This is a genomic window from Colwellia sp. BRX8-7 (assembly GCF_014077275.1).
Classification (GTDB): domain Bacteria; phylum Pseudomonadota; class Gammaproteobacteria; order Enterobacterales; family Alteromonadaceae; genus Colwellia_A.
The window spans coordinates 173015-219583 of record NZ_JACGVP010000007.1; the positions used below are offsets into that span (position 1 = coordinate 173015).

Annotated in this window: 36 protein-coding genes and 2 riboswitches (1 of these 38 running past the window's edge); of the genes, 14 read left to right on the forward strand and 22 right to left on the reverse strand. The window is 37.7% G+C overall.

Annotated elements, in window-relative coordinates; translation table 11 throughout:
• The 5 genes from H4J57_RS09055 to H4J57_RS09075 form a co-directional block, all read left to right on the forward strand.
• Positions 1 to 287, forward strand: the 3' portion of a protein-coding gene (locus tag H4J57_RS09055; protein ID WP_182242567.1) for a hypothetical protein. It extends 301 nt beyond the left edge of the window; 287 of the gene's 588 nt are visible here — the last part of the coding sequence; its start codon lies off the left edge, out of view; the stop codon is at positions 285 to 287.
• A 1-nt stretch (position 288) separates the two neighbouring features.
• Positions 289 to 1698: a sigma 54-interacting transcriptional regulator gene (locus H4J57_RS09060; RefSeq protein WP_310733712.1), complete on the forward strand. Its 1410-nt coding sequence runs from the start codon at positions 289 to 291 to the stop codon at positions 1696 to 1698.
• A 17-nt stretch (positions 1699 to 1715) separates the two neighbouring features.
• Positions 1716 to 2162 (forward strand): MarR family winged helix-turn-helix transcriptional regulator, encoded by a 447-nt coding sequence (locus H4J57_RS09065; protein WP_070375908.1) that lies wholly within the window; start codon positions 1716 to 1718, stop codon positions 2160 to 2162.
• A 394-nt stretch (positions 2163 to 2556) separates the two neighbouring features.
• Positions 2557 to 2728: riboswitch (cobalamin riboswitch) on the forward strand.
• A gap of 29 nt (positions 2729 to 2757) precedes the next feature.
• A complete protein-coding gene (locus tag H4J57_RS09070; RefSeq protein ID WP_259366828.1) occupies positions 2758 to 4821 on the forward strand; it encodes a TonB-dependent receptor in 2064 nt (687 codons plus the stop codon).
• Complete coding sequence (locus tag H4J57_RS09075; RefSeq protein ID WP_182242568.1) at positions 4822 to 6306, forward strand: cadherin repeat domain-containing protein; 1485 nt, start codon at positions 4822 to 4824, stop codon at positions 6304 to 6306.
• Positions 6307 to 6832: 526 nt separating this feature from the next.
• On the opposite strand, the gene H4J57_RS09080 is transcribed toward H4J57_RS09075, so the two are convergent.
• The 8 genes from H4J57_RS09080 to H4J57_RS09115 form a co-directional block, all read right to left on the reverse strand.
• A complete protein-coding gene (locus H4J57_RS09080) occupies positions 6833 to 7672 on the reverse strand; it encodes a cobalamin-binding protein (protein WP_070375906.1) in 840 nt (279 codons plus the stop codon).
• Between the two features lie 41 nt (positions 7673 to 7713).
• Positions 7714 to 9210 (reverse strand): cobyric acid synthase, encoded by a 1497-nt coding sequence (locus tag H4J57_RS09085; RefSeq protein ID WP_182242569.1) that lies wholly within the window; start codon positions 9208 to 9210, stop codon positions 7714 to 7716.
• A complete protein-coding gene (cobU, locus tag H4J57_RS09090; RefSeq protein ID WP_182230269.1) occupies positions 9210 to 9812 on the reverse strand; it encodes a bifunctional adenosylcobinamide kinase/adenosylcobinamide-phosphate guanylyltransferase in 603 nt (200 codons plus the stop codon). Before cobU ends, H4J57_RS09085 begins: the two co-directional genes overlap by 1 nt.
• The gene (locus H4J57_RS09095; protein ID WP_182242570.1) at positions 9809 to 10645 is read right to left on the reverse strand and encodes an adenosylcobinamide-GDP ribazoletransferase; all 837 of its coding nucleotides are present in this window, start codon (positions 10643 to 10645) and stop codon (positions 9809 to 9811) included. The genes cobU and H4J57_RS09095 overlap by 4 nt, the downstream gene beginning before the upstream one ends.
• On the reverse strand, positions 10646 to 11728 hold the full coding sequence (cobT, locus tag H4J57_RS09100) for a nicotinate-nucleotide--dimethylbenzimidazole phosphoribosyltransferase (protein WP_182242571.1): 1083 nt from the start codon (positions 11726 to 11728) through the stop codon (positions 10646 to 10648). It abuts the gene before it with no gap.
• Positions 11729 to 11739: 11 nt separating this feature from the next.
• Positions 11740 to 12759 (reverse strand): iron ABC transporter permease, encoded by a 1020-nt coding sequence (locus H4J57_RS09105; protein WP_182216649.1) that lies wholly within the window; start codon positions 12757 to 12759, stop codon positions 11740 to 11742.
• On the reverse strand, positions 12752 to 13615 hold the full coding sequence (locus tag H4J57_RS09110) for an ABC transporter ATP-binding protein (RefSeq protein ID WP_220470289.1): 864 nt from the start codon (positions 13613 to 13615) through the stop codon (positions 12752 to 12754). The genes H4J57_RS09105 and H4J57_RS09110 overlap by 8 nt, the downstream gene beginning before the upstream one ends.
• Before the next feature lie 144 nt (positions 13616 to 13759).
• A riboswitch (cobalamin riboswitch) is annotated at positions 13760 to 13909 on the reverse strand.
• Positions 13910 to 13981: 72 nt separating this feature from the next.
• The gene (locus tag H4J57_RS09115; protein ID WP_182242572.1) at positions 13982 to 14593 is read right to left on the reverse strand and encodes a histidine phosphatase family protein; all 612 of its coding nucleotides are present in this window, start codon (positions 14591 to 14593) and stop codon (positions 13982 to 13984) included.
• A 119-nt stretch (positions 14594 to 14712) separates the two neighbouring features.
• Here H4J57_RS09115 and H4J57_RS09120 point away from each other — a divergent pair, with 119 nt between their 5' ends.
• A complete protein-coding gene (locus H4J57_RS09120; protein WP_182242573.1) occupies positions 14713 to 14895 on the forward strand; it encodes a hypothetical protein in 183 nt (60 codons plus the stop codon).
• Between the two features lie 105 nt (positions 14896 to 15000).
• Here H4J57_RS09120 and H4J57_RS09125 read toward each other — a convergent pair whose 3' ends face one another.
• Entirely contained in the window at positions 15001 to 18006 is a 3006-nt protein-coding gene (locus H4J57_RS09125) for a TonB-dependent receptor (protein WP_182221875.1), read from the reverse strand.
• 768 nt (positions 18007 to 18774) lie between these two features.
• On the opposite strand from H4J57_RS09125, the gene H4J57_RS09130 reads away from it, so the two are divergent.
• The 3 genes from H4J57_RS09130 (at position 18775) to H4J57_RS09140 (ending at position 23513) form a co-directional block, all read left to right on the forward strand.
• A complete protein-coding gene (locus tag H4J57_RS09130; RefSeq protein WP_182216620.1) occupies positions 18775 to 19122 on the forward strand; it encodes a DUF2946 domain-containing protein in 348 nt (115 codons plus the stop codon).
• A 96-nt stretch (positions 19123 to 19218) separates the two neighbouring features.
• Positions 19219 to 20343, forward strand: coding sequence for an efflux RND transporter periplasmic adaptor subunit (locus H4J57_RS09135; protein WP_182242574.1), 1125 nt, complete (start codon positions 19219 to 19221; stop codon positions 20341 to 20343).
• Between the two features lie 14 nt (positions 20344 to 20357).
• Positions 20358 to 23513, forward strand: a complete 3156-nt coding sequence (locus tag H4J57_RS09140) for an efflux RND transporter permease subunit (protein WP_182242575.1) — start codon at positions 20358 to 20360, stop codon at positions 23511 to 23513.
• Between the two features lie 114 nt (positions 23514 to 23627).
• Here H4J57_RS09140 and H4J57_RS09145 read toward each other — a convergent pair whose 3' ends face one another.
• From H4J57_RS09145 to H4J57_RS09160, 4 genes are all read right to left on the reverse strand, one after another.
• Positions 23628 to 25172: an EAL domain-containing protein gene (locus tag H4J57_RS09145; protein WP_182242576.1), complete on the reverse strand. Its 1545-nt coding sequence runs from the start codon at positions 25170 to 25172 to the stop codon at positions 23628 to 23630.
• 340 nt (positions 25173 to 25512) lie between these two features.
• Positions 25513 to 27600: an EAL domain-containing protein gene (locus H4J57_RS09150; RefSeq protein ID WP_182242577.1), complete on the reverse strand. Its 2088-nt coding sequence runs from the start codon at positions 27598 to 27600 to the stop codon at positions 25513 to 25515.
• A gap of 266 nt (positions 27601 to 27866) precedes the next feature.
• Entirely contained in the window at positions 27867 to 28058 is a 192-nt protein-coding gene (locus tag H4J57_RS09155; RefSeq protein ID WP_182242578.1) for a carbohydrate porin, read from the reverse strand.
• Positions 28059 to 28079: 21 nt separating this feature from the next.
• On the reverse strand, positions 28080 to 28901 hold the full coding sequence (locus H4J57_RS09160) for a carbohydrate porin (RefSeq protein ID WP_182242579.1): 822 nt from the start codon (positions 28899 to 28901) through the stop codon (positions 28080 to 28082).
• Positions 28902 to 29422: 521 nt separating this feature from the next.
• Between H4J57_RS09160 and H4J57_RS09165 the strand changes: the two genes are divergently transcribed.
• Together H4J57_RS09165 and H4J57_RS09170 are read left to right on the forward strand one after the other, a co-directional pair.
• A complete protein-coding gene (locus H4J57_RS09165) occupies positions 29423 to 29770 on the forward strand; it encodes a two-component regulator propeller domain-containing protein (RefSeq protein WP_182242580.1) in 348 nt (115 codons plus the stop codon).
• Entirely contained in the window at positions 29754 to 32408 is a 2655-nt protein-coding gene (locus H4J57_RS09170) for a ligand-binding sensor domain-containing diguanylate cyclase (protein WP_182242581.1), read from the forward strand. Before H4J57_RS09165 ends, H4J57_RS09170 begins: the two co-directional genes overlap by 17 nt.
• Before the next feature lie 641 nt (positions 32409 to 33049).
• On the opposite strand, the gene glpD is transcribed toward H4J57_RS09170, so the two are convergent.
• From glpD to ffh, 8 genes are all read right to left on the reverse strand, one after another.
• Positions 33050 to 34570: a glycerol-3-phosphate dehydrogenase gene (gene glpD / locus H4J57_RS09180; protein WP_182242582.1), complete on the reverse strand. Its 1521-nt coding sequence runs from the start codon at positions 34568 to 34570 to the stop codon at positions 33050 to 33052.
• A gap of 275 nt (positions 34571 to 34845) precedes the next feature.
• The gene (locus H4J57_RS09185) at positions 34846 to 35604 is read right to left on the reverse strand and encodes a DeoR/GlpR family transcriptional regulator (RefSeq protein WP_182242583.1); all 759 of its coding nucleotides are present in this window, start codon (positions 35602 to 35604) and stop codon (positions 34846 to 34848) included.
• An 896-nt stretch (positions 35605 to 36500) separates the two neighbouring features.
• Positions 36501 to 37166, reverse strand: a complete 666-nt coding sequence (locus tag H4J57_RS09190) for a PEP-CTERM sorting domain-containing protein (RefSeq protein ID WP_182221882.1) — start codon at positions 37164 to 37166, stop codon at positions 36501 to 36503.
• A 578-nt stretch (positions 37167 to 37744) separates the two neighbouring features.
• The gene (rplS, locus tag H4J57_RS09195) at positions 37745 to 38098 is read right to left on the reverse strand and encodes a 50S ribosomal protein L19 (RefSeq protein ID WP_070375882.1); all 354 of its coding nucleotides are present in this window, start codon (positions 38096 to 38098) and stop codon (positions 37745 to 37747) included.
• A gap of 37 nt (positions 38099 to 38135) precedes the next feature.
• On the reverse strand, positions 38136 to 38957 hold the full coding sequence (gene trmD / locus H4J57_RS09200) for a tRNA (guanosine(37)-N1)-methyltransferase TrmD (RefSeq protein ID WP_259366829.1): 822 nt from the start codon (positions 38955 to 38957) through the stop codon (positions 38136 to 38138).
• A 1-nt stretch (position 38958) separates the two neighbouring features.
• On the reverse strand, positions 38959 to 39489 hold the full coding sequence (gene rimM, locus H4J57_RS09205) for a ribosome maturation factor RimM (protein ID WP_070375881.1): 531 nt from the start codon (positions 39487 to 39489) through the stop codon (positions 38959 to 38961).
• A 26-nt stretch (positions 39490 to 39515) separates the two neighbouring features.
• A complete protein-coding gene (gene rpsP, locus H4J57_RS09210) occupies positions 39516 to 39764 on the reverse strand; it encodes a 30S ribosomal protein S16 (protein WP_070375880.1) in 249 nt (82 codons plus the stop codon).
• Positions 39765 to 40195: 431 nt separating this feature from the next.
• On the reverse strand, positions 40196 to 41587 hold the full coding sequence (gene ffh, locus H4J57_RS09215) for a signal recognition particle protein (protein ID WP_070375879.1): 1392 nt from the start codon (positions 41585 to 41587) through the stop codon (positions 40196 to 40198).
• Between the two features lie 257 nt (positions 41588 to 41844).
• Between ffh and H4J57_RS09220 the strand changes: the two genes are divergently transcribed.
• From H4J57_RS09220 to H4J57_RS09230, 3 genes are all read left to right on the forward strand, one after another.
• Complete coding sequence (locus H4J57_RS09220) at positions 41845 to 42951, forward strand: SO_0444 family Cu/Zn efflux transporter (RefSeq protein ID WP_182242584.1); 1107 nt, start codon at positions 41845 to 41847, stop codon at positions 42949 to 42951.
• A gap of 89 nt (positions 42952 to 43040) precedes the next feature.
• The gene (locus tag H4J57_RS09225) at positions 43041 to 43841 is read left to right on the forward strand and encodes a cytochrome c biogenesis protein CcsA (protein ID WP_182230281.1); all 801 of its coding nucleotides are present in this window, start codon (positions 43041 to 43043) and stop codon (positions 43839 to 43841) included.
• Between the two features lie 77 nt (positions 43842 to 43918).
• Positions 43919 to 45202 (forward strand): HlyC/CorC family transporter, encoded by a 1284-nt coding sequence (locus H4J57_RS09230; RefSeq protein WP_182216728.1) that lies wholly within the window; start codon positions 43919 to 43921, stop codon positions 45200 to 45202.
• 497 nt (positions 45203 to 45699) lie between these two features.
• Here the strand turns inward: H4J57_RS09230 and H4J57_RS09235 are convergent, their stop codons facing one another.
• Positions 45700 to 46320, reverse strand: coding sequence for a hypothetical protein (locus H4J57_RS09235; protein ID WP_182173615.1), 621 nt, complete (start codon positions 46318 to 46320; stop codon positions 45700 to 45702).
• Positions 46321 to 46569 lie beyond the last annotated feature (249 nt).

The following is a 46569-nucleotide window of genomic DNA, read 5'->3' on the forward strand; positions in this document are numbered from 1 at the left end:
ATTCACCGGTTCACAATCCGTTCACCGCAAAAAGTAAATTAAATCAGCTGTCGCTTATTACCCTGAGTAAAAACAATCTAAGCCAAAGCGACTTTGCCTTTTTTAGTATGTTAAAAACACAACTCAATCAGCAGATATTACAACTGAATGAACTATCGCAAGAAAAAAAGGCGCGACAGCTCATTAAGCAAGCCTATCAATATCAACAACAACAATTAGAAGTGTTAAAGCAGCAAATAAATCAGCTGAGAAAAATAGAACATAATATTAATGAGCATGGGCAGTAAAATGATGGTTTCAACAAACAGCAAAAAATTCGATCAGCAAAAAAGTGAAAAAATACTACTTGTTGATGACGATCCCAGTTTATTAAGATTACTTGGTATCCGCTTATCTGCTGCGGGTTATCAAATAGAGTCAGCAAACAGTGCTAAAATGGCTTTAGGTATTTTAGAAACATTTCATCCGCAATTAGTGATCAGCGATTTACGTATGGAAGGTATGGACGGTATGGCATTATTTGAAAAAATCCGTCAGCAACAGCCTAATTTACCCGTCATAATTATGACCGCACACGGCACGATACCCGATGCTATTAGTGCGACTAAGCAAGGCGTATTTAGTTTTTTAACCAAACCTTTTGAAAGCCAAGAATTACTCTCTACTGTGCAAGAAGCCATTCGCTTACAACCACAAAGTAGCGCTCATAATACCGACAAAAAAGCCGATATTTGGCGCAAGAAAATAATTAGCCGAAGTGCCGTTATGTCTTCGTTGTTACAGCAAACTTATCAAGTTGCCCAAAGTGACTTTAGTTTATTGATCCATAGTCCCAGTGGTACAGGTAAAGAACTCCTGGCAAAAGCCGTGCATTTAGCAAGTAAGCGTCATGATAAAAAATTTACGGCAATTAATTGTGCGGCAATACCTGAACAATTACTCGAGTCAGAGTTATTTGGACACTGTAAAGGTGCTTTTACTGGCGCAGATAAAAATCATCAAGGGCTTTTCCAATCAACCCATGGTGGTACGTTATTTCTTGATGAAGTCGGCGACATGCCGATGAGCTTTCAAGTTAAATTATTACGCGCCTTACAAGAAAAAGAAGTGCGCCCAGTCGGCAGTGCCCAGTCAGTAAAAGTCGATGTCCGTATTATTGCCGCTACCCATAAAAATTTACAACAAGCGATCATAGATAAAAGCTTTCGTGAAGATCTTTACTACCGCTTAAATGTTGTGGAACTCACTTTACCAGCCCTGTCTGAACGACGTGAAGATATTCCTTTGCTTGCCCAGCACTTTTTAACAGTCGCGATTAAAAGTACCAGTCATAAAATAAACGGCTTTAGCCAAGCCGCGATGGAGATTTTAATTAGGGCTGAATGGCCCGGTAATATTAGACAATTACAAAATGTTGTTGAGCAATGCGTCGCTTTATCTACCGAGCCGTTAATTAGTGAGAGTTTAATTAATAATGCTTTACGTAATGAAAGTGCACAGCTGCCTTCTTTTCAAGAAGCGAGAGAGCAATTCGAGCGTGACTACTTAGCAAAATTACTAAAAACCACCGAAGGTAATGTTTCACAAGCCGCAAAAATAGCGCAGCGAAACCGAACAGAATTCTATAAATTATTGAAAAAACATCACTTAAATGCCGAATCATTTAGAGTAGATAACAACATTACTTCACAAGCATAGCCGAGCATAACTAAACGATGAAAAGCTTACACTTAACCAACTTTTTTCCTTATCAGCTGACGCAACTACAAGTAAAAGTGAGTGATAATATTGCTGACATTTACACAGGAAGATTTGAGCTTTCTCGTCAAGAATGGCGAGTGCTAGCCAGCTTAGGTAACGGAGAGTTATTATCCGCAAAGCAGATAGGTGAACAAACTAACTTAGAAAAAATGCCGGCGAGCCGGGCAATAACAAGGATGCAAGCTCAGGGATTATTGGTTAAAAACACAGATAAATCCGATAAACGCTCTTCGCTATTAAAACTAACCACGCAAGGTTTGGCGATATATCAACAGTTAATACCTATGGTGCTAGCTCGTGAGCAAGAACTATTATCGGTATTAAGTGCTGAAGAAAAAAATCAGCTAGCTAATATTATTGAAAAATTAACTTTAAAATCAGTGGATATAGCGAATCAATAACAATGACAATTGTCGCTGATAATGACTAGCCAAACTCACCATTAAACAGCCTAGGTGAAATTGGCAGACAATAAATACCTACCGTAGAGCTTAGGTTTTATCGGCTGTTATTGAACGACTCATTATTAATTAAAAAGAAGAAATTGCCGTCACTAAAGTGTCAGTAACGTCAAAAATGCCTCACCAGATCATCGTTAATACCATCAGATAAAATAGTCTGGCAACAAAATTTTTCTGATAATACGACATATTTTACCTCTGAACTCAAAGGGCTGGGTCAAAATATAGAGTAAATGACGTTGCGTTAAACCCGTCGAACGATTAAAGCTAACTAGCCATGAACTATAGATTTAATACTCTAACTGTTGACAAGCTATATTAATAGTCTCAAAATAACGACCATAATTGATTAGGTGCTCAATATTTATACTTTAACAAGGTATAAATTAGAGATAATCGGGAAGTTAGTACATGCTATGCATAATTCTAGCGCTGCCCCCGCAACGGTAATACTTTACGCTATGTAAAGTTAAGCCCGGAGACCGGCCTAAATGATATCGAATGACTTGCAGTGCGGTGGGCGCTACGGAATTTAATGACATTAGCAATAGCTAGTTGTCATGATCCTTCCGTACCTCCCTCAAAATTTTTTGAGGTTATTATTTTTTCTTATTTACGAAATATCTTTGTTCTTTTACTCATAGCGATGCCTGTATTTGCGCAAGTAGAAGACGTGTCAACTGACGATATAGAAGTCATTGAAGTTGTTAATGATCAGTCATTTAATACACCTAATTATCAAGTATTACATCGCGAAAGCTTTATATACTCATCGCAAACGCTTGCCGATATTTTACAGTCGATAAATGGCATTCAAATTCGCCAAATAAGTGGAATTGGTAATCCTGTCTCTGTTTCAATTAGAGGGTCGAGTAGTAAGCAGGTCCAACTTTATATTGATGGTCAACTGATTAACGATAGCCAATTTGGTGGTTTTGATTTAAACCAGATACCCACAGAACAAATTGAAAGTATTGAAATCAGTAAAAATCAAGCGATTGGTACCGGCGCTACCCCTATAGGTGGTGTTATTCGCATTAACACTTACAACCCCACTGAAGACTCCAGTAAATTAACCTTGGCCACCGGCTCATTTGGCTATCAAGAAGTTAATGCGCTTTATAATAAAGCATTTAAAACTCACAGTCTGTCTTTTGGTGGTCATTATATTAACAGTGACAACGATTACGATTTTATCGTTCCAGCGGGCTTTAGTAGTAGTGATACGTCTGACAGACAAGCATTAAGAAATAATGAATTTACAAAGAAGTCTTTTTTTATAAACGACATATTCCAATTTAATCAACATCAGATCAGGGTCAATGTACAATATAACGATCAAGAAAAAGCCCTGCCTAATTACCAAAACAACTCCCCTGAAAACAATTCGACGTTAAACTCTGACAACTTACGCTATAGCTATCAACATCAATGGTTAAGCAAATCCCCTTGGCTAAATTCAATTGAATTTGAAGCCTACGCTGAAAATAAAGATGAGCGTTATATTTCAAGTCCCGACTCGATAAAACTTGATATCAATGATTATGAAACAACAAAAAAACATATCGGCTTTAAACCTTACCTTACATGGAACGAGTTTAATCTAGTGCCATTTGTCAGTTTTAATAAACAAAATTTCAGCTCTGTTAGCGAACACAACGGAAAACCAACACAATGTAATGGTATAGCGTCATGTGATATTTCAGCAAAACAAGAACAACTCAACATAGGCTCTCGCATTGAGTGGCAACCCGAGTCACTCCCCATAGAAGTGTATGCATTGTTGAGTAACCTACAAGAGAAAAATTCAAACATAGCGATTAATCAATCCAGTGCAGCTAAGTTTGTAGCCAATGATAATTATCAAACAACTGAAGTCGGGTTAAGCTTTAAGCAAGGTAATTTAAAAGTTACCAGTAACTTAAGTAATGGTGTTAGAACACCGACATTATACGAATTATTTGGTGATAGAGGCTCCTTTAAGGGTAATGATAATTTATTGCCAGAAGAAGCAAAAACACTCTCAATGGGGGGGCAGTACCTTTACAAAAGTTTGTCTATATCTTCATCTATTTACCAACAAAAATTAGAAAATTCAATTGTCGCCATTTTTAACTCAAGTAATGTCGGTAGCTATAGAAATGTCAGTAATGCAGACTTGTTAGGCATTGAAATTCAAACAAATTATCAATTATTAACACAATTATCTTTCGCGCTACAAGCCAATATTATAGACAGTGAAACCACATCAAAATTTGTCGCATTTAATAAGAAGAAACTACCTGGTATATATCATCAACAGTACAGCGTAGCGTTGAAATACAAGGTGAATTCCGCATGGAACATGTCATTTAAAGTAAGTAAAGATAAAGACTTGTACTTCAATCTCATTAACAGAATTCAAAATAATAACGGTCATGTAGGTAATGGTAATCCAGCCAACCGCACCGTATCAGATTTTTCAGTCAACTGGAAAAAAGGCAAACATAGAATATCTTTTGCCGCCAATAATTTATTTAACGACAAATACCAAGATCTTGCGAATAGAACATCGCAGGGTCGTAGCTTAAAAATAAAATACACAATTAAGGGATTTTAAATGTTAACTAGCTTTAAAAAACACATATTACCATTAAGTTTAGTACTGAGCACTGTTGCTCTTGCAGGCTGTGGCGGAAGTTCAAAAAGTAATGTCGCACCAATAGTTACCGGCGCAAGTAGCCCAACGATAGAAGAAAACACAACATCAGTTGGCACCTATAATGCTACTGATGCCGATGGAGACGCTATCGTACTTTCACTTACGGGTAATTCAAGTGGTTTATTTAGCATCACACAAAGTGGTGAATTAAGCTTTATAGATGCTCCTGATTTTGACAGCGGTGAAGTCGGTCCTTTCGCTGTCACAATTGTTGCAACGGATGACAGTAAAAAGAACTTAACCGGTGAATTGGCTATTCAAGTGAGTGTCGGTGATGTGAAAGACACACCATCATTCGCGGTTGTTCAAACAGTTGCACCTGATTTTTCAGGCTCTGAAGTTGTGACCTTAGACCCAATTACAGAGCAAGTCACCAAAGGCTATTATATTAAAGATGCCTCTGACTATACTGTTCGTAGCTACAATAAAGACGTTTTTCATATTGGCCGTTATAACATTGATTCTATTTCAAAATATAATGCTGATGCCCTTGATACAGAAGTTTGGTCATATACAACCCAAGATACCGGCGATTCAAATACTCGTAATCCCTATGACTTAGTGTCGGTCAATGAAAGCAAAGCTTATCTTTTACGTTACGGTTCAGACAAAGTTTGGATTGTTAATCCTCAGGCAACACAATTTGAAGATTTCAAATTGGGTCAGTTAGATTTATCTAGCTACATCGCGGATAACAATAGTAATGGCACACCAAACCCTGCCTCAGCGACAATTGCTGACGGTAAACTGTTTATTGCTATGCAACGTTTATCAGACTATTTTTCACCAAACACAGCTTATGTAGCCGTTTTTGATACCGCGACAGACCAAGAGATTGAAACAAATGCTGATGAAAATGATAATCTTAAAGGTATTCCGCTTCAAGGCTTAAACCCACTAGGTCATAGTATAGTGAGTCAAGGCGATACGGTATATGTTACAACACGTAACTCATATAGCAGTGCTGACTTAACCTCTAGTCGCATCGAAGCGATAGCGACAAGTGATTATAACTTGAGCAGTGTTTTGTCTGCTGCAGATATTGAAAATAATACCGGTGCTTATATTGGTTCAAGCGTCGTTGTATCCGAAACAAAAGGCTATTTTGTTGCCAGTGAAACATTTTTTACGCCAAGTTATTATGAGCTTTCAACGGTATATACCTTTAACCCAACAACGGGTGTTATTGCTAATGAAAAGGTAGCGGCTACTGGCACCGAACAAATTAGCTATATTGCTTTAGATGCTGCCAACTTTCTTTGGCTTAGCGTAAGCAATCCAGAGAAGCCAGGCGTTGATGTTATAAATACTGAAACTAACCTTAAAGTATTTCCAAGACTTGCAACAGAATTAAACCCATCTGCAATTGCCTTTATTGAATAAGATTATCTTAAAGGTAAGACATTAAAAAATAATTTGATTTAGGGCACATATTTATGTGCCCTTTTTTATTTTTACTCAGTGCTATATTAAGTTTAGTTAACGCACAATATTAAAGGGTTTAATTGCATTCATCTGTCTGAGTTCGAGAACAACCTTATTGAACGTCATATCAAGTGTCACTTGCTGTTAGCCGGCCAATAACTTGTTGAATCTTATATCATAGCAATTACGTCTGCAGAACTAATGCAGTAGCTAAACTCAGTAGATGTTTTTTGTTGTATCACTTTGCTATTTAAGATGAATAACCTGCGGTGATATGACTCGTAGCTCGATGTAATATGAAAAGTTTAATTTATCAAGACTTTGTCGTGTAATGACAACATATTAGACTTAAAGTAAGCTCAATAAAAAGCATTACTTTCCGTGGTAATTACCATTGCTGGGGCTGCGCAAAATTATCATTGGCTTAGCTTTTAATTTACTTAACTGATAGATAAATCATCAATCAGCTTAGTAAATTGAACCGCTATCTTTGTTGATCAATTTTTTCACACATATCTGCAACACCACTTAACATTCGGGTACTGAATCTATGTAATAAATCTGCATCAACGTGAATAAACTTATTGTTTTTCACCGCGGGTATTTCTGGCCATTTTTGCCAGTCAATAATGGGTTGTGGTTTATCGGAGTTTTCATCCGGTAAAATCATTAAGTGCGGCTGGGCAACAATAACGTTTTCCGTGCTTATCTTTGGATAAGGCGTCGGGTTATCCTTAAAAACGTTCACTCCCTGGCACACTTCAATTAACTGATTTATCCAGGTTGTGCCATTAATGGTCATCATTGGCTCTGACCACAGTTGATAAAAAACGGGGATGGCTTGCTTAGTTTTATTATCGAGCCGTAATTTTTTTAAACGTTGCTCATAAGCTAACGCGACACTTTCTGCTTGCTGTTGATGTCCGGTTAAACCGCCAAAATAACGTAATTCAGTGGCAACATCCGCAATATCTACCGGATTACTAAAAACAATTTTTAGTCCTAAGCGTTTCATTTTATCAATGTCACTTTGCGAGTTGCCTGACTTCCAAACAATAACTAAATCAGGATTCAATGCCAATAATTTTTCTATTTGCATGCCGTGATAGCTGCCAACACGCGGAATATCTAGCGCCGCTTTAGGGTAATCGGAATAGGCAACCGCACCGACTATTTTATCGCCAGCACCAATATCAAATAACATTTCAACAATATGTGGCGCTAAGGCAACGATGCGCTTTGCCGATTGCTCAGCAAAACTTTTACTGGGTATGACTATCAGCAATAAGCTTATTACGGCGAAGGATATAAATCTTTTTGTCATTTTATTAAGCCTTTTACTTTTTAAGAGGCGCTTTTCAAGCACTAGGGTGTGGTCGTTTTGCTGTTGTTAATAATATCTTCAATCGCTGATATTTTTAGGTATTGCTGGCAAACATTAGCCAAACGTTCAAGCTGTTGCTCTCGGTGTTCATCAAGATTAATCGTCCGCTGGATGTCATTGTTACTGTCTAACCAGTCAACTAATAATTGTGTCGCAGCCCCTTCATCAAAAATACCATGTAGGTAAGTACCCGCTATTTGATTATCATTTGAAACACAACCATCGCTGGTCTGATTGTCACTTTTATTGAACAACAGAGGCACAGGCGTTTTATTATCAATAGCCGTCATGGTAGAAACACCACAATGAATTTCATAACCTTTAACCTGACAACTTTTACTGCCCAAGGTCATAGTGGCAGAGACTTGTGCTAATTTTTTTTCTGCGGTTAATTCAGTGGTAAGTTCGAGTAAACCTAAACCCGTTATCGCCTCAATCGTTGACTCAATACCTTCAGGATCGCTGATAGTTTGCCCAAGCATTTGATAGCCACCGCAAATACCAAACACTTTACCGCCGTAGCGCAAATGACGTTCTATATCGCTTTGCCAATCTTGTTCTTTAAGAAATTGCAGATCAAAAATAACATTTTTACTGCCTGGTAAAATCACTAAGTCACAATTGTTTATCCGCTCGCCCATTTTGACATAACGTAAATTTATTTCAGGGTTTAAACGTAACGTATCAAAGTCGGTATGGTTACTTATGTGCGGTAATAACGGTACAACAATATTTATTTTGGCTTGTTCAACCTTGTTTTCAATCGCAACTGCATCTTCGGCGTCAAGTGCTAAGTCGTGTAAATAAGGTAATACCCCTAATACTGGCTTACCCGTTTTCTCTTCTAACCAATCAAGTCCAGACGTTAATAAGTTAATGTCTCCACGAAAGCGATTAATTATAAAACCTTTCACGCGGTTTTGCTCTGAAGGTGATAATAGCTCGAGTGTCCCCACTAAGTGAGCAAAAACACCCCCCCGGTCGATATCAGCAACGAGGATCACAGGACAATCTACCGCTTCGGCATAGCCCATATTAGCAATATCATTAGCGCGTAAATTTATCTCTGCGGGGCTACCTGCCCCTTCAACCATTAGCAGCTGAAACTCTTTCGCTAAACGGCGATGTGATTCGAGGACAGCATCCATCGCTACTTTTTTATAGTCGTGGTAGCTGGTCGCCTCCATATTTGATATGGCTCGACCATGAACAATCACTTGTGCCCCCGTATCGCTATTCGGTTTAAGTAATATCGGATTAAAATCAACACGTGGCGCAATTTTTGCAGCCACTGCTTGTAGTGCTTGCGCCCGACCAATTTCACCACCATCACTAGTAACAGCACTATTTAAAGCCATATTTTGTGGCTTAAACGGTGCTACTTTATAACCTAAATTTACAAATACTCGGCATAAACCAGCCACCAAGGTACTCTTTCCGGCGTCAGAGGTGGTGCCCTGCACCATTAATGTTTTCATTAATTTTGTTGTTCCGATATTTTATTTATCAACGCGTCACTTTTTAATGTCAGTGGTAATCCAGCGATAACAAAATCGACTTGCTTGGCTAATGTAGCCAGTTCTTGATGAAGCCAACCTGCTTGGTCGACAAATTGTCGCGACAGCTCGCCCATAGGCACAATCCCATGCCCGACCTCATTACTAACAAAAATAAGCTTTTTTGATTGATAGGCGTTGGTATCGCTAATAAATAGCGTTATAAATTCGATAAACAGTGACTTTTGCTGGCGATAAAACTCGCTATCTTGATGGCATAAACAATTACTTAGCCAAAGTGTTAAGCAATCAACCAGCACACAATCACTGCTTTGTAATGCTTGTTGAAGTGCCTCAGCTAAATACAACGGCGATTCAAGCAGTTGCCAATGTTGAGGACGTTCGCCTTGATGCTGTAAAATACGTGCGCTCATTTCTGCATCATGGGCTTGCGCCGTAGCCAGATAACATATCGTTAGCCCTGCTGATTCAGCCTGTTTGGCAATATTTTCGGCGAGGCTCGACTTTCCTGAGCGTGCTCCGCCTAAAATTAGATGAAGTGTATTAGCATCACTAATTTTCATAGGCCTGCCTCCGTCAAAAATGTTGTCGCTGGAGATGCTAAGACCAGTAAAATAGTATAAACCGCCACTTCTAAAATTTGTTGCGCAGCTCCTAAACAATCACCAGTAAAACCACCTAATTGACGATTAAACCAAAATATTAATAAAAGACGCATTAGCCATAAGCCCCCTATTAGTACTAAACAATGCACGGCTGGTAATAAGCTAAACATCACCACCGCTGCGGTAATTAATAAGATTAACAAGCCTTTTAGAGATAAATGCTGCGCTAAAGGTTTAACTTTTGATTGTGCATCTTCGCTGACATAAGCCATGCTAAAGATTAAACTGGTACTGACGGCTCGGCTTAAGGTATGCGCTATAATCAATGCCACAAAAAGTGCTAATAAAGGATTGCTGCTATGGCTACTTAATAACACTAAACTCTGATATTTGATCATTAAAATGAAAAATAAGCTGGCTGCGCCATAAGTCCCTAAACGGCTATCTTTCATAATGTTTAGCTTTTGTTCAACGGTCCAACCACCACCAAAGCCATCCCAAACATCAGCCCAACCATCTTCGTGAAAAGCACCGGTAAGCAATAAGCTCGCCGCCATAGAAATAAGTACCGCTAAAGAAATGGGTAAAAAGCTCGCCAACAACACTAAAATAGAGGCGGTGATCACACCAATAAACAAACCAATTAAGGCAAAATATCGGCTCGCTTGATGAAGCATTTCAGGTTTTACCACCTCAGGTAAACGCACCGGTATACGAGTAAAAAAACTTAAAGCGATTAACAACAAATAGTATTGTTGTTGGCATTGTTGCCAGTGTGATTGCTTAGTCATTTAATCTTCAGCTTTGTTAGTGTTAGCACCAGTAACATCGGTCACTTGCGCCTGAGTAAAGCTTGCCATATCATTATAAAAAGCCACAGCCGCCTGAATTAATGGCAGTGCTAATGCAGCGCCTGTGCCTTCCCCTAAGCGTAAACCTAAATTTAATAGCGGCTTAACCTGCAAATGGCTAAGCATTTTTTGATGACCTTGCTCACCCGAGCAATGGGCAAAAATCATATAATCTTTAACATTTTTATTAATACTGATAGCGAGCATAGCGGCGGCAGTACAAATAAAACCGTCAACAACAACAAGCATTTCTTGTTCGGCCGCCGCTAACATAGCTGCGGTAATTTGTACGATTTCAAAACCACCTAAAGACGCTAAAATTTCTTTAGGGCTGTTGAGACTTCCTTGATGAAGCACTAATGCTTGCTCAATGACCTGTTGTTTGATTTTTACTATTTCATCACTAACGCCAGTACCTCGTCCAACACATTCACTGGCTGGAATACCCATAACAGCGGCCATAATAGCTGCGGCAGAAGTGGTGTTACCAATTCCCATTTCACCAAAAGCGATTAAGTTACAGCCTTTTTCATGAACTGATTTGACCAAAGCAGTCGCTTTTTCAAAACCGAGTTCAACTTGCGCTAGACTCATCGCTGGTGCGATATTTAATGGTGCGGTGATATTGCCTAAACGTTGATTGATAACACCTGAACAATTATCAATTGGCGATAAAACACCCGCATCTACCACACTTAACTGCCAACCAAGCTGCTTACAAAAGACATTAATCGCCGCGCCACCGCTGGCAAAATTAGCCACCATTTGTGAGGTCACTTCACTCGGTGCAATAGAAACACCTTGCGCTGCGACACCGTGATCACCGGCAAATATAAATAAACTAGGATGTTTTATACTCAATAATTGTTGATCAGTATTTACTGTTGATAACTGCACAGCGGCAATAATTTTAGCGGTATCTTCTAGTTGGCCTAATGCGCCGAGTGGTTTAGTTTTTCCATCGATAGTCGACTGGATCTGTTGATTAAACACATCAGTTACTTTTTTAATAGCAAAGTTCATCAATAGCTCCTTTAAGCTTTATTTTTGCGAAAGTACAACAAGGATAAAAAGAATAAGCTCCCCAAAGCAGAAGTGATAACACCTACGGGTAGCTCTTGGTTTTCTAGTACAACTCTCGATAATACATCCACCCAAATCATAAAAATACCACCGACTAAAGCCGTTAACATAATGCCAAAAACAGTACCTTGAGAAACAAAAAATCGTACAATATGGGGTATCATCAAGCCAACAAAGCCTATACCACCACACAAAGAGACTAACGTTGCGGTGATCAGTGAACTCAGTACCAACATCACTAAGCGAAAGCGGTTAACATTAATACCTAAGGTTGTAGCACTTTCATCGCCTAACAACATTGCATTCAGTTGGCGTCGATACGCTAACATCATAATGACACAGCTAATAATAACGACCGCGGGAAACCATAAAATAGACCATTGCGCACGCGAAAAACTGCCCATAGTCCAAAATAATATCGCCGTAACCGCTTGTGGATCGGTATGATAAAGTAACAAGCTAGTAAACGAGCTGAACAAAAACGATAACGCTACGCCAGCCAATAGCATAGATTCAACTTGTTGACTTTGCCGACGACCAGAGATCATTAGCAACATTAGCATCGCCACTAAACTGCCCGCAAAAGCCGCGACAGGTGTTACAACAGAAATAGTGCTGCCCAATAAAACAATAGATATAACGACTCCTAAAGAAGCTCCTGAAGAAATACCAAAAAGATAAGGGTCGGCTAATGGATTTCGCGTTACCGTTTGTAAAATCAGCCCAGAAACCGCTAAGCCACAACCCGCTAAAAAAGCTAAAATAGCGCGCGGCATACGTAATTCCCAAATAATACGCTCATAAAAAATCACCTCGCTCGCGTCTTTATCTGTGGATAAACTAGCCAGTAGACTCGAAGTAACATCGCTAAAACTGATATCTGCCGCACCTAAAGATAACGACGCAATAAAGCTAATAACACCAAAAGCTAAGGTCAGAAAAATAATCCACGAATGATTGACCTTAAACATGAGGTAACGCTCTACTTTCTGCCGTTTTTTCTTGAGTATCGTAGCCATAGAAATAAGAAATATGAGGAACCTTATGTTGTGGATGAAGAGAAACTTGCGCGCAGACACCAAATACATTTGATAACATTTCAGAGGTGATCACCGCTTGTGGTGACCCTTGTTCAACCAGTTTACCTTTATCTAACACCAGCAGTTGATCGCACATCGCACTGGCAAGGTTTAAGTCATGAAAAGACGCAATAACCGTGATGCCTAGCGATTTAGCTAATTCAATAACCTGAATTTGATAGCGAACATCAAGATGACTGGTTGGCTCGTCCATAATAAGTAAGCTGGGCGTTTGCACGATAGCACGAGCTATAAGTGCGCGTTGTTTTTCTCCACCGGATAAATGTTCAAAATTTTGTAAGTTTTTATCCACTAAGCCAACCTGCTTAATAGCACGGTCTATCTTGAGTCGGTCGCTGGCTTGTTCACGGGTAAATAGACCTTTGTGTGGCAGTAAACCCAGCGCAACAACGTCATGAACAGTTAAGTTAAAATGGGTGGGTGTTTCTTGTAAAACTACAGCGATATCTTGCGCATATTGATAGGCGTCATACTTTTGCCAAATATCTTTTTGATTAAATTCCACCAAACCAGAATCAGGTTTTACGTAACGATATAAGCAGCGAAGTAAGCTAGACTTTCCTGCACCATTAGGCCCTAAAATACCAGTAAAACTGCCTTTTTTAATGGTGAAAGAAATATCATCTAAAATAAGTTGGCTGTCGGCATGCCAAGAAAGATGCTGCACTGAAAGCAATGCGGTATTAGCGGTATTTATTGATGAGGATTGATCCTGGCTACTATTCAAAAATTGCTACTCACATACTATTGACACTTAAGGAGCATCAAACAGAGCACAATCAATCTCTTAGTATATAAAAACTCAAGAGTCGACAATACAATGTTCGAGTAAACCCGCTCGACTTTGTTGGTTTTGCCTGTCATTTTGATAGGCAAATGACTCTAAATTAATGGGTATCCTGACTTAAGCTTTATGGTTATTAAATACCACTAAAAGGCTTTTACAGTTGCGGGTACAGTTGCGGTTTTTCACCACATTCCCACATTAAAAATGAGTTATATAATTTTGTTTGGAGATTATCGTCTGCTCACTAAAAATAGCAAGGTTTAATTGCCAATAACACCGAATTCATTGACTTATCGAGGTAACTTATCACCACACTATTTTTGGCCAATCAACGCCACTATCATCAGTATAAATATTAACTTTAACTAGCCCCGCATAAGGAATATCAATATGACTCATGTGAACCGTGCCCGGCATAGGCAAATTAAGTACACGCGCAATTAAGTGTTTGATAACACCACCATGCGCAACCACCAAGGTATTTCCTTCGGGTGCGTCTGCAAGCCATTCTTGCCACCAAGTATCGACACGCTTGACAAAATCAGCCATAGCTTCACCATTAGGCACAGTATGCTGCCAAGGGTTTTGCCAAAAATCACCCAGTGAAGGCTGCACAGCACTGGCTTTTATCTGCCACAAGGCTTGATAGGTTTGTCCATCCCAATCACCAAAATTCATTTCTTTAAGGTTATCGCTTAATTGGAAATTAATGCTGTATTTTAATGAGTATGCTTTGGCAAACATCTGACAACGTTGCAAAGGTGAACTGATACAAAAGGATATCTCTGGTAATTTTTGGCTAACGTCCCACAGCTGTTGCAAGCCATTTTCAGAAAGTGCGACATCTGTTTTACCGGCTAAAATACCCGGTGTAGCAATTTCACCATGGCGTAATAAATATAAAGTCCGCTGTAGCAAAGCATTACCTCTTAATATATATAGTGTAAAAAAGCATAGCGTAACCTTAAATTCAATATTGCGTAAGTACTATGACAAATAGCTGTGCACTTATAAACAACAGCACAGGAGTCAATGTTGTGTACTTTAGCGAAAGTGAGCACTTAACTATCTCACCATTTAGCCTCTCGTCAACCGAAGAAGCGCACGTTTTAACCCCTTCCTTTCCTTTCATGATGGGGCCTAGATTTAAAGGTGAAATACCTGCTAATTCGTTTGGCTCTTGTGATACTGTTGGAAACCAAGGTGGTCCTCTCCCTTAATACTTTAATGTAATAGCAAAAAGTGCCTAAATTCATCTATAAAAAAGCCGCTCAGTTTATCTGAACGGCTTGGCTAATTTAAATATGTTTAACTTTACTATTTAATTAGAAACTATAACGAGCAGTCAGTGTAATTCTACGTGGAGCTTGGTAGTTTACCGGTGTAGTATAGTTAGGGTTAGGCAGTCTCGATGAAGCCGAGCCTACGTCACCTGTTTCATTGTATTCAGTGACTTCTTGAAAGTTAAAGGCATTTCTAACATTGACTTTCACGGTTAAGCCATCAACATATTCCGGCTTATACGTTAAACCTAGATCAACATTTTTAACCCATGGAGTACGGCCTTGATCGCCACGATTACCTAATACACCACCACAGTAAAACGATGAAGCACCGTAATTAGCTAAACCGCCAGCATCAACACCTAACTCATCTCTAAGTTCGTCAAGTGGGATAAAACCAACACAGTTTCTTGGACGACCTGATTGTAAACTGAAATTAACAGATACTGAAATCTCATCATTAACTTGGTATGCACCAAAAGCTTTAAAGGTGTGACGACGATCATTGGGTAAAGCACCATAGGCACCATGCTGAAATAATGCATTATCAATGTCTTGTGTTAAACCTGCATCCTCTTGCTCTAGAGTCGAGTTAACATAACCTTCTGAGTTACCTTCACTTTTAGCTAAAGTATAAGAGCCCTGCAAGAACCAACCGTCAGCAAAAGGCTTCTCGAAAGTGAATTCTAAAGCTTTATAAGTACGTTTGTATTTTTCTAGGCCGAAGTATTCTTCAGGAACACTTTCTACCTCGTAATTACCGTCATTGTTAAGATCCAGCGCAATAGAAAAATCATTACCTGGGTTCATCATCATACAGCCAGCCATTGATTTATAATCGAAATCATTATAACCATTGTCTGTTGCATAATCGATAAATGGCTGATGAGAACAGTAATCATCCATGCCATCTTTAACTTCACGGTAAATAGCCTTGGCACCTAAAATCCAGTCATCAACCTGCTGTTGATAGCCAAGAATAAATTCATCTTGATGCATAGGTTTTAAGTTTGTTGCCGCTACGGTTCTTGAATCAGGCGCTTTCTCATCACCGTTAGAGTTTCTTGTACCAATAGCGTCGCCCACTTTATCAGGAGCAGCAGTGATTGGATTTTCATCAGCACTGTCTACATAAAAGTACTCTTCATAGCTCCATTCAGTACCTGCAGCACGAATATTTGTATTAGCCGCGATTGGCATAAAGTAACGCCCGGCAGTACCGAAAAGTTTTTTGTTACCATCGCCATCCATATCCCAAGAGAAGCCCAAACGCGGCGCCAATTCACTGTCAGATTTAACAAATGAATCGCCATCACCGTTGCGGTTTTCAAAGCCTTCTGAACGCAAACCTAAGTATACCATCCACTCATCAGTAACTTGCCAAGTGTCTTCTATATAAAATGCCGTGTTTTCAACTTCATAAGAAGCAGAACCCGTATTACTTTCTCTATGGCGAATATATTCTTCACCTGCTGTTACAAAAGCACCATTAACACTTTGTCCGCCTGCTCCGTCAACATCTTGAGCTACATGCCAGCGCCAGTATTCGCCACCTGTAAAGGTAGTGCCACGTTTAGTCGAGGTAAATTTCTCTTGGTCATAACCGACACGAAGTGTATGTTCACCTAGAATCCATTCTGCGCCTAAACGTAAAGAGTCGCGTTCATCAGTATCAGAAGCGATCCCAGCTTCAGGCACAGTACTTTGGCCTTGAGCAATACCCCAACAACCAATGCTTTGTGAACTTGAAGGTGTTTCACGGCGATCGAATACTAACTCACATTCAGCGCCAGGGCCGATATCAGGGTTACGCGTTTCTAGTTCATTGGTCATGTTGCCCCAAAGAACACTTACTGAGAAATCATCAGTTAAAAATCCGGTATAGTTAACGATAGTAACATCGCCACCTTTGGTGATCTCATAAGGGTCAGCAGCTTCACCATGAGTCCCAGTGTAATACATACCTTCAGGGTTACTGTATGAGGTAAATTCTTGTGTTTCTTCATTATCGATGTAAGTCATCTCTAATAAATGGTCGTCTGAGATATTCCAATCAAGCTTTAACAAATACATTGGTGAGTCGTCTTTCATTGTCTCACTTGTTTGTTTGCCAAAAGTATTACTTTCATCATCTTGGCCTTCAAATAAGCCAAAAAAGAATAGTTTATCTTCAACAATAGCGCCTGATGCATAGGCATTATAGGATAAAGAGTCAAATTCATTAGCTGAGCGGAATGAAGAATAACGGTTAGAGTATTCTAAATCAGGATCGCGAGAAGTAACATCTTTGCCATCTTCTCTAAAACTTGCTGGCGTAGATTCAATTGAGCCACCAAATTTCCATTCATTTGAACCACGTTTAGTTACTAAACTAACAACGCCACCTAATGAACGACCGTATTCTGCGCCATAACCACCGGTGCGAACTTGTTGCTGTGAAACAGCATCATAAGGAAGGTCAGCAAAAGAGGTAAAGTTACGAATATTAGTAACATCGAAACCATTAATAAAATAACCATTTTCAGCAATTGACGAACCACCAAAAGAGGCAGTATTACCATTTCCTAAGCCAGAATCACCTGCTGTTGCTCCAGGAGCTAACAAAGCAACTGATGTCAAATCTCTTGCTACCGGTAATAAGTCTATTTGCTCAGCAGTAAAGACTGAAGTAGATTCTACCGATGTGGTATCGATACTAACTAAAGAATTACCCACAATAGAGATAATTTCAGAAACTTCTGTAAAATCAACATTACTGCCCTTACCAATAGCGACTAAGATGTTTCGAGTATCTACACCATTGTCGACAGTATATTTGCCTGTCGGCAACTTAGAAAAGTTAAAACGGCCATCTTCACCAACAACAACAACGCGTTTAAAACCTGTCGCTGGGTTCTTAATTGTTACACTTTTACCCTGAATGGCTTTACCGTAAATAGAGCCACTAACATTATCGGCAAAAGTCATCGGAGACGCAGCTAAACATGCCCCAACTGCGATAGCAGCTAACGAGCGATTAAAGCTTCGCTTTATATTTGAATTTTTCATTATTATTTTAATCTCCATTATTTATGTATTTATCTATTTATTTTAAATAAACAAAATTTCCGTGAATTGTTACAAAAAAGTAACAACCAAAAACATTCTTACCTGAAATAGTTTATTTTACAAGATGAATACGAAAGACGCTGTATTATAACAATTCAGTATAGGGTGATGATAAAAATGAGTTTAATTGTCATACTTAAAACAACTATTACTTTTTATTGGTTTTATCAAGCAAAAACAAATAAAGATAAAAGCAATCAAAAACAACAAGATATATAATTAAATGTCGTTTATTTATATATTAAATCTAATGATAGTTGAAAAATATCATTAGATTTAATATGAAATTTCTCTCTTATAAAAGTGGATAATAAAGTAATAATTACTTTTACTGTATCATTATCTTTGCATTAAAAGTAAGATCTTCGTACTTATAGCCAGATAAATAGCTGTAACAAAAAAGTAACAAAATGTGTGTAAATAGTATTTTTAGCTATATTTAATGACAAAAATGGCTTTAGCATTAAATATTATTAATGGCTATAAACTGAAAAATGAATTGATCTAACTAATGAGTGCTTTAATTGTTAGTTCAGATAAGCGGACATTGTGCATCACTTGCTGGGGTAGGTAAGTTATTATTGCTTTCGCTATCTAGGTGTCCAAAACCCAGAAGTTATAGACACTGATTCGCTAATTATTGACTAAGAATATGATTTAGCTTAGCATCTGCCAGTCTCTGTTTGTAAATTGAAGAATGCAGTAAAAATGAAAAACATTTGGCTTGGCTTTTTAATAGTACTATCGATTGCCTTACAATCGTTTGTTGCTGTGGCTAATTCAGACAATAATCATCAGCTTGACGCTCAACATTTGCAAACTGAACATTCTCATGAAGTTGACAATCAAGCGCGACTTAATGCAACCTCTGATACTGAGCATAACGTCAAAGACTGTCATCATTGTGGGCACTGTCAAGGTTCACACAGCCAATGGTTTTTAACAAAAAAATCAACTTCGACTGTCACTAAGCTATTAATTCCCAATCAATACTTTTATCTTATCGATATCAACATCAACTTTATAGAACAACTTATACGCCCCCCCATCGCTTAATTTAATTTTATAACAATTTTTCGCAACAAGTTTACTTAACACTAAATATTGAATTTAGTGTTGTTGCAACGTTTACCTTTAAATTAAGAGATAACAATGATCAACACCAATAAAAAGCCAAAGCCACTAAACCTACTGAGTGTTTTATTTTATGGTTTAATCACCTTAGCTATTCCTGCTCTTGCTGTCGAAATAACCGAAGACACGCACAAAGCAGGGGTTAGCTTTACCACGGCACAATTAACACTAGCAAATATTAAAGTATCGATGCTAACACCCAAGATTTTTGCACTACGTGTTTATGCCCCAGGAGAAATAAAAGCGAATGGTTACACCAGTTATATCGTCTCACCACGCACAGAGTCAGTAGTCATAAGTCGTCATGCGACCTTAGGTGAACATGTTGAAAAAGACCAACCATTAGTCACGTTATTTAGTGAATCTGTTGCTGCAGCACAAGCTAATTATCGGGTAACGTATAGTGAATGGCAACGGGCAAAAAAATTAACTAAGGGTACGTTAAGCGAGAGTCTTTTACTAAAAAGTGAAACTGATTACATCGCCGCTTTTAGCCGTTTGACCGCATTTGGGCTAACAAAAAACGCTATTGAAGATATTGTTAAAAACAATTCATCAAACTTAGGTGAATATACTTTAGTAGCGCAGCGCGCAGGAGCGGTATTAAGTGATGATTTTTCACAAGGACAGCGAGTCACACCCGGTGAACAAATTATGATTTTGGCTAACGAAGAAAGCTTATGGGTAGAGGCGCGTGTTTCACCCAACAAAAAACTAAACTTACCCGCGGGGACAAGGGCTGAAATAGAGTTTGCTGGCCAAACTTATCATGCCTTGGTTATTCAAGAAGCCCATACAATCGACCCAACAACCCGTACTAGAATTGTTAGGCTGTCTGTTGAAAATAAAGATGATTCATTACACTCAGGGATGTTTGTAGATGTTAACTTTCAATTTGACACGCAAACTGCCGTAATCGCAGTGCCCGAAACAGCGTTAATGCGTGGGGCTGATGGCGATTGGACTGTCTTTGTTGAAGACCATCCGGGTGAATTTGAGGCTGTTGAAGTTGAATTAGGTCAGCCTTTAGGCAATTACCGTCAAATCATCGGTATTGCCGCCAACACAAGAGTGGTTACCCAAGGTGCCTTTTTTGTGGCTTCAGAAATAGCGAAAAGTGGATTTGATCCACACGGCCACTAATGAGGAATAACACGATGTTAAATAAAATGATTGATTGGTCGATAGATAATCGGCTACTGGTGGTTATTGCACTCATCACCACTATGGCCGCCGCTATTATTGCCATTCCAAATTTAAATCTAGATGCATTTCCTGATGTCACTAATGTTCAAGTTGCGATAAATACCGAAGCACCTGGCTTAGCCGCTGAAGAAGTAGAGCAACTCATCACCTACCCGATTGAAGCGGTGATGTATGCCTTGCCTGATGTTGAACAAGTACGGTCAATATCAAAAACGGGGTTATCTGGCGTTACTGTGGTTTTCAAAGAAGGCACCGATATATATTTTGCTCGTCAATTAGTTTTTGAGCGGCTACAAGCGGCAAAAGCACTAATCCCTCAAGGCGTTGGTTCACCTGCAATGGGACCTAATACCTCAGGCTTAGGTCAGGTCTTTCAGTACTTACTCATTGCTGACAAAGAGGCGGGTTATAACTCAATGACCTTAAGAAGTTTAAATGATTGGCTAGTGAAATTATTGGTTATGCCAGTAGATGGTGTAACTGATGTTTTATCTTTTGGCGGTAGTGTTCGCCAATATCAAGTCAACATTGAACCCAGTAAATTACTTTCTTATCAGTTAAGCCAAGATGACATAGTTACCGCACTTGAAAACAACAATGCCAATGTGGGTGGTTGGTATATGAACAGAGGACAAGAGCAATTAGTTATACGAGGCACAGGTTGGTTTAATAGTGGTGAAGCGGGATTAGCAGACATTAAGCAGGTGCCAGTGAAAACCGTGTCTGGCACGGTAGTCACTATCGCAGATCTCGCCAAAGTAACTTTGGGGAGTGAAATTCGTCAAGGCGCGGCGACCATGACACGCAGAAACAAAAATGGCGAAGTTGAACGCTTGGGAGAAGTCGTTTCAGGTATCGTATTAAAGCGTATTGGCGCAAATACCAAGGCCACCATTGACGGAATTAACGCTCGAATACCCATGATTAATCAAGCCCTACCCAAAGGTGTGCGCTTTGAGCCTTTCTATGACCAAGCCGATTTAATTACTCAAGCGGTTAATACTGTTGTTGAAGCACTTGCCTTAGCTTTTATATTTATTGCGGTGATACTCGCCTTATTTTTAATGAATTTAACCGCAACATTTTTGGTGTTAATTTCGATACCTATCTCGGTCGCTATTGCGCTAATGGTAATGTCTTGGCTAGGGTTATCAGCTAATTTAATGTCATTAGGCGGGATTGCGGTCGCAATAGGTATGTTAGTTGATGGCTCGGTGGTGATGGTTGAAAATATCTTTAAACATTTACACCACTCTAGCGATCCCAACCATAAAAATAGCCAGCAACAAGATATCCCACTACAGCTAAAAGCAGCAGGAAAAGAAGTTGCTCGCCCGGTATTTTTTGCCGCAGCCATTATTTTGGTGGTCTTTACGCCACTGTTTAGTTTTGAAGGGGTTGAAGCTAAACTTTTTCAACCTATGGCTATTAGCATTATTTTAGCCGTAATATCTGCCATCCTAGTCGCACTTTTTGTAGTGCCGGCACTAGCAACGTTTATGTTTAACAAAGGTGTAAAAGAAAGGGAAAGTTTTATATTAACGCCTTTAGATAAGCTCTATCGAACAAGTCTTAAAGCCGCGATGAAACGTCCTAAACTTGTGGTGTTTACTTGCATATCATTACTGGTTGTAGCTATATCATTGGTCCCCCAAATAGGCACAGAGTTTGTACCCGAACTTGAAGAAGGCACCATTAACTTAAGGGTCACTTTAGCCCCATCATCGAGTTTGGAAACAGCGTTAGCAGTAGCGCCTATTCTTGAAGAAAAGTTAATGGCGTTTCCTGAGGTAACCTACGCACTCAGCCGCATTGGCCGGGCTGAAATCGGTGGCGATCCTGAGCCCGTTAATAACATTGAAATATACCTAGGATTAAAGCCAGTATCACAATGGCGTAGTGCTAAAAGTCGCATCGAATTGCAAACGTTAATGGCAGAGGACCTTGAACAATTTCCTGGCTTACTGCTTAATTTTTCACAGCCAATTGCGACCCGTGTTGATGAATTACTGTCTGGGGTCAAAGCGCAACTGGCTATTAAATTATTCGGTCCAGAATTATCCGTACTCGCCAGTAAAGGCGAAGAAATTGCAGCGGCGATAAAAGAGGTGAAAGGCGCGCGTGATGTCGCCTTAGAGCAAATAGCAGGAGAAGCCCAATTAGTCATAGAGCCAAAAAGACAGCAACTTTCTCGTTTTGGTTTGTCGGTTGGCGATGTTATGGATGTCATTAAAGATGGCATTGGCGGGGTGAGTGCTGGGCAGATAATTAACGGTAATGAGCGCTATGATATTTATGTCAGATTAGAAGAAAAATATCGTAACAGTCCAGAAGCCATTTCAGACCTTCGTTTACAATCGCCAACAGGTGCTTGGGTCCGTTTAGGAGATATCGCCACCATCACCTTTGAGTCAGGCCCACCACAGGTACGTAGAGATAATGTTCAACGCCGAGTCGTTATTCAAGCAAATGTACAAGATAGAGATATGGGCAGTGTTGTTGCTGATATTCGTGAAATAATTGCCAGCACAGTAGACTTACCCTCAGGTTATTCTGTGGTTATTGGTGGTCAATTTGAGAATCAACAACGTGCGCAACAGAGACTATTACTGGTGGTGCCACTCTCATTGGCATTAATTGCTTTGTTACTTTATTTTGCTTTTGGCTCGTTGGGTCAGGCGATGTTAATTTTGGTTAATGTCCCCTTAGCGATTATTGGCGGTGTATTCTCGCTTTATCTTAGCGAACAATATTTATCTGTGCCGAGCTCTATTGGTTTTATTACGTTGTTTGGTGTTGCTGTGCTCAATGGCGTTGTTATGGTTGAGCGGATAAACCAGCATATTAGAGAAGGCTTATCAACGTCACAAGCAGTTTTCGACGGTGCGACATCGCGACTACGTCCAGTGTTAATGACCGCGATGACTTCCGCTTTGGGGTTGATCCCGATGATGATGTCTAATGGCGTGGGTGCAGAAATACAACGCCCCCTCGCGAGTGTTATTGTTGGCGGATTAGTCACCGCAACTTTTTTAACCTTATTTGTCTTACCTGTTTTATATAATTTTTTCTCTGCGGCGAAAATTAAACAACTGATAAAAGATTAATATTATAGAACCCCTGAACAAAAATTGTTGAGGGGTTTTATTTAAATTAACAGCCAATATGCTTAATCGGTAAGACTATAAATTAGCGGTTATAAAACCAAGAATCACCTAGGTTTACTGATCAAATTTGTAGTCACTATTATTGATCAAATAATGTTTAAATTCTGCTAATGGTAAAGCTTTAGTGTAATACCAACCTTGACCAAATTTAATATCCATTTTCAGTAATTCGTCTACTTGTAATCTATTTTCAATACCTTCAGCAATAATACTCGCGCCTAACTTATCCGCTATTGAAACAATATTTGGTATTAGGGTTGATCTAATTGAGCCTGTCTCAACTTCATCAATAAATGACTTATCAACTTTTAAGGTATCAATATCTAACAGCTTTAATTGAGATAGATTAGAGTAACCTGTGCCAAAGTCATCAATAGAAATTTTAATACGACTTTTTGACAGTACTTCTAAGGTATTGCCCACTTTGCTGTAATGTAACTCTTCATCTTCTGTTACCTCAAAGCAAACTTCAAGATTCGGTGTTATATTTTTAAACAGTTCGACTCCTTTGAGGATATTACCGTTATTGATATCTTTAGGATAAACATTAATGGAAAGATAAAAGGGTTCATTGATAATCTTAATATCTTTAAAATCGTCAATGGCTTGCAAGATAAGGTCTTCCGTCATCGACCAAGACATATCTAATTCAGCCACCACTGAAATAAATTGATCAGGGTAAAGCGGACCAATATGGTCTTCAAATCGAGCCAGTAATTCACAGCCAATAACCTTACCCGTTTGTAACTCAACAATAGCCTGATAATGTGGCTTAATACTTTTAAAAGATAAGGCTAATTTTATTCTTCTTTTGGTACTATAAATGTAACTATAAATCGATTGATAAGCATGTAAAGTTGCCACACCTGAAATCAAAGAAATAAACATTAAAATTAATAAAACAGGTGCAAGTTGGAATTCTGAAAAGTTTTTTTGCACAATAGCCACACAGATTAATCCTTTAGGGCCACAAAATTCAAAAGAGTGCGATAGTAATCCTGAGCTAAAATAAGGCTGACTACTTGTTGATTTTTTTTGATATATTCCAGGTTCACCAAAAAGATGAATAATTTCTTCACCTTTGAGTGCTAGCAGTTCATAGTTTTTAAATTTTCTGTGTTCATACAAAACACCTTGAAATGATGCGACTAAATTATAATTGTCCTTACGAATAACAATACCTTGTACCTTTCTATCGAAAGTGATCAACTTATGGTTAAACCAGAATTCATGGCCGTCCAGCATAAAGTCATAGCTAGGTCCCTTAATGGGTGTTTTTAAGATGCCAATTCCTGTGGTACAGGTCAATACGCCATTTTTGAGGAAGCCTATGTCCCTAATGTCATTTGATTCAAATTGAGATTTTCGCATTGCTAATAAATTTTCATCAGAGCAATAAGTAAAGTTTTGGTTATTTAATGACTCAATAACGTCATATCCATAAGCTGTGGTATCCATTAAATCGCTAAGTATATATTCTCCTTGCTCTAAAAGCTGACTTTTTAAGATGTAGGAGTAGCTATAAAATATCACCGTTAAACTAAAAATTATCCCACTTAAAAATGCCAAATACTTGGTAATTGAACCCATTCTTTGCATATACACAGCCCCAACTCAATTTATAACGTAATGATAATAATCATTTTAATATTTAGTTATAGGTCAATTTTTATGATAATACTAGCGCTCAAGTGATTAGTCATCGCTATAATTGCCCCTTGGCAAGTCAGTAGGTATTTTTAATCAATTGAGGCTTCTTTGTGGCGAGCACTTCATTAAGATATTAGCCTATTAATGAAAGTATTACAGATTAGTAGCGTAAAATTAAAGTGCTTAATTGATACTGGTTAACGGTATTGCTAAATAGCCCCACAAAAGAATGCCTGTTGCGGTGGTGTTCACTCTGCTAATAACAGAGTTGTAAACGTTAGCAATCATGTTACGTTTTGGGTTTGAAGTGAGCTGAAAAATCAAGTAATTGCTCGGCTGGTTTTGGTCGGCTAAAATAATATCCTTGCACTAAATCACAATCTAACTCTGCTAGTAAAGCAAGCTGTGACTGAGTTTCAACGCCTTCGGCAACAACAGTCATACCTAAGCTATGAGCCATAACAATAATAGTTTTAACTAACTGACAATCAGCCTTATTTATTGTGATCCCTTGAATAAAGCTTCTATCTATTTTGAGCACATCAAAGGCATATTCTCTTAAATAACTTAATGATGAATACCCAGTACCAAAGTCGTCCATTGATAGTTTTATACCTAGTTTTTCAACTTCAATTAAGGCGTCATGAATATAAGATTGACCACTCATTAACACCCCTTCAGTAATTTCAATTTCAAAACTGCTCGCATTAATCACTTCCTCATCAAGACAGTTTTTAATAAAAGTGAGTAACTCAACATCTCTAAATTGCCGAGGTGATATATTCACAGCCATAGTGTATGTTTTATGATCTTGTTTTTGCCATACATTTAAAAAGCTTAATGCTTGTTTAATAACAAACCGCCCAATCGGCACAATAAGGCCGGTGTGTTCGGCAATAGGAATAAATTCAACTGGCGCGATATTACCTAAAACAGAATTATGCCATCGCAACAGTGCTTCAACACCAATGACATTGCCACTTTTGACATCTAATTGAGGCTGATAATATAGCTCAAATTCATTACGTTCTAGTGCGCCATGCATTTGTTCTTCAATTTCAAAACGGCGCAACATCACAATATTCATTTCTTTAGTAAAAAATGAATACGTATTGCGACCTAAAGATTTTGCTTCATACATTGCGGTGTCAGCATTACGCAGTAGATCAGAGCTAGTGCAGCCATTTTCAGGGTATACAACAACACCAATACTTAAGGTAAGTATTAATTCTCTGCTATCAATATTAAAAGGTTCTCTAAAGGCTTGGAGTAAATTTTCAGCAATAATTGTTGCATCATGATGGCAGGTAATACCGCGCAACAGTACAATAAATTCATCCCCTCCTAAGCGGCCAACCGTATCTTCTTTTCGAACAACGTTATTTAAGCGCTTTGCCGATTTGATCAGTATTTTATCACCCATTTCATGACCCAATGAGTCATTAACTTTCTTGAAATCGTCTAAATCAAGAAAAAGGACGGCTATTTTCTCATTATTTCTTTCGGCTTCAATCAGCATTTGTGATAAACGGTCGAGTGATAAAAACCGGTTAGGTAATAAAGTTAAGGTATCAAAATAAGCTTGGTTGCGAATTATTTCAGCAGACTTGTACTGTTCGCTAATATCCCGAATAATAGTTACTATTTGGTTATATTTTGCCAAATAGCTCATTCTAGCTTCAAAATATGCTAATCCATAAGGCATATTTAGCTCATATTCGAAAGTTATCATCTCTTCTTGCTGTTGTATTTTAGCCAAATGAGTTTCAAATTTTTTAACGACCTCACTAGGTAATAAATCTGTCATACGTTGGCCAATAAAGTGCGCTGGTGAAACGAAAAGTTTTTTTTGTTCGCTTGCACGATAATCGATAATGGTCCCATCGACTTCCATTAAGAAGAATAAATCAGGGATAGCATCAATAATGGTTTTAAGCATATGGTCTTTGAATAGCGCTTGCGACTGTGCATACTTAACATCAGCTAAATTGACATCAATACAGTACATTTGTTTTTTATTATATTGATTAGTAAACATTACATGACTTGAAAGGACATTAATATCATTGCCATTTTTATGAGACAAGATGATCTCTGCAGTAGGAATTTTTATATCTTTGTTTATCCAATCATTGTGTGCCGCAACAACTGAATCACGCATAGCGGCGGGGATAATTAAGTCTTCTAATTTTTGTCCGCGAGCTTCTTCCTGGGTAAAACCGTAAAGTAACTCACTGCCTATATTCCAATAAATGACTCGCCTATTTTCATCATATCCTTGCACAGAAACAACATTCACTGCATCAAATAATTGGTGCAGTGAATCATTAATCACGTATTGTTGGAGCGCTATTTTGTTAACATTGTTTGATATCATATTAAGCTAAATCCAAAAGTTCCTTCTATTTTATAATAGACGTCAACTGTCGATTTGACAGCTAAAACATAATTAAATTTGAGCGCTATCAATGTATTAATAGCTATATAATATTAGAACAACAGTCTGTTTATAGCAAAATCCACTAGGATTAAAATTATTCAAAAGTAACCTTAGGGTAAATCTGAAATATTAAGAAGATGTTTAACTGGTAAGAGAAAAAGCATGTCGATAAATAAACGATTTCTTGTGGTTATTTATCTCCCCTAAAATTGGGCGGTTAAGCGTAAAGTAAAGATGAGTAAATCACTTACTGATTTGTCTCCAGAAGGTGATGAAATAAATTGAAGATCAGGTTTGATATTTATTTTGTCATTTATTGGAAATAGATAAAATAACTCAGTAACTTGCTCACTATCCGCTCCAACAACATCCGCTTGGGTGAACCCTAGGCCCAAGGTATCTTCTTCACTGAAAAGTCATTGGTAATTAACGCCAATACTAAAATGCTGATCTACAGCAACGACTTTTTTCTTTGCTTGTCCCCATTGCATAAAAGCACTAAATTTTTCATTAAAATAATGATCAGCAACGATATAGATATCTGTTGAGCTTGCTGATATTCGATCGCTACTTTCAAGATATGAATGATTCCAAGCACCCAATTTCACCGAACTATTACCTTGGTAGTGCCACTGCACTTCGGCAATAGAGAAAAAATCATCAAAGTGATTATACTTAGCACTACTTTCGTAATAACCAAGTCGAGTTGTTATCGCTGAATTCAACTTATATTGGCTATAAATGCCTATACTTGGCTGAGGATAGGTGGGAAGACCTTGAATTGTTGGACTCACCCCCATAGAAGAGTTAATAAATTCCAGACCATATTCTGTGAAGGCAAAATCACTATTGGCGTCCATCTGTCCTAGCTTAATAAATAATTTTTTGTTGAGTTTTACCGCAAAAATAACTTCATATGCATGGTTAAAGTCTTGTTCATCAATATTACTAAACCCTTGAATATCAATAGCAATATCAGAACCTTGTTCACCACGTTGTACAGCATACCCTACTGAAATATAACTTTGCTTGCCAATAAGGTTAGTTAGATTTGTTTCAAAGCCAACATTGAGCAGACCGCGTATTACATTTTTAGAAAAAGTATTATTATCAATAAAAGAACTGTCGACAGTAATATCTGCATTAAATATAGTTTCTAACGCTTCAACCTCGGTTGTAGCAATTGTAATAAAAAAGAGTGTTATTGAAGAAATTTTATTTAACGTTTTTTTTAGCACAGTTCTGATACTCGTATTTTAAACAGACTTACATTAATTTTTTAAATTATACACAAATTAACTAATGGGTAACGTGCAATTAATGAAACGACTAGCGAAACTATACCTTTATCTAAATAACGATCTAACGCTATATAGCAGTTAAAAAGGTAAAATTACTGTTTAGATCAAGCAAGTTATAGTACATAGTTGCAATATATAGAAAATTTGCTAAGGTTTTCTTGGTGTTTATTCGTAGTGCCATTGAATTAACTTAAGGTGTGCTGCAACTCATTGTTTGTTAAAAAAGCTGTTAACCCTATTACTACAAATAAGTCATCAGATTAAAAACTATAGTAACAAGCTTGACCGAAAAATCCTGTTATTATCAGGGACAACGTAATTTCGTACTTAGCCACTTTTACTGTAGTAATTAAGTAAATATAACCCAGTATTTCTGATGATAGATAACGAGACGTATTATTGCTATTTATAAGTTATTTTTAAGACAATTAATTAATAAAATCATTCTATTGATTTTATTGGCTAATATTTTTTTTGTTTCACTGCCTGCTCTCGCTCAACAATATCGTTTTACGTTACTCAATGTTCAAGATGGCCTTCCTTCACTAAATATCAATCAAACATTTCAACAAAGCAATGGCTTTATTTGGCTGGCAACAGATGCTGGAGTTAGTCGTTTTGATGGTAAAGGATTTGAGCATTACAAGTTCTCTCCAGGTAGTCCACGGCACATAAGCCACAATTTTATTACTAACATAGTAGAAGACAATGACGGTAATATTTGGTTAACAAGCGAACATGGGCTAAATAAAATTCGTCCTGATGGTAGTGTTGTCATTTACTTACAAGATGCTAAAAAATCCTAATAGTTTATATTCAAACTGGACTGTATCTCTGCATGTTAATCATCAAAACGAGTTATGGATTGGCACAGGTAGCGGACTAAACCTATACAATAAAATAAAGGATAACTTTCAATTTATACCTTACTTTTCAGATGGTAATAAGTACCTTGTCACTATTTACTCTATGGTAGAAGATAAACTGGGACAGATATATACGATAACATCTAACGGTCTCGCTTTATTAAATAGAGAGCAAATGATTTTACAAGCAGTAGTGACCGATAATGCCGAGCACACAACACTTCTTGGTAAAGTAACGATGACTGCCGTTACTGATAACCAAGGCATACTTTGGATGGGTAGTGAAGCAGACGGTCTTATTTCATACAACCCTAAGACGAAAGCGGTTAAAAACTTTAAGCATACGCCAAATAATATTAATAGCCTTGCCGATAACAGCATTTATGCTTTGTCTTTGAGCGAGCAAGGTGATTTGTGGATTGGCCATGCCTATAAAGGAATAACAATATTTACACCACAAACGAATACTTATCAACATATTAAAAATCAACCCTTTTCTCTTTCAAGCCTTCCTTCTAATATGATCACCCACATATTTTTTGATCGTTCAGGCATGGCATGGATCTCAACCGACAATGGTATAGCCACCTATAGTCCATATACGAGCGCAAGCTATATATACCCTAGAAAAGCTGACAACAAAGGTCTTTCAAGTAATTTAATTAACCACATAGTCATCGATAAAAATATAGCATGGTTAGCCACCGGACAAGGGCTTAATACCCTCAACTTAGAGACCAGTGAAATTAGCCATATAAATTTAGATGGCCTGACTCAATATAAATTTTCTCATGATAGCATTTGGAATATTTCTCTCATAAATAATGAACTCATGTGGTTATCATCTGATCAAGGTATTAGCTTATTCAATCATCAAGCCAATACATTAAATCACTTTGATAATGCTAATGGCAATTCACAAGGCTTTCCAAGTAACGAATTTTATACACTCACCCAAGATAAAAACAATGAGATGGCTATATGGATAACAGGCTATATAAACGTTGGATTACTATTGTTTGATCAAGAAAAGGGCATCAATAAACAATTTCTCAATACCGAAAATAATAAATATTACGATGAAGGGAATTTTACCTATCAAACGCTTATCGACGATAATGGCGCTATGTGGATGGGAACTACTGACGGTATATTTAAAGTCGACCTTAACACTGGCGCATCAACCCAATACAATCTTGGTATTAACGGCGCAAATGTCAGGGTCAGTGGCATAATTCGTCTAGCATCTGGAGATATTTGGGCAAGCACACAAGGCGGTGGGCTGGTTCGTTTATCTTTTTCGGGGCCTGATAAACGCACTGTTAATATTAAAACAATGATCAAAAAAAATGACCTTTTCAACGGTCAATTAAAATCAGTTGTCGCTCAAGGAGAGAGTCGACTTTGGTTTACTACCAGTAATGAACTCTACATGTATAACATTTATACTCAGCAAGTAACTCAGTATAAGTCTTTACTCTTGGACAAAAATTTTAACTTCATTGAAGCGGCTATTGCCATCGTTGATAACACCTTACTATTAGGGACCAACAAAGGCTTAATTCGTGTTGAAACAGATAAGTTATCGCAAAATAACTTTAACCCCCCGATCCAAATAACTGAGATCCTAGTTGCCAATAAGAGCACGGTAATAGTCAGTGATAAAACATTTTCTGAAAGCTTGGTTCTCGATGGTGAAAACCCCAATATTCAAATTTATTTTGCTTCGCTTGATTATACAGCACCTAAAAACAACCATTACCGATATCAGCTTAAAGGTTTTGATAGTGATTGGGTTTACAGTGAGAATACTAATTTTGTTCAATACACTAATTTAGATCCGGGCAGTTATCAGTTTGTTGTCCAAGGAACAAACAGTGATGGCGTATGGAGTCGAGATCAATCGACAATGATGATCAAAGTTGCCATGCCCATTTGGTACTACCTCTTTATGGTGTTATCACTTATTACGCTTGCTGTTTCAATTCGTTATATCATGTTTAAAAAACAAAAGTTGATAGAGCTGCATCAACGAGCAAACTACGACGCCTTAACAGGATTGGCTAATCGCTATTATTTAAACCAAAAATTAAACGAATTAGTTGCTAAAAAGGACAGTTATTTTGCCATTGTCTTTGTAGATATCGACCATTTTAAAGAAGTTAACGATACCTTGGGCCACGACGCAGGTGATCAGTTGATTATTCAAATAGGTAAACGATTGCAATCATGCTTAAGAGCTCACGACCTTTTAGCTCGCTTAGGCGGTGACGAATTTGCCATTATCATTATTACCTCCCCTGATGATGATGGCCTTGCGCATATAGTTGAAAGAATGCACAAACGTATTAGTGCTTTGTATCATATTGATGATCAACGGGTTAAAAGTTCAGCAAGTATTGGTGTCGCCAAATTTCCTCATGACGGAGATGACAGTAAAACGTTACTTAAAAATGCCGATATTGCCATGTATGCAGCTAAAAATTCAGGTAGAAATAACGTTAACTATTACAGCCCCATTTTAAGTAAAAAAATGTTAGAAAAGTTTGAAATTCGCAATGCCTCAACACCAGAGTAACTTGAACCTTGTTATTGATATAGTAGTGAATTAATTGTCTTGCATCTTAATTTTCATACTTATTAGACTGGTCTTCTTAGCGGTATTCTAGAATAAATGATTATTAATATAACCTCTAGCCTCAGCGCTGGTTGTGTAAACTGCTGAGCCGGTTTTGTCGCCAAGAACATTCCAGATAATGGTGCTGTTATCGGTAACATCTTTCAATATCACTGTTGAGTTTGCAGAGAAAGTTAGATAGTTAGATAGTTGGCGATATTAAAAATCCAAGAGCCATCGATACCTTTACCATCAAGCGTTAAGGTTTTACCTATCGCTATGGTTAAATAATTTATTGTGCTGTAAATACCCCCTCAAGTGTTTCGTCGTTGGTACCAAAAGTGGTTGATACGAGTTCTGTTCCTGTACCCATATCTTTTATATCTTGTTGCACAGACGTAATAAGCGCTTCCTGATTGTTAATGATGGGCGTCAGCTCAACAACTAGCGCCCAGCCAAATTACTTGTTCAGCCATTCACCTCTGATATTGTTACTATTCATTTATCAAAGATAATACAGTGCTGAGCTAACTAACTAAACTCGTCAAAGCGAGTACTGTATTTACAAAGAACAGGAGGATATAACTAGACTTTATTTGTTATCATTCACTGGTAGATGTAACTTTTTTACTGGAATTAAATGTCACAATAAAATGTGCTAATCCAGATTTTTCTTTGGCGGTTAAATGTAGGCTAAGTTTGCTTCTGCGCCAAATAATATCTTCAAGATCAACAGCCCATTCTTGTTGAATTAAGTACTCTACCTCGCGTTGGTAAAGACCGGCACCAAAATACTCACCCATGCCTTCTAGTGAGTTAATTCCAGCCAAGATTTTATGACTTAACGTACCGTAAGAGCGAACATAACGCTTAATTATTTGACAGGGTAACCAGCTATATTGGTGTTGCAAGCTGGTTTGTAAATTGTGTTGATTGTCAAAATCGCCCCCTGGTAAAGCAGTATCTGCTGTTATACATTCACCCGCATCGGGAAAATGATCAATAATTCCATTAACTGCAGCTTCAGATAATTTACGGTAAGTGGTAATTTTTCCACCAAATACTGATAACAAAGGCGCTTTTCCCTTAGGTGCATCTACTTCGAAAGTATAATCACGGGTTACCGCTGCAGGCGAATCTGATTCGTCATCGAGTAAGGGCCTAACGCCTGAATAAGTCGCGATGATATCTTTGTTTGATATTTGGTGTTTAAAATGGTCATTAACTACCGAGATTAAATAATCAGTTTCTTCTTTTGAAATACAAGCTGTCGCGGGATCACCGATATGCTCTATATCCGTTGTTCCAATCAAAGAGAAGTCATTTTCATAAGGAATAACAAAGACAATACGTTTATCTTCATTCTGTAAAATATAAGCCTGCGACTCGTTATGAATACGCGGCACTATAATGTGGCTACCTTTAATTAAACGAATTTTTTTAGGTGATGGCTTTTTTAATGCTTCATCGAAAATACTTGTTACCCATGGACCGGCAGCATTTACTAACGCTTTAGTTTTAACAAGCTGTTTTCCCCCGGTGATATTATCATTGAGTGTTACTTCCCAAATATCACCAACTCTTTTTGCATCTGAGCAACGAGTACGCGTCATAATATTCGCGCCTTTATCTCTAGCGGCAATGGCATTGAGAACCACCATCCGAGCATCATCAACCCATGCATCAGAGTATTCAAATCCCTTAGTGATTGTATCTACAACGGGACTATTTTTATCAAATTTAATTCCCTTTGAGCCCTTTAATGTTGCTCGTTTAGCTAAGTTATCATACATAAACAAGCCAATTCTTATCATCCAAGAAGGGCGTAGATGACTACGATGAGGTAAACGAAAACGTAAAGGCCATATGATATGGGGCGCATTTTTTAATAAGATCTCACGTTCAGCAAGCCCTTCTCGAACTAAGCGAAACTCATAGTACTCGAGATAACGTAAACCGCCATGAATAAGTTTACTGCTATTTGATGAGGTTGAGGAGGCAAGATCATTCATTTCACAAAGTAAAACATTTAACCCTCTACCTGTTGCATCGGCAGCAATGCCTGTACCGTTGATCCCCCCACCAATAACGAGTAAATCATAAATAACGCTTTGATCTTTCATATTGTTCCTTAGTTGCGACCAGAGGAAATTACTTTAGCCCTCACTATTTTGTCGCTTGCCTTTACTTAACGTTGATATTATTTGCTGAACAATACAACCAATGTGAAAACAAAGCAATAAATTACGAACATAAACGAACATATCTTTATACTTTTTTGATAATTAAAGAATTGTTGATTATAAAAAATTTATTTAGCAAGTAGGCTTTAAACTAAACCTTAGGAGAAGGAGCTATATATTGCTAACAGTTAGTGCTAATAAATAATGATTATAAATTAAACTAAATGTAAAGTGACGTTATGATCTGAAAGGATTTTCTGTATTTCATCAGGAGGAGGAGCATCGGTAAAAAAGTGATCTGCTTGATTAATATTACCTAAGCGTACCATAGCGTTACGACCAAATTTTGAGTGATCGGCCGCTAAAATCACTTGCCGTGAATTGGCAATAATAGCTTGAGCTACTCTAACTTCTCGGTAATCAAAATCTAAAAGTGAACCTTCGATATCAATACCACTGATGCCAATAATACCAAAGTCCATACGGAAATTTTTAATGAAGTCTTCCGTTGTTTCACCTATGACGCCGCCATCTCTATGGCGAACTTCGCCACCAGCAATAACAACAGAGAAATCTTCCTTGGCACCCAGTATAGAAGCAACATTTAAGTTATTCGTCACAACTTGAAGGCTTTTATGATCCAATAAGGCACGCGCAATGGTTTCTGTGGTTGTACCGATATTGATAAAAAGAGATGCTCCATTGGGTATCATGCGCACTAACTCAGCAGCAATTTTTTCCTTGGCCTGAAGATCCATAATTTTTCGTGTTTGATAATCAGTATTGACAGTACTTGATTCAATGCCGGCACCACCATGATGACGTGAAATTTTTTGTACTTTAGCTAACTGATTAAGATCTCGGCGAACCGTTTGTGGTGTCACCTTAAAGTGTTCAACAAGTTCATCAATGCTGACAAAACCGCTTTTTTTAATCATCTCTAAAATTAACGCTTGTCGTTGCTGTTGTGTCATTAAACTTATACTTTATGAATTAGATGTCGCTATTTTGCCACCTGCATCGATATAAGCAAACAAATTAACTAATAATATTTTATATAATCGTTTAGTTGTTATGTATAAACCACAAAATGAACATAAGTGAACTTAAGTGAAAATTTAACAACGCATTGTAATTCTTCAGCACTGACGACAATTTAGAAGCACTATCTGAATAGAAATAACATTATTTATTATCCTTTGTTTAGATAACAAAAGTTGTTTTAGACAGCGTTGATGGCGCTCACAACACTGTAAAATCGTGTGCTAGCTTTGACAGTTTTAATAGTGAATATTGTCAAAATGAACCTGTGGTAAAGACATTACACTGCGGCAACCAGTACATCAGATAATGTGTTATTGGTATTCATGTACACGAACGGAATAAAAAAACACTTACCCTTTTAAAAATTACCCATGCTTTAATACCAGCAGTTATAGAGAGGCTTCTACTATCTTTATTGTTATCATTAAAACATTATAGGTATCGAAAGAGTCATAGCAGATATAGATTATATCGCGTGACCTAGGGCTGTGTTATATAATTCTCTTGAGGGATTAGCAGATATGTAGCAAAGAGAAAGGCATTTCGATTCCAATTAGATAAAACAACTTATGATAATTTATATGACGACTGAAAATTTCCGTACACTCCATACAAAGTAAGTAAAAGCATTATCTAGATCAAAACCTATCAGTCAAATAAGTAATGATTTTTAACTAATGATTAGGCTAAAAAATGTCTGAATTTATAGTTTATAATAAGGCATTTATTCAACGAATAAATGCTTATTGATAATAAAAAAGCTGATGATATATATAGGATTATCAGCTTTTAAAATCGACGATAATTAATTATGATGTAAACTATTTTAAGACTGTTTTTTAAATTTACGTGATGCAAAACCTGTCATTGCCAATAAAAAAATAGCAAATGTCGATGGCTCAGGAACCGTAGATGGCTCACGAACGTCAACACTACGTACGAAAAATGCTCCTACAGTATCGTCAACGTTATTGGTTAGGAAACCTCCTCCCCAAATATCTATACCTAGATTAACGGCTGCAATACTTGATATTGCATTTAAACCGCCTAAGTTGCTTAAACCATCGTTGTCCGTATCAGCGAGTATCCCCTGTATTAAGGGTAATCCGCCAGGACCTCCGCCAAATTTTTCATGGAGATCTTGCATAGCTACTATGCTAGCCGTTGAATGTCCTAGTCCTAGCCCGAATCCTAGAGAACCGGTTCCGTCTACTCCCAGTGTGATACCAACATTTTTAAATAGCGAGATTAATTCTACGTCTGTAGCCAAATGAAACCCATCAGCCGCCCACTGATTAGAACCTTGGAGAGCATCTAAGTTCATACCATAAAAAATTGATACATCTAACCACTCAGTTTGACCAACAGTATCGACAGTCAGTAATCCATCTGCTGCTGCTGAGTAATCTTTACTTATTAATCCTGCATTGGCATATACACCTGCAACCATAGAGCACATTATTATTAATTGCTTTAAAAGTTTAAATTTCATTGGGTTTACCTCTTATAATAAATAATCGTAGAATAAATATTCGCAGAATGAATAACATAATTTTTATTATGCAAATAAACCACTCTACTCACTTATTACTGCAAAAAATATACCAATGAAAATAATAACTAAATTCAACGACATAGAGTAAAATAAAATAATAACATTATTAAATTGTAAACTATTATGAGAAATGACTAACCAACCTTTATGACATCAGACTGCTAAACTAGATTGTAAACCGACCAAGGGCGACAAAACTTATGTTCGCTATTAGTACTTTCCAATTAAGTTAATAAATTACTATAGTAAGTAATGTCAGTGAGCTTTAAATCTTCAATCAAGTAATATGATCGTTAAACTAGGGTTTAACTCGTTCTTCTACGGTGAGAGGGTCGAACTAAAACCGACGGGTAAATAGCTTGTCAGTCATCTTGAATGGATAAGAATACAATCAGCAGAATCAGTAAGATAGATTACTGTATCAGAATATACACTAAAACAAAAAAAGCCTGAATAACGAATTATTCAGGCTTTTTTTATGCGTATTGCTAAAGCAAAACGGGCTTAAAAAGAGATTATCTTTTTGCCAATTTTTCTTTAATACGTGCTTTACGGCCAGATAGCTCGCGCAAGTAGTAAAGTTTAGCTTGACGTACATCACCGCGACGTTTGACTTCAATAGAGTCAACAATAGGGCTATGTGTCTGGAATACACGTTCTACACCAACACCGTTCGAGATTTTACGAACAGTGAATGCAGAATTGATGCCACGGCTTTTTATTGCAATAACTACACCTTCAAATGCTTGAAGACGTGATTTATCACCTTCTGTAACTTTTACTTGTACAACAACAGTGTCGCCTGGTGCGAATGCTGGTAAATCTGTTTTCATCTGCTCTTTTTCGAGCATATCAATAATGTTACTCATAATACCTTCTTCCTAGGGTTCACAGGCATCAACAAAATCATTTATTATTTTCTTTAATAGAAGCTAACATTTTTTTTTGTTCTGCTGTCAGAGCTAGGTTAGTTAATAGTTCTGGTCTTCTGGTCCATGTTCTTTCTAGTGACTTAAACATACGCCATTGCTTTATGTGTTCGTGATTACCACTTAATAGCACTTTAGGTACCGACATAGCTTCTATTGAAGTGTCGAGTACTTCTGGCCTTGTGTAATGAGGACAATCTAATAAACCCTCTGAGAAAGAATCTTGCTCAGCTGACTGATTATGTCCTAAAACACCGGGCACAAAACGTGCTATAGCATCGATCATGTTCATTGCGGGGAGTTCTCCACCACTCAAAACATAATCACCGACAGACCATTCTTCGTCGATTTCCGACTCAATTAATCGTTCGTCTATGCCTTCATAACGCCCTGCTATAAATAGCAGCTTATTATGTTGTGCTAATTCGCGTACACCAGCTTGGTCGAGTTTACGTCCCTGCGGCGACAAATATATAACCTTGACTTGTTCTTTATCAGAACTACTATTATCACCTATCGCAGAATCTGCAGCGAAATTCGCAGCATCTTTTGCAGCTTTAATAGCATCACGTAGCGGTTGCACCATCATTAACATGCCCGGACCACCGCCATAAGGACGGTCATCAACGGTTCTATGTTTATCGTGCGTAAAGTCTCTTGGATTCCACTTATGAAATTCAATTAACCCGTTACGGATCGCTCGGCCTGTCACCCCATACTCTGTAATGGCGTCAAACATTTCAGGAAAAAGGCTTATCACCCCATACCATCGTTTGTTTGTTAAAACACTATTACTCAAGTTAGAAACCTGGGTCCCAGTCAACACAAATTTGTTTATTTTCAGCACTAATTGATTTTACAACTTGTTCAAAAAGATACGGAATTAAACGCTCTTTTTGACCAAAGCCGTCATTACGATTAGCTTTAACAACCAGTACATCGTTAGCGCCAGTTTCTAAAATTTCAGAAACATGACCAAGGTCGTAACCTTTGTCAGTAACAACAGACATGCCGATCAAATCGCGCCAGTAAAACTCCCCGTCGGGCAATTCTGCTAGTGCGCTTTCGTTGACAAATATTTCTGATCCGACAAGCTTTTGGGCTATATCACGATCATCAATACCAGCAACATGAACAACGAGTCCGTTATTATGTTTGCGCCAATCAGATATATCGACTGATTGTATTTTATTCCCTAATTTTAGAGACCAAGGAAAATAGTCTAATATAGCTTCGGTTTCATCAGTGAACGAATGAATTTTCAACCAACCTTTGATACCGTAAACTGCGCCTACTTTACCTAAGATGACTTCTTTATTTATTTCTTCCACAACAACTCCTAAACCTACTAAATTAATTAAGCTGCTACTTGAGCGTCTTTAACTAACTTAGCCACACGATCAGATAAACCAGCACCCTGACCAACCCAATGGTTGATACGGTCTAGGTCTAAGCGTAATTTCTCAGCTTGACCTTCTGCTGTTGGGTTAAAAAAGCCAACTTTCTCGATGAAACGACCATCGCGAGAGTTACGGCTATCTGCAACAACAACCTGATAGAATGGACGCTTTTTGGCGCCGCCACGAGCTAAACGAATGGTTACCATATCGCCCTCTATTATTTAAAGTGTTAAAACGAATTTTCCAGACATTTCCTGACACCCTAGGTGACAGAAAAGCTCGCGTATTTTACGCTTCCTAGGATAAATAGCAAGTATAAAGATCGCCCAGTGCTAATGATAAACCTGAAATGACTAAAGACTAAAAGCAAAAAAGGTAGCGAACGCTACCTTTTGAAATTAAATATTGTTTAACTTAACGGCCGAACATCCCGCTACCTGGGCCACCGCCTGCACCGCAGCTTAGAGGCATCATGCCTTTCCACAGGATATTGCCGCATCATTATTTTTTATAAATGATGTTATCTTAACGGCTGAACATTCCACCACCTGGGCCACCACCTGCACCGCCGCCTGGAGGCATCATGCCTTTCCATAGGGTATTACCGCATCATTATTTTTTATAAATGATGTTATCTTTAACGGCCGAACATCCCGCCACCTGGGCCACCGCCTGCACCGCCTGGAGGCATCATGCCCTTCATTGAGCGCATCATTTTCTGCATGCCACCTTTACCAGACATTTTTTTCATCATTTTTTGCATTTGCATAAATTGTTTTAATAAACGATTCACATCTTGAATTTGAGTACCTGAACCTGCAGCAATTCTACGTTTTCTAGAACCTTTAATAATATCAGGACGCTCACGTTCACCTTTAGTCATAGAGCTAATAATAGCTTCCATTCGTAAGGTTAATTTATCATCCATTTGATCTTTAATTTTATCTGACATATTGCCCATACCTGGCAATTTGTCCATCATGCTAGTCATGCCACCCATGTTTTTCATTTGCACAAGTTGCTCACGAAAATCTTCTAAATCAAAACTTTTACCACTTTTAAATTTTTTGGCTAATTGCTCAGCTTTCTTCTTATCAACCTTTTGTTCAACTTCTTCGATTAAAGAAAGTACATCGCCCATACCAAGAATACGTGAGGCAATACGGTCAGGATGGAAAGGTTCTAATGCTTCAATTTTTTCGCCAACACCCATAAATTTAATAGGCTTGCCGGTAATATGGCGAATAGAAAGCGCAGCACCGCCTCGAGCGTCACCGTCAGTTTTGGTCAGTATGATACCGGTTAACGGTAAAGCGTCACCAAAGGCTTTCGCTGTGTTTGCCGCATCTTGTCCCGTCATTGCATCAACGGTGAATAATGTTTCTATTGGATTAATAGCCGCGTGTAGATCTTGTATCTCAGTCATCATGTCTTTATCGACATGTAAACGACCCGCAGTATCAACAATTAATACATCAAATAAAAACTTTTTAGCATGTTCAATAGCAGCATTAGCAATATCTATTGGTTTTTGCGAAATATCACTTGGGAAAAATTCAATATTAATTTCGTTTGCTAATGTTTCTAGCTGTTTAATAGCAGCCGGACGATAAACATCGACACTGACGACTAATACCTTTTTCTTTTCACGCTCTGTTAAGTATTTTGATAACTTTGCCACAGAGGTTGTTTTACCCGCCCCTTGTAAACCTGCCATTAATACAATGGCTGGCGGAGCCGCTTTTAAATTAAGGGTCTCGTTGACTTCACCCATAGCGTGTTCAAGTTCTTTTTGAACAATTTTTACGAAGACTTGTCCTGGAGTAAGACTTTTAGAGACATCTTGACCAACCGCGCTCTCTTTTACTTTAGCGATAAAATCACGAATAACCGGTAAGGCAACATCCGCTTCAAGAAGTGCCATACGCACTTCACGTAATGTTTCTTTAATGTTGTCTTCTGTTAATCGGCCACGGCCGCTGATATTTTTTAACGTTTTCGTTAAACGATCGGAAAGATTCTCAAACATGTATGACTCTATATTGTTCTGAATATAAAAATTATTGCATATTATACCCGCCAATAAAATAAGCGAAAGGATTAATAGCAAATCCTCTCAGTTTCTTCATCCTCATTAGCGTTAGATTTATCAATTAACTACAAGAGTAAAGAACAGCAGAACAGATAAATAAATCGTCGTTATTTGATAACGACTAATGCACCTTAATATAAGTATGGTAAGCTGTAGGTTGGTTTAACTTTTATATAATTAATATAGTGACTGTCTTGGAATATTTATCTGCATTACTGACAAACTTTTTAGCCCTAAGTGCTGAAGCAAGTCCTTGGTTATTATTAGGTTTACTCATCGCTGGTTTAATGAAGTCTTGGGTACCCACTAAAATTTTAAGTCAACATTTAGGCGAAGGGAAACTCGCTATTATTAAAGCCGCACTCATTGGCGCACCTTTACCTTTATGCTCATGTGGTGTTATCCCTGTTGCGACTGAATTACGTCGCAGTGGCGCTTCCGCTTCTGCAACCTCATCCTTCTTAGTTGCGACCCCAGAAACAGGCGTTGACTCTGTTTCTGTTTCATATGCTTTATTAGGACCAGTGTTTGCTATTTATCGTCCAATAACTGCGATATTTTCTGCTATTATTACAGGCTTATTGGTTTCAACGATAAAAAAAGAAGATATTACTCTGCCAAAATCAGCAACTGAAGATGCACCTAGTTGTTGTCCAAGTAAGAAAAAAATAGTTAATGAACCTGTACTTGCAACAGAAAATGTAACGTCTTCATGTTGTGCCAGTGAAAAAATCACTGTACCACCAACAAAATCTACAAGCTTTATCAGTAAAACCACCTCAGGTATTCATTACGCGGCAACGCAATTGATAGACGATATCATTATTTGGTTATTAGTCGGCTTGGTTTTTGCCACGTTAATAAAAACATTTTTACCCGCATCTTTTTTACTTAGCTACGGTAGTGGTTTAGGCGCAATGTTAGTGATGATCGTTATATCAATCCCTATGTATATTTGTGCCACTGCATCGACCCCTGTCGCCGCTGGCTTTATTTTAGCCGGTATATCTCCTGGCACGGCGTTGGTCTTTATGATGGCTGGCCCTGCAACCAATATTTCAACATTGGGCGTCATTAAAAATGAAATGGGCAGCAGTGTTTTAATCCGGTATTTATTAGGTATTTCGTCGTGTGCAATTGGCTTTGGCTTACTACTTGATTGGGGCTTGGCGTTTTTTGATATTAATATTACGCAGCAAATGCAACATAGCCATGAGTTACTACCCTTTTGGTTTGGGTTAACTTGCGCAGGGTTAATTGCCTTTTTATCAATAAAGCCTTTAAGAAAATTAGTTTTATAGTTTTAATATAGGGTGTATTACCCGCATTCTGATAGAATCGTTTGCAGGTATAAATACCTAACTTTTAAGTTCTTGTGTGGGAGCACGTTGTGAGTTTTTCGGATATTTGTTCTTTAATTGCATTTTTTGCTTATGCTGTAGCAACTTCTGCAATGTTATTACGTTTATTTCACCCTAAAGGGCCTAATTTAGTTTTTGTATTATTTTTTGGCTGTTTAGCTATGGTGCTTCACACGTTAAGTAATGCACAGTTTTTAGTTGCTCAAGCGGATATTAACTTTGCATTGCCTAACGTTATTTCTTTAGTCAGTTTAATTATTTGTTTATCAGTCTCTGCATTTGCTTTGCGCTTTAAGGTGAATTTACTCTTACCAGTTATTTATGGTTTTGCGGGTATTTGGCAATTTTTGATGGTATTCATACCGAGTGTTGAACAAGCCCCCTTAATTAATCACCAATTAAGTGTAATAAGCCATGTAACGCTTGCACTGCTCTCTTATTGTACGCTGATTATTGCGACACTTTATGCGTTTCAAGTGGCTTACATCCATTTTAAATTAAAAACAAAAAATTTGGCGGCGGTCAATCATTTACCGCCACTGATGCAAGTTGAAGGTCAGCTTTTTATTATATTAAGTATTGGCACGAGTTTTTTATTACTCAGCCAAGTGATTGGCTTCTTATTTTTAGATGGGATGATCTCACACGAAAACTTACATAAAACAATATTGTCTATATTAGCCCTACTGGTCTATTCAACGATACTCTGGGGTCATTACAATAGGGGTTGGCGAGGACATCGAGTATTAATATTAATGGTTACCGGTAGTGCTTTATTAACATTGGCATATTTCGGTAGTCGATTTGTTAAAGAATTTATTTTACTGTAAATTATCAAAATAATGGTCATTAAATAAGTATATAACGTACTTAATGACTATCTATAACACAACATAGGGTTCCTTTTTTGGACAACATATCAACGGAAATGCTCTTTGCCATTCTTGGCATTCTAATTATTCTATCAGCCTATTTTTCAGGATCTGAAACTGGCATTATGTCGCTTAACCGCTATCGACTTCGCCATTTAGAAAAACAAAATCATCAAGGTGCTAAACGCGTCAGTAAATTATTAGAGCGTCCAGACCGTTTAATTGGTTTAATACTTATTGGCAATAATCTTGTTAATATAGCGGCCTCTGCGATTGCCACTATTATCGGCTTACGTTTATTTGGTGACATGGGTGTGTTGGTTGCAACCATTGCATTAACACTTGTTGTACTTATATTTTCTGAAGTAACCCCAAAAACATTAGCGGCGTTATACCCTGAAAAAATCGCTTTTCCAAGCTCAGTTGTCTTATCTGTTTTATTGAAGCTGTTGTTCCCTTTCGTTGTTGCTGTAAATTGGATCACTAACGGTTTATTGCTATTAATCGGTGTTAGTTCTGAACAACGTGTTCATCACAGTTTAAGCTCAGAAGAACTTAGAACCGTTGTTAATGACTCTGGGGCTATGTTACCCGAGCGCGATCAAAATATGTTGGTCGGTATTCTTGATTTAGAGAAAGTGACCGTTGAAGATATTATGATCCCACGTAATGAGTTAGTGGGCATTGATATTAATGATGACTGGAAAAAGATTCAAAAACAACTGGCACAATCAAACCATACCCGTGTGTTATTGTATCGAGACAATATGGATGATGTTGTCGGTTATATTCATCTACGTGATGCATTGAAACTCTTATTCAAAAATCAATTTACTAAAACCACCTTAATCAGAGCAATAAAAGAATTATATTTTATTCCCGAAGGCACCACCCTGAATGTGCAACTATTAAAGTTTCAGCATGCCAAAGAACGATTAGGCTTAGTCGTCGATGAATATGGTGACATTCAAGGTTTAGTAACCCTAGAAGATATTTTGGAAGAAGTCGTTGGTGACTTTACAACAACGATGACGCCGACGACAAGTGAAGAGGTTAATGCACAACCTGATGGCAGTTATTTAGTCGATGGTAGTGCTACGGTAAGGGATATTAATAAAGAAATGACATGGAATTTCCCTACCGATGGCCCTAAAACATTAAACGGCTTAATTATCGAATATTTAGAAGATATACCAGAAGCTAATTTAAGTGTACGTATAGCAGGTTACCCTTTAGAAATTGTTGATGTCTCAGATAATATGATCAAAACAGTTAGGATCCTTCCTGAACTTTATCTCGATAATGATAAAGAAAAGTAGCAAGTTTGGTTACACCACAGATATAACACAAGGCCTTAAATCATCATTTTAAGGCCTTTTTTTATGAAATCCTTATCATAGTAACAATTACTTTTAGATGCTCTTATTTCTTCTTTTGTGGATAATAGCAGCAAGCCACAAAGTTATTCACAGAGTTATTCACACCACTTGATCTAATAATGATTTTTCCACAATTTCTGTGGATAACAAAACGCAGCCCAATAAGAGCCAGCCCTCAAATAATGCAATGCCTTTCTTTAATATTTATGAAGTTTTTTTTACAATAATTTTTATGATAAGAAACGAAAGCCTTTGCGAGCATTTTTACTGCAAAGAGATTATATAAGCACTATTTATGCTACATGTTATCACTACTTATGTTATGTAACTCGGCGAACAATCATTGGCTTTAATTTAGCCTTAAAACTAAAAAGCATGACCTTTTTATAAAAGACCATGCTCACAAAGCTAATTACAGTTATATCGACAAATAAACTTTATGCAAAAAATAATCGCCATAACCAACCATGATTTAAATCTGCTTCACAGCTTTTTAATTGGCTACTGTAGCGCCGTGCTCGGTTATCGACTTTGCGGGCGACTTTTGCCAGCCAAGGCTTCTGTTTATAAGAGCGACGTTTAAAGCCCCCCCAACCTTCGTGATAATTTAAATATTGGTTGTAAGCATCCCATTTAGAGACCTTATTAATTTTCTGTGTTTTAAATATAAACCAACCCATAAAATCGATAGCGTCGTCAAAGTCATCACGGTCGGCGCCAGAATTGTCTGTTTCTTTAATATAATCATCCCAAGTCATCGTTTTTGCTTGAGAGTAACCGTAAGCAGTACTTACCCGACCCCAAGGGATAAAACCCAGTAAATAGTCTCTAGGAGGCAAAGCATCGGCTCTAAATGAACTTTCTTGGAACATCATACTCATGGGCACATGGATAGGCACTCCCCAACGCTCACGCACTTCTTTGGCAGCAAAATACCAATCACGGTGTTCACGAAAAATTTCACAGATATTTTCAGGATTTTTTGGCGGTGATGTAGCACAACTTGAGAGGAGTATGATGCTGAACAATGAAATAAGAAAAGGTTTAATAAACGACATAACATCAGTACGTTATTGGATTGGATATTGTTATCATGCCAGAAAGACGACCTTATACCAACTAGATAATAGTGAGAGTAGTAGTGTAAAAAATATTTTTCATTTTAAATGAAACATTATTGAACTAAAACTAGAACTGCCACTCTTACTTAGCAGTGTTTATGTTTCTCCCTTAGTAGTTATGTTTTTATTGCGCATTCTTTTTTAAGTAATGCGTTTTTTTTTGCCTAAATTTCAGTAAAATTTTAT

Bases quoted from the DNA above. Each gene is read 5' to 3' on its own strand.
- H4J57_RS09080 (WP_070375906.1), bottom strand. From the start codon at position 7,672: ATGACAAAAAGATTTATATCCTTCGCCGTAATAAGCTTATTGCTGATA.
- H4J57_RS09125 (WP_182221875.1), bottom strand. From the start codon at position 18,006: ATGAAAAATTCAAATATAAAGCGAAGCTTTAATCGCTCGTTAGCTGCT.
- H4J57_RS09130 (WP_182216620.1), top strand. From the start codon at position 18,775: ATGAAAAACATTTGGCTTGGCTTTTTAATAGTACTATCGATTGCCTTA.
- H4J57_RS09235 (WP_182173615.1), bottom strand. From the start codon at position 46,320: ATGTCGTTTATTAAACCTTTTCTTATTTCATTGTTCAGCATCATACTC.
- H4J57_RS09065 (WP_070375908.1), top strand. From the start codon at position 1,716: ATGAAAAGCTTACACTTAACCAACTTTTTTCCTTATCAGCTGACGCAA.
- H4J57_RS09070 (WP_259366828.1), top strand. From the start codon at position 2,758: ATGACATTAGCAATAGCTAGTTGTCATGATCCTTCCGTACCTCCCTCA.
- H4J57_RS09060 (WP_310733712.1), top strand. From the start codon at position 289: ATGATGGTTTCAACAAACAGCAAAAAATTCGATCAGCAAAAAAGTGAA.
- H4J57_RS09185 (WP_182242583.1), bottom strand. From the start codon at position 35,604: ATGACACAACAGCAACGACAAGCGTTAATTTTAGAGATGATTAAAAAA.
- H4J57_RS09170 (WP_182242581.1), top strand. From the start codon at position 29,754: ATGCTAAAAAATCCTAATAGTTTATATTCAAACTGGACTGTATCTCTG.
- H4J57_RS09075 (WP_182242568.1), top strand. From the start codon at position 4,822: ATGTTAACTAGCTTTAAAAAACACATATTACCATTAAGTTTAGTACTG.
- H4J57_RS09135 (WP_182242574.1), top strand. From the start codon at position 19,219: ATGATCAACACCAATAAAAAGCCAAAGCCACTAAACCTACTGAGTGTT.
- cobU (WP_182230269.1), bottom strand. From the start codon at position 9,812: ATGAAAATTAGTGATGCTAATACACTTCATCTAATTTTAGGCGGAGCA.
- H4J57_RS09140 (WP_182242575.1), top strand. From the start codon at position 20,358: ATGTTAAATAAAATGATTGATTGGTCGATAGATAATCGGCTACTGGTG.
- H4J57_RS09105 (WP_182216649.1), bottom strand. From the start codon at position 12,759: ATGTTTAAGGTCAATCATTCGTGGATTATTTTTCTGACCTTAGCTTTT.
- H4J57_RS09150 (WP_182242577.1), bottom strand. From the start codon at position 27,600: ATGATATCAAACAATGTTAACAAAATAGCGCTCCAACAATACGTGATT.
- H4J57_RS09095 (WP_182242570.1), bottom strand. From the start codon at position 10,645: ATGACTAAGCAATCACACTGGCAACAATGCCAACAACAATACTATTTG.
- ffh (WP_070375879.1), bottom strand. From the start codon at position 41,587: ATGTTTGAGAATCTTTCCGATCGTTTAACGAAAACGTTAAAAAATATC.
- cobT (WP_182242571.1), bottom strand. From the start codon at position 11,728: ATGAACTTTGCTATTAAAAAAGTAACTGATGTGTTTAATCAACAGATC.
- H4J57_RS09145 (WP_182242576.1), bottom strand. From the start codon at position 25,172: ATGCAAAGAATGGGTTCAATTACCAAGTATTTGGCATTTTTAAGTGGG.
- glpD (WP_182242582.1), bottom strand. From the start codon at position 34,570: ATGAAAGATCAAAGCGTTATTTATGATTTACTCGTTATTGGTGGGGGG.
- rplS (WP_070375882.1), bottom strand. From the start codon at position 38,098: ATGAGTAACATTATTGATATGCTCGAAAAAGAGCAGATGAAAACAGAT.
- H4J57_RS09190 (WP_182221882.1), bottom strand. From the start codon at position 37,166: ATGAAATTTAAACTTTTAAAGCAATTAATAATAATGTGCTCTATGGTT.
- rpsP (WP_070375880.1), bottom strand. From the start codon at position 39,764: ATGGTAACCATTCGTTTAGCTCGTGGCGGCGCCAAAAAGCGTCCATTC.
- H4J57_RS09085 (WP_182242569.1), bottom strand. From the start codon at position 9,210: ATGAAAACATTAATGGTGCAGGGCACCACCTCTGACGCCGGAAAGAGT.